General features: G+C 46.3%; 52 protein-coding genes and 1 other RNA gene (2 of these 53 cut by a window edge). 11 read left to right on the top strand and 42 right to left on the bottom strand.

Features of this window, described 5'->3' with window-relative positions; translation table 11 throughout:
• The 27 genes from argJ to DN062_RS11000 all read right to left on the bottom strand — a co-directional run.
• Positions 1–364: the 5' portion of a bifunctional glutamate N-acetyltransferase/amino-acid acetyltransferase ArgJ gene (gene argJ / locus DN062_RS11130; RefSeq protein ID WP_112159397.1), read on the bottom strand. 857 nt of this gene lie to the left of the window's left edge; 364 of the gene's 1,221 nt are visible here — the first part of the coding sequence; its start codon is at positions 362–364; its stop codon lies off the left edge, out of view.
• A 10-nt stretch (positions 365–374) separates the two neighbouring features.
• Complete coding sequence (gene secA, locus DN062_RS11125) at positions 375–3,122, bottom strand: preprotein translocase subunit SecA (protein WP_112159396.1); 2,748 nt, start codon at positions 3,120–3,122, stop codon at positions 375–377.
• A 189-nt stretch (positions 3,123–3,311) separates the two neighbouring features.
• Positions 3,312–4,223: a UDP-3-O-acyl-N-acetylglucosamine deacetylase gene (gene lpxC / locus DN062_RS11120; RefSeq protein WP_112159395.1), complete on the bottom strand. Its 912-nt coding sequence runs from the start codon at positions 4,221–4,223 to the stop codon at positions 3,312–3,314.
• 92 nt (positions 4,224–4,315) lie between these two features.
• On the bottom strand, positions 4,316–5,488 hold the full coding sequence (ftsZ, locus tag DN062_RS11115) for a cell division protein FtsZ (protein WP_112159394.1): 1,173 nt from the start codon (positions 5,486–5,488) through the stop codon (positions 4,316–4,318).
• 64 nt (positions 5,489–5,552) lie between these two features.
• A complete protein-coding gene (gene ftsA, locus DN062_RS11110) occupies positions 5,553–6,878 on the bottom strand; it encodes a cell division protein FtsA (RefSeq protein WP_239995773.1) in 1,326 nt (441 codons plus the stop codon).
• A complete protein-coding gene (locus tag DN062_RS11105; RefSeq protein WP_239995772.1) occupies positions 6,865–7,683 on the bottom strand; it encodes a cell division protein FtsQ/DivIB in 819 nt (272 codons plus the stop codon). The genes ftsA and DN062_RS11105 overlap by 14 nt, the downstream gene beginning before the upstream one ends.
• 1 nt (position 7,684) lies before the next feature.
• The gene (locus DN062_RS11100; protein ID WP_112159393.1) at positions 7,685–8,638 is read right to left on the bottom strand and encodes a D-alanine--D-alanine ligase; all 954 of its coding nucleotides are present in this window, start codon (positions 8,636–8,638) and stop codon (positions 7,685–7,687) included.
• On the bottom strand, positions 8,635–10,089 hold the full coding sequence (gene murC / locus DN062_RS11095) for a UDP-N-acetylmuramate--L-alanine ligase (RefSeq protein ID WP_112159392.1): 1,455 nt from the start codon (positions 10,087–10,089) through the stop codon (positions 8,635–8,637). The genes DN062_RS11100 and murC overlap by 4 nt, the downstream gene beginning before the upstream one ends.
• The gene (gene murG / locus DN062_RS11090) at positions 10,089–11,171 is read right to left on the bottom strand and encodes an undecaprenyldiphospho-muramoylpentapeptide beta-N-acetylglucosaminyltransferase (RefSeq protein ID WP_112159391.1); all 1,083 of its coding nucleotides are present in this window, start codon (positions 11,169–11,171) and stop codon (positions 10,089–10,091) included. Before murG ends, murC begins: the two co-directional genes overlap by 1 nt.
• A complete protein-coding gene (gene ftsW, locus DN062_RS11085; RefSeq protein WP_112159390.1) occupies positions 11,168–12,367 on the bottom strand; it encodes a putative lipid II flippase FtsW in 1,200 nt (399 codons plus the stop codon). Before ftsW ends, murG begins: the two co-directional genes overlap by 4 nt.
• The gene (gene murD / locus DN062_RS11080) at positions 12,364–13,719 is read right to left on the bottom strand and encodes a UDP-N-acetylmuramoyl-L-alanine--D-glutamate ligase (RefSeq protein ID WP_112159389.1); all 1,356 of its coding nucleotides are present in this window, start codon (positions 13,717–13,719) and stop codon (positions 12,364–12,366) included. The genes ftsW and murD overlap by 4 nt, the downstream gene beginning before the upstream one ends.
• A 33-nt stretch (positions 13,720–13,752) precedes the next feature.
• Positions 13,753–14,835 carry a phospho-N-acetylmuramoyl-pentapeptide-transferase gene (mraY, locus tag DN062_RS11075; protein ID WP_112159388.1) on the bottom strand — a complete coding sequence of 361 codons (1,083 nt, stop codon included), beginning with the start codon at positions 14,833–14,835 and terminating at the stop codon, positions 13,753–13,755.
• Between the two features lie 2 nt (positions 14,836–14,837).
• Positions 14,838–16,211, bottom strand: a complete 1,374-nt coding sequence (locus tag DN062_RS11070) for a UDP-N-acetylmuramoyl-tripeptide--D-alanyl-D-alanine ligase (RefSeq protein WP_112159387.1) — start codon at positions 16,209–16,211, stop codon at positions 14,838–14,840.
• Positions 16,208–17,701 (bottom strand): UDP-N-acetylmuramoyl-L-alanyl-D-glutamate--2,6-diaminopimelate ligase, encoded by a 1,494-nt coding sequence (locus tag DN062_RS11065; protein ID WP_112159386.1) that lies wholly within the window; start codon positions 17,699–17,701, stop codon positions 16,208–16,210. The genes DN062_RS11070 and DN062_RS11065 overlap by 4 nt, the downstream gene beginning before the upstream one ends.
• The gene (locus tag DN062_RS11060) at positions 17,698–19,407 is read right to left on the bottom strand and encodes a peptidoglycan D,D-transpeptidase FtsI family protein (protein ID WP_112159385.1); all 1,710 of its coding nucleotides are present in this window, start codon (positions 19,405–19,407) and stop codon (positions 17,698–17,700) included. The genes DN062_RS11065 and DN062_RS11060 overlap by 4 nt, the downstream gene beginning before the upstream one ends.
• Entirely contained in the window at positions 19,397–19,759 is a 363-nt protein-coding gene (gene ftsL / locus DN062_RS11055) for a cell division protein FtsL (RefSeq protein WP_112159384.1), read from the bottom strand. Before ftsL ends, DN062_RS11060 begins: the two co-directional genes overlap by 11 nt.
• Entirely contained in the window at positions 19,750–20,688 is a 939-nt protein-coding gene (gene rsmH / locus DN062_RS11050; RefSeq protein WP_112159383.1) for a 16S rRNA (cytosine(1402)-N(4))-methyltransferase RsmH, read from the bottom strand. Before rsmH ends, ftsL begins: the two co-directional genes overlap by 10 nt.
• Positions 20,689–20,723: 35 nt before the next feature.
• Positions 20,724–21,176: a division/cell wall cluster transcriptional repressor MraZ gene (gene mraZ / locus DN062_RS11045; RefSeq protein WP_112159439.1), complete on the bottom strand. Its 453-nt coding sequence runs from the start codon at positions 21,174–21,176 to the stop codon at positions 20,724–20,726.
• A 351-nt stretch (positions 21,177–21,527) separates the two neighbouring features.
• A complete protein-coding gene (locus DN062_RS11040) occupies positions 21,528–22,865 on the bottom strand; it encodes an ammonium transporter (RefSeq protein ID WP_112159382.1) in 1,338 nt (445 codons plus the stop codon).
• 43 nt (positions 22,866–22,908) lie between these two features.
• A complete protein-coding gene (locus DN062_RS11035; RefSeq protein WP_112159381.1) occupies positions 22,909–24,234 on the bottom strand; it encodes an FMN-binding glutamate synthase family protein in 1,326 nt (441 codons plus the stop codon).
• Between the two features lie 10 nt (positions 24,235–24,244).
• Positions 24,245–24,928: a GltB/FmdC/FwdC-like GXGXG domain-containing protein gene (locus DN062_RS11030; protein WP_112159380.1), complete on the bottom strand. Its 684-nt coding sequence runs from the start codon at positions 24,926–24,928 to the stop codon at positions 24,245–24,247.
• An 11-nt stretch (positions 24,929–24,939) separates the two neighbouring features.
• On the bottom strand, positions 24,940–25,845 hold the full coding sequence (locus tag DN062_RS11025; protein WP_112159379.1) for a class II glutamine amidotransferase: 906 nt from the start codon (positions 25,843–25,845) through the stop codon (positions 24,940–24,942).
• Between the two features lie 22 nt (positions 25,846–25,867).
• Positions 25,868–27,202, bottom strand: coding sequence for a type III glutamate--ammonia ligase (gene glnT / locus DN062_RS11020; protein ID WP_112159378.1), 1,335 nt, complete (start codon positions 27,200–27,202; stop codon positions 25,868–25,870).
• Positions 27,199–27,684: a hypothetical protein gene (locus DN062_RS11015; RefSeq protein WP_112159377.1), complete on the bottom strand. Its 486-nt coding sequence runs from the start codon at positions 27,682–27,684 to the stop codon at positions 27,199–27,201. Before DN062_RS11015 ends, glnT begins: the two co-directional genes overlap by 4 nt.
• Positions 27,681–30,593, bottom strand: a complete 2,913-nt coding sequence (locus DN062_RS11010) for a 2Fe-2S iron-sulfur cluster-binding protein (RefSeq protein ID WP_112159376.1) — start codon at positions 30,591–30,593, stop codon at positions 27,681–27,683. Before DN062_RS11010 ends, DN062_RS11015 begins: the two co-directional genes overlap by 4 nt.
• Positions 30,577–30,843, bottom strand: a complete 267-nt coding sequence (locus tag DN062_RS11005; RefSeq protein WP_112159375.1) for a sarcosine oxidase subunit delta — start codon at positions 30,841–30,843, stop codon at positions 30,577–30,579. The genes DN062_RS11010 and DN062_RS11005 overlap by 17 nt, the downstream gene beginning before the upstream one ends.
• 10 nt (positions 30,844–30,853) lie before the next feature.
• Positions 30,854–32,095 (bottom strand): FAD-dependent oxidoreductase, encoded by a 1,242-nt coding sequence (locus DN062_RS11000; RefSeq protein WP_112159374.1) that lies wholly within the window; start codon positions 32,093–32,095, stop codon positions 30,854–30,856.
• Between the two features lie 351 nt (positions 32,096–32,446).
• Here DN062_RS11000 and DN062_RS10995 point away from each other — a divergent pair, with 351 nt between their 5' ends.
• Positions 32,447–33,040 (top strand): helix-turn-helix domain-containing protein, encoded by a 594-nt coding sequence (locus tag DN062_RS10995; protein WP_112159373.1) that lies wholly within the window; start codon positions 32,447–32,449, stop codon positions 33,038–33,040.
• 21 nt (positions 33,041–33,061) lie between these two features.
• Here DN062_RS10995 and rnpB read toward each other — a convergent pair.
• An RNA gene (gene rnpB / locus DN062_RS10990) (RNase P RNA component class A) lies at positions 33,062–33,416 on the bottom strand.
• A 37-nt stretch (positions 33,417–33,453) separates the two neighbouring features.
• Positions 33,454–34,290 (bottom strand): 16S rRNA (cytidine(1402)-2'-O)-methyltransferase, encoded by an 837-nt coding sequence (gene rsmI / locus DN062_RS10985; RefSeq protein ID WP_112159438.1) that lies wholly within the window; start codon positions 34,288–34,290, stop codon positions 33,454–33,456.
• 34 nt (positions 34,291–34,324) lie between these two features.
• Here rsmI and DN062_RS10980 point away from each other — a divergent pair, with 34 nt between their 5' ends.
• From DN062_RS10980 to DN062_RS10965, 4 genes are read left to right on the top strand one after another with little or no spacing between them, the layout of a single operon-like run.
• Positions 34,325–36,127, top strand: coding sequence for a penicillin-binding protein activator (locus DN062_RS10980; protein ID WP_162301290.1), 1,803 nt, complete (start codon positions 34,325–34,327; stop codon positions 36,125–36,127).
• A 7-nt stretch (positions 36,128–36,134) separates the two neighbouring features.
• The gene (locus tag DN062_RS10975; RefSeq protein ID WP_112159371.1) at positions 36,135–36,485 is read left to right on the top strand and encodes a YraN family protein; all 351 of its coding nucleotides are present in this window, start codon (positions 36,135–36,137) and stop codon (positions 36,483–36,485) included.
• Between the two features lie 24 nt (positions 36,486–36,509).
• Complete coding sequence (locus DN062_RS10970) at positions 36,510–37,097, top strand: SIS domain-containing protein (RefSeq protein WP_112159370.1); 588 nt, start codon at positions 36,510–36,512, stop codon at positions 37,095–37,097.
• Positions 37,098–37,099: 2 nt separating this feature from the next.
• Complete coding sequence (locus DN062_RS10965) at positions 37,100–37,675, top strand: BON domain-containing protein (RefSeq protein ID WP_112159369.1); 576 nt, start codon at positions 37,100–37,102, stop codon at positions 37,673–37,675.
• 48 nt (positions 37,676–37,723) lie between these two features.
• Here DN062_RS10965 and DN062_RS10960 read toward each other — a convergent pair whose 3' ends face one another.
• From DN062_RS10960 to glcC, 12 genes are all read right to left on the bottom strand, one after another.
• A complete protein-coding gene (locus DN062_RS10960; protein ID WP_112159368.1) occupies positions 37,724–38,140 on the bottom strand; it encodes a ClpXP protease specificity-enhancing factor in 417 nt (138 codons plus the stop codon).
• A gap of 17 nt (positions 38,141–38,157) precedes the next feature.
• Entirely contained in the window at positions 38,158–38,790 is a 633-nt protein-coding gene (locus tag DN062_RS10955; RefSeq protein WP_112159367.1) for a glutathione S-transferase N-terminal domain-containing protein, read from the bottom strand.
• A gap of 89 nt (positions 38,791–38,879) precedes the next feature.
• Positions 38,880–39,653 (bottom strand): cytochrome c1, encoded by a 774-nt coding sequence (locus tag DN062_RS10950; RefSeq protein ID WP_112159366.1) that lies wholly within the window; start codon positions 39,651–39,653, stop codon positions 38,880–38,882.
• Positions 39,653–40,909 (bottom strand): cytochrome b, encoded by a 1,257-nt coding sequence (locus DN062_RS10945; RefSeq protein WP_112159365.1) that lies wholly within the window; start codon positions 40,907–40,909, stop codon positions 39,653–39,655. Before DN062_RS10945 ends, DN062_RS10950 begins: the two co-directional genes overlap by 1 nt.
• Positions 40,909–41,505: a ubiquinol-cytochrome c reductase iron-sulfur subunit gene (petA, locus tag DN062_RS10940; protein WP_112159437.1), complete on the bottom strand. Its 597-nt coding sequence runs from the start codon at positions 41,503–41,505 to the stop codon at positions 40,909–40,911. Before petA ends, DN062_RS10945 begins: the two co-directional genes overlap by 1 nt.
• Positions 41,506–41,792: 287 nt before the next feature.
• The gene (gene rpsI / locus DN062_RS10935; protein WP_036509469.1) at positions 41,793–42,185 is read right to left on the bottom strand and encodes a 30S ribosomal protein S9; all 393 of its coding nucleotides are present in this window, start codon (positions 42,183–42,185) and stop codon (positions 41,793–41,795) included.
• A gap of 13 nt (positions 42,186–42,198) precedes the next feature.
• Positions 42,199–42,630 (bottom strand): 50S ribosomal protein L13, encoded by a 432-nt coding sequence (rplM, locus tag DN062_RS10930; protein ID WP_112159364.1) that lies wholly within the window; start codon positions 42,628–42,630, stop codon positions 42,199–42,201.
• 171 nt (positions 42,631–42,801) lie between these two features.
• On the bottom strand, positions 42,802–43,911 hold the full coding sequence (zapE, locus tag DN062_RS10925; protein ID WP_112159436.1) for a cell division protein ZapE: 1,110 nt from the start codon (positions 43,909–43,911) through the stop codon (positions 42,802–42,804).
• 93 nt (positions 43,912–44,004) lie between these two features.
• Positions 44,005–45,693 carry a GMC family oxidoreductase gene (locus DN062_RS10920; protein WP_112159363.1) on the bottom strand — a complete coding sequence of 563 codons (1,689 nt, stop codon included), beginning with the start codon at positions 45,691–45,693 and terminating at the stop codon, positions 44,005–44,007.
• A 40-nt stretch (positions 45,694–45,733) separates the two neighbouring features.
• Entirely contained in the window at positions 45,734–46,450 is a 717-nt protein-coding gene (locus DN062_RS10915) for an LrgB family protein (RefSeq protein WP_112159362.1), read from the bottom strand.
• Positions 46,437–46,796: a CidA/LrgA family protein gene (locus DN062_RS10910; protein ID WP_112159361.1), complete on the bottom strand. Its 360-nt coding sequence runs from the start codon at positions 46,794–46,796 to the stop codon at positions 46,437–46,439. The genes DN062_RS10915 and DN062_RS10910 overlap by 14 nt, the downstream gene beginning before the upstream one ends.
• 22 nt (positions 46,797–46,818) lie before the next feature.
• Positions 46,819–47,574, bottom strand: coding sequence for a transcriptional regulator GlcC (gene glcC / locus DN062_RS10905; protein WP_112159435.1), 756 nt, complete (start codon positions 47,572–47,574; stop codon positions 46,819–46,821).
• A gap of 254 nt (positions 47,575–47,828) precedes the next feature.
• Between glcC and aas the strand changes: the two genes are divergently transcribed.
• The 6 genes from aas to DN062_RS10875 all read left to right on the top strand — a co-directional run bounded on the left by aas (position 47,829) and on the right by DN062_RS10875 (position 56,234).
• Positions 47,829–49,985 carry a bifunctional acyl-ACP--phospholipid O-acyltransferase/long-chain-fatty-acid--ACP ligase gene (gene aas, locus DN062_RS10900; RefSeq protein ID WP_112159360.1) on the top strand — a complete coding sequence of 719 codons (2,157 nt, stop codon included), beginning with the start codon at positions 47,829–47,831 and terminating at the stop codon, positions 49,983–49,985.
• A gap of 103 nt (positions 49,986–50,088) precedes the next feature.
• Complete coding sequence (gene glcD / locus DN062_RS10895; RefSeq protein WP_112159359.1) at positions 50,089–51,588, top strand: glycolate oxidase subunit GlcD; 1,500 nt, start codon at positions 50,089–50,091, stop codon at positions 51,586–51,588.
• Entirely contained in the window at positions 51,588–52,697 is a 1,110-nt protein-coding gene (gene glcE / locus DN062_RS10890; protein ID WP_112159358.1) for a glycolate oxidase subunit GlcE, read from the top strand. Before glcD ends, glcE begins: the two co-directional genes overlap by 1 nt.
• Positions 52,698–52,710: 13 nt before the next feature.
• Complete coding sequence (gene glcF / locus DN062_RS10885) at positions 52,711–53,940, top strand: glycolate oxidase subunit GlcF (protein ID WP_112159357.1); 1,230 nt, start codon at positions 52,711–52,713, stop codon at positions 53,938–53,940.
• Positions 53,941–53,961: 21 nt separating this feature from the next.
• Positions 53,962–54,369: a heme-binding protein gene (locus DN062_RS10880; protein ID WP_112159356.1), complete on the top strand. Its 408-nt coding sequence runs from the start codon at positions 53,962–53,964 to the stop codon at positions 54,367–54,369.
• Between the two features lie 374 nt (positions 54,370–54,743).
• A complete protein-coding gene (locus DN062_RS10875; protein ID WP_112159355.1) occupies positions 54,744–56,234 on the top strand; it encodes an alanine/glycine:cation symporter family protein in 1,491 nt (496 codons plus the stop codon).
• A 337-nt stretch (positions 56,235–56,571) separates the two neighbouring features.
• Here DN062_RS10875 and aceF read toward each other — a convergent pair whose 3' ends face one another.
• On the bottom strand, positions 56,572–57,671 hold the 3' portion of the coding sequence (gene aceF, locus DN062_RS10870) for a dihydrolipoyllysine-residue acetyltransferase (protein ID WP_112159354.1). The gene runs 862 nt beyond the window's last position; the window shows 1,100 of its 1,962 coding nt (coding positions 863–1,962); its start codon lies beyond the right edge, outside the window — the gene reads right to left on this strand; it ends in the stop codon at positions 56,572–56,574.

Below are 57,671 nucleotides of genomic sequence, written 5' to 3'. Positions count from 1 at the left end.
CACCTATGACACCCGTGGAAAAAGGCAGAATCGATTCCGCGTCACAGCGCATTTTACTGGCTAAGGCCTGGCAGCAAGCCTCAGCATCAATAATACCCTGCTCACCTGTACCGGCATTCGCATTGCCTGTATTGGTTAGGAGATACCTTGGTAAGGCTCCCGTCGCTAAATGCTTTTTGGCAACACGCACTGGCGCTGCACAAAACTGGTTGAGGGTAAATACCGACGCCAATGAAGAACCAACGGGTATTTCCATAACCACCAGATCTTTTCGGCCCGGCTTTTTAATGCCCGCAGAGCCTGTTCCTAACTTAAACCCTTTTACGGGGTGATACACGACTGCTTCTTCTTTGCCGACTGCCATTGCGCTTACCTCAGATTTTACCGTGGCATTGTTTATATTTTTTACCCGATCCACAAGGACAAGGTTCATTTCGTCCCACTTTAGCGACATCCCTCACAAAGGGTTCAGATTTATCAGACTCTTCTTGCCCATAGGTTTGCGCCTGATCATCTGCACCTGCAAGGCCACTGCTTTGCGAGTGTTCAAAATTCATTTGTTGACGTTCTGCCGCTTCTCTACGCTGCTGCTCCATCGCCTCAACCTCTTCAGGTTGACGTACTTTGACATGACTCAGAATTCTAACAACATCTTTTTTAATATTCGTGAGCAAGTTTTGGAAAAGCTGGAAGGCTTCACGCTTATATTCTTGCTTGGGGTTTTTCTGCGCGTAACCGCGAAGATGTATCCCTTGGCGTAACAGATCCATGGTTTGCAAGTGCTCTTTCCAAAGCGTATCCATCACCTGCAACATCACTTGCTTTTCAAACAGACGAATGGTTTCAGCACCAACCAACTGCTCTTTTTCAGTATAGCGTTGGATAATGTCAGCACGAATACGTTCACGCAAGGGTTCTTCATAGAGATTCTTGTCTTCATCTAACCAAGTCTGAATTGGCAAACTGACCGAAAATTCTATTTCAAGCGCCTTTTCAAGACCTGCGATATCCCAGGTTTCGGGTAAACTTTGAGGAGCAATAAACTCATTAATCGTGTCTTCCACGACTTCGTCACGAATTGCATTGATTGTTTCAGAGATATCATTGGTGCTCATCAGCTCATTACGTTGATCGTAGACAACGGTTCGCTGATCATTCGCGACATCATCATATTCCAAAAGGTTTTTACGGATATCAAAGTTACGCCCTTCCACCTTGCGCTGAGCCTTTTCAATCGCGTTGCTCACCATTTTGTGTTCAATGGCTTCGCCCTTTTCCATCCCTAAGGCTTGCATAAATTGACGAACGCGATCCGACGCGAAGATTCTCATCAAATCATCTTCCATCGACAAGAAGAAGCGTGTAGAACCTGGATCACCCTGGCGCCCGGCACGCCCACGCAACTGGTTGTCAATTCGACGTGATTCGTGACGCTCTGTTCCCAGAATATGCAAGCCACCTGCCGCTAACACCTGCTCATGACGTTGTTGCCAATCGGCTTTAACCGCTTCAATCTGCTCTGGTGTTGGCTCCTTTAAAGCAGCCAGTTCCGCTTCAAGCTTACCACCGAGCATGATATCGGTACCACGACCCGCCATGTTCGTTGCAATAGTAATAGCGCCTGGACGTCCAGCATCAGCCACTATTTCAGCCTCACGGCCATGATTCTTAGCATTTAGAACATTGTGCTCTATTTTTTCTTTAGTCAGCATGCGCGATAAAAGTTCAGAAGACTCAACCGACGCAGTTCCCACCAACACAGGCTTGTTGTTCTCTTTACAATGACGGATTTCTTTAACAATTGCGTTAAACTTATCCTCCATGGTGAGATAAATCAGATCATTATGGTCAATACGCTGAACTTCGCGGTTCGTCGGAATAACGACGACATCCAGACCATAAATTTGCCGTAATTCAAATGCCTCAGTATCGGCTGTACCCGTCATTCCCGATAGTTTTTCATACAAACGGAAGTAATTTTGGAAGGTCGTCGAAGCCAGTGTTTGGCTTTCCAATTGGATATTAACGCCTTCTTTTGCCTCAACAGCTTGATGTAAACCTTCGGACCAACGACGACCCGGCATAATACGCCCAGTGTGTTCATCGACGATGACAACCTGTCCATTTTGCACTATGTAATCTTTATCCTTCTGGAAAAGATAGTGTGCACGAAGCGCGGCCAACACATGATGCAGCAAGTTCAAGTTATTAGGTGCATAAAGGCTTTCACCCTCAGCCAACAAACCTTCTTCACTTAAAATCTCTTCGATCAACTGATGTCCGGCTTCAGTCAACTCAACCGTTCTATTTTTTTCATCAACAACAAAGTGTTCGTCGATCGTTTGCGTGTCGTCTTTAACGTCAACCTCTCCAAAAAACTGTTTAAGTTTTGGAATGACGGTATTGATACGCGCATACATGACCGAGCTATCTTCAGCAGGCCCTGAGATTATCAATGGCGTGCGAGCTTCATCAATTAAGATCGAGTCAACTTCATCGACAATGGCAAAGTTAAAGCCACGTTGCACTTTCTCTTCGATGCTGAACGCCATGTTGTCGCGCAAGTAGTCGAAGCCGAACTCATTATTGGTACCGTAGGTAATATCACTGGCATATGCAGAACGCTTCGTGATCGGATCTTGACCCGACAGGATCACGCCAACACTCAAACCCAAGGCTTCATACAGGGGGCGCATCCACTCTGCATCGCGGCTGGCTAGATAATCATTGACGGTGACAACGTGAACTCCTTTGCCCGTAATCGCATTTAAATACGCAGGCAAGGTAGCGACGAGTGTTTTACCCTCGCCTGTTTTCATTTCGGCCACTTTTCCTTCGTGAAGAGAGATACCGCCTATCATCTGGACATCGAAATGACGCATGTTCATAACACGCTTGGAAACTTCACGAACCGTTGCAAAGGCTTCTGGCAAAAGCTTTTCTAGGCTTTCACCTTGCTGGTAACGTTGACGGTATTGTTCTGTTAATGCCGTCAGCCCTTCATCACTGAGCTTTTCAAGCTCGGCTTCCCATGCATTGATATCCTTGACAGTCCGTTTCATCCGTTTGAGTTCGCGTTCGTTTTTGCTTCCGAAAACTTTTTTCAACAGTGATGTGAGCATAATTCAATTTTTACCATTTATTAGATGACGTATGCCCACGCTGGGCAAAGAATGCGAAACATTTTACATTGATTGGGGCAGATAGTTGAGGTTTAAACCTTTTTTTAAGGCTTTATTTATAATTTTTGCTCATAAAAAAGCCGGAAAAGATCCGGCTATCCATAATAATGGATCTTTTTCAGCCTTCGATTAGAGGCTCGTCGACGGCTGATAATCAATCGGGACGGGCGTTTGTCCATTTTCGAAGGTGACGCGCTCGAAAGCATCCGGGTGATTTAGCAACTCTCTCAAGAGTAAATTATTAAGGTGATGGCCGGACTTGAAGCCGTAGTACTCACCAATAATGCTTCGACCTAAAAGGTAAAGGTCGCCCACGGCATCTAAGATTTTGTGCTTCACAAACTCATTTTCGTAACGCAATCCGTCTTGATTCAAAACCTTTTGATCATCAACCACAATCGCATTATCAAAGTTACCACCTAAGGCCAAATTATTGGATCTTAAGAACTCGATGTCGCGCATAAAACCAAAGGTTCGAGCCCGGCTAACCTCTTTGACAAAGTTATGAGATGAGAACTCAAGCGATGACTCTAAGTGCTTTTCGGTAAATGCGGGATGATCAAACTCAATTTTGAAACCCAATTTGAAGCCATTAAACGGCCTAAAACTCGCCGTTTTTTCTCCTACTTCAATACCGATAGGCCTTACAATACGGACAAATTCTTTCGCCGCACTCTGCTCTTGAATACCCGCCGATTGAATGAGAAAAACGAATGGAGCTGCGCTCCCATCCATAATGGGAATTTCTTCAGCATCAACTTCGATTATCGCGTTATCTATGCCTAACCCCGCTAAAGCAGACATGAGGTGCTCAACTGTCGAAACACTCGCCGAGCCTTCTGCTAAATTGGTGGACAATTGTGTACTCACAACATTTAACGCAAACGCTGGAATATCAACAGTTGGCACTAGATCGACGCGACGAAAAACGATCCCCATATTTTCTGGAGCAGGTTTAAGCGTCATGTACACTTTTTTCCCCGAATGCAACCCTATGCCATTCGCCTTAATACTACGACTTAGTGTACGCTGCTTTATCATGTTATCCGCCGCTTGCGCTTCAATCTAAATGAGAATCATAACAGACTCGACGCTTTTCAAGCAATCTACTCTACCATGATCCTCTTTGTGACTTAGTCAGCTTGACGACGAAGAAAAGTAGGGATATCCAATTCGCCGTAATCACGCTTAGATGTCATGCCACCTTCTTGACTACGTGACTCATGCTTTTCAAGCAAAGCTTCTTGCTTTTGTCTGCGTAAGATAGACGGCAATTCAATCTGATCCACTGATTTCGCTTCATTGCGCGGCTGAGGATTCGATGCGACAACACGAACCTCTGCGTCTCTAGGACGATCCAATCCTGTCGCGACAACGGTCACTTTCAAGAAATCTCCTAATGTCGGATCAATAACCGTACCTACAACAATAGTGGCATCTTCTGCAGCACACTCTTCAACAATCATACCCACTTCGTTGAACTCGCCTAAACTCAGATCCTCACCCGCGGCAATATTGACCAGAATTCCGCGCGCCCCTTTTAGGTCTATGTCCTCAAGCAACGGGCTGCTAATAGCCGCTTCAGCCGCTTCTTGTGCACGATTATCGCCCTTCGCAATTCCCGTGCCCATCATCGCCATGCCCATTTCAGACATCACGGTTTTAACGTCAGCAAAATCGACGTTGATCATACCTGGACGGGTGATTAGATCGGCAATGCCTTGAACTGCGCCTTTGAGTACATCGTTCGCGGCATTAAAGGCATTAATCAGACTGCAGTTTTTTCCAAGAACCTGCATCAGTTTTTCATTAGGGATAATGATCAGTGAATCGACACAGTCACGTAGTTCACGAATCCCCTCTTCAGCAATTTGCATCCGCTTACGGCCTTCAAAACGAAATGGACGTGTGACCACTGCAACGGTTAAGACACCCATCTCTTTTGCAATTTCGGCCACAATCGGAGCAGCACCCGTGCCCGTGCCACCGCCCATACCTGCGGTTATGAACACCATATCAGCACCGCGTAAGGATTCTGCGATACGATCCCTATCTTCTAGCGCAGCTTGACGCCCAATATCTGGGTTTGCTCCGGCTCCAAGTCCTTTTGTCATATTGCCGCCAATATGCAAAACCGTCCGAGTTGCCATACGATCGAGCGCTTGCGCATCTGTATTCGCGCAAATAAACTCAACGCCGGCCAAGTCGAAATTCACCATATGCTGGACAGCGTTACCTCCGCCGCCGCCAACTCCGATGACTTTAATGACCGCGTCTTGTGGTAAACTGTCTATCAATTCAAACATTTTGTCCTCCCCCGCCCTTGCCTACTACTGTATTCCGGCAATGACCTTGTTAATTCAATAAAATTTAAAAATTGCCTTTAAACCAGTCTTTTATCCGGCTAAAAAAATCCTTTACCTTGGGCTTACTCTTTGCTTTCGGCGCTTTAAGGCGTTTTTCGCGCATTTCCGGTACGATTTCTTTTTCTTTAACTTTATTCGGTTGTGCCTCTCGCTCTCGCGCGACGGGCTTTTGCTCAACTTTTGCATAATGCAAAAGCCCGATACTCGTCGCATAAATGGGATTCTGTAATAAGCTCTCCATTCCTCTTGCCCCTTGGGGTACAGCAAGTCGAACTGGCATATGAAATATTTCTTCTGCTAACTCTACAGCGCCTTCCATTTTTGAAGTACCGCCCGTTAGAACGATACCAGCAGCAATTAGCTCTTCATAACCAGAACGTCTTAATTCAGCCTGTACTAGGGTGAATAGCTCTTCATAGCGGGGTTCAACAACCTCAGCCAATGATTGACGAGATAAATCCCTTGGAGGCCTATCTCCCACACTTGGTACCTTGATCATTTCGTCTGCTTGAGCCAGTTGAGCAAGGGCACAGGCATACTTAATTTTAATTTTTTCAGCATGCTGAGTGGGTGTTCTCAAGGCCATCGCAATGTCATTTGTCACTTGATCACCGGCAATAGGTATCACTGCGGTGTGCCGAATTGCCCCACCTGTAAAAACAGCAATATCGGTTGTGCCACCACCAATATCAACGATGCAAACGCCCAAGTCTTTTTCATCTTCGGCCAACACGGCATAACTTGATGCAAGCTGCTCCAAGACAATCGCATCAACACCTAAACCGCATCGACGAATACACTTGTCTATGTTTTGGATTGCATTGCTCGCTCCCGTTACAAGATGCACTTTGGCTTCTAGCCGCACACCTGACATCCCTAAGGGCTCTTTAATGCCTTCTTGGGTGTCAATCAGATACTCTTGCGGAAGTATGTGCAAAATACGTTGATCTGCTGGGATCGCAACTGCACGGGCCGCATCAATTACTCGTTCAAGATCATATTCAGAAACCTCCCTATCCCTGACGGCAACTATTCCATGTGAGTTCAAACTGCTAATGTGGTTGCCTGCTATGCCAACCGTGACGGAATGGATTTTACACCCCGCCATCAACTCAGCTTCTTCAACCGCTCGCTGAATAGCTGCAACGGTAGACTCGATGTTGACGACCACTCCTCTCTTCATTCCTCGAGAAGGCTGGGAGCCCACACCCACTATTTCTATACTTCCATCCGCGCAGACTTCACCAACAAGACAGACAACCTTTGACGTACCTATGTCTAACGCAACGACCATTCCGCCGTCTGAAGTACTTTGCTTACCCTGCATCATCTTGCCTCTCTTCGGTTCGCCACTTCACAGCAACGCCGTTGGTATATCGAATGTCTATTTGTTCAATGGTTTCAACCATATCGCTAAGCCTGGCATCGTAGAGCTTCATAAAGCGTCTAAGCCGCGGCATCACCTGATCTCTGCCTGCAATAATTTGTAAGCCATTATCCAACTCAAGTGTCCAAGCACCACGCCCTTCCAACGACAAGCCGGTCAATTTCAGTCCATAACCTGAAAAAAGTCGGTTCAAGTCATGGAACTGCTGCATGATGGCTCTCGTCTCATGAGCCGGGCCGTTCAGTTTGGGTAAACTATCGTAATCTGACTTTCGCTCAGGCCAAAAAATATCGCCCTGATGATTTAAAAGACCTACATCCCCCCAACGCGCCACAGGCACTTCCTCAGCGATGGTCACTTCTATCGCAGCAGGCCACTGACGCTGGACGCTGACAGAATGCACCCAAGGATCGGCGAGCGCCAATTCACGTAAATAACCAACGTCTTGCGAAAGCAAAGAGTTAGAAATACCCGATGCAAGCGTTTGAGCAAGTGACTCTGTATCTAAATGGCGAACATGGCTATTGACTCTCACCTCTTGAATCGGTTGATCTAGCCATATATACACCCTTTCAGACAAATAAACTAAAATACCAACAAATAGTGCAAGCGCTAGCAAGGAATTCACAGTTCGCCACGCCTTATCTCGTACCTCAACCGGATTAGACGCAACAACGGGCCGTGCAGACGGACGAGTCTCTAACTCAGACTCTCCTTGTAGTCTCATCCAAGGTAAGGAAAGATTCATCTTAGCGTGCCTCTGTATTCAATGAGGTTTTTAAGATTTCAATCACCAATGCCTCAAAACTCAAACCCGCTTGGCGCGCAGCCATAGGAACCAAACTGTGATCTGTCATACCGGGTAAAGTATTGACTTCTAGTAATTGGAACTCACCTTTTTCATCCATCATCACATCAACGCGTCCCCAGCCCGTACAGCCCACTGCAGCAAATGCAGACTCGGAGAGACGTTGTAACTCTGTGCGCTTTTCATCGCTTAACTGATCATCGAATAAATATTGGGTATCAGCCGCTTCATATTTAGCATTGAAGTCATAGAAAGAATGGCTGGTTTCCAATCGAATAATCGGTAACGCTGTACCGTTTAAAATAGCAATGGTGTATTCAGAACCCTTTATCCATTGCTCAGCAATCACTAAATGATCGTAAGAAACGGCTTGAGCATAGGCGGCTTTTAGCTCATCAAGATTCATTACCCGACTGATACCAATACTGGAACCTTCATGAACGGGCTTGACCATCAGTGGGTAGCCTAACAATTCAGCAACCTGATTGAGATCGGTCTCTGGTGTAAGTACACAACAGGGTGGAGTCGGTAAACCCGCTCCCATCCAAAGCTGTTTGCAGCGCAATTTATCCATTCCTAACGCAGACGCTGCAACACCGCTACCTGTATAAGGCTTGCCCATCATCTCTAGCAAACCTTGTAGGGTTCCATCTTCACCACCGCGGCCATGAAGTATGAGAAAGGCGCGGTCAAACTCAGCATCCAACAGCTGTGCAACTGGCTCAGCGCCTTCTTTACAAAGGTCAATCGGAAAGGCATCGACACCAGCAGACAATAAGCCTTTTAAGACTTCAGCGCCACTTCGCAAAGAAATCGGCCTTTCTGCAGAGCGCCCACCCATCAAAACAGCAACACGTCCAAACTGCAGTGATTCTTGTTCAGATATCCTACTCATAGGCCTATTTCCTCCTCGCGAGTAGATTGAAGATCAAGTCCTGCCAACCGATGCGCTAGGGCTGTAATATCACCCGCGCCCTGAGTAAGCAGAAGATCATCAGGCCGAAGAACATTTTTTAACAAATCTGGAATATCATCGGTGGACTCAACAAACAATGGCTCTATGCCTCTTTGACGAATCGTTCGACATAAGCTGCGAGTATCAGCGCCTGGAATTGCTTGTTCACCCGCAGAATAGACTTCAAGCATAATCAACAAATCCACCTCAGACAGGACTTGTGCAAAGTCATCGTAAAGATCGCGTGTTCGTGTATAACGATGCGGCTGATAAATCATCACTAGACGTCGATCAGGCCAGCCATCGCGAACAGCTTGTATAACAGCTTTAACCTCACGCGGATGATGACCATAGTCATCAACCAATTGAATGGATCCGCCAGTGACCTTGATATCACCCAACACTTGAAAGCGTCGTCCAACTCCTTGAAAGCGAGATAACGCATCACAGATCGCGTGATCCTGAATGCCTTCATCTGTGGCGACAGCAATACACGCCAATGCATTCAAAACGTTATGACGGCCCGGCATATTAACAGTCACGTCGAGGTCTTTATGGCCAGTAGGGCGAACCACTTTAAAAGATGTTTGCATCCCCTTCTGTGTCACGTCTACAGCCCTGAAATCAGCCTCTTCATGAAAACCATAGGTCAAAATTGGACGGCTCACTTTTGGCAAAACTTCTCTCACCACTGGATCATCCGTACATAAAACAGCCAGGCCATAAAAAGGTAAATTATGAAGAAAATTAATAAACGTTTGCTTCAGTTTATTAAAATCCCCTTCATAGGTGTCCATATGATCAGCATCAATATTGGTAACAATGGCGACCATCGGTTGCAAATGTAAAAACGACGCATCGCTTTCATCGGCTTCAGCAACTAAGTAGCGACTTCCACCCAACTGTGCGTTCGTTCCAGCACTATTAAGTCGTCCGCCTATCACAAACGTAGGATCCAATCCCGCTTCAGCCATAATTGAGGAAAGCAGGCTGGTCGTCGTTGTTTTGCCGTGTGTTCCAGCAACGGCAATGCCATGGCGATAACGCATGAGTTCGGCAAGCATTTCTGCCCTGCGTACAATCGGCACCCGTCTTTCTCTCGCAGCAATCAGTTCAGGATTTGCTTCAGATACAGCCGTCGAAATGACCACAACATCCGCATCTTCAATATTGGATGGTGCATGCCCGATAAAAATCCCCGCTCCTAAGCCGCTTAATCGTTCAGTTGTGGCTGAGGGTTTCATATCCGATCCGGAAATCTTGTAGCCTTGATTGAGCAACACTTCAGCAATACCGCACATGCCAACGCCACCAATTCCAACAAAATGGATTTGACGGATACGTCGCATTTCGGGCACTTCATACACCTGAAGAGTGCTATCTTTAATCATTACATTACCTCCAAACACGCGACTGCCAATTTTTCGCCCGCTAAAGGCTGCCCTTGGCTGCGTGCTTTTCTTGCCATAGCCAACAGCACATCACGCTGATTAAGTTCATTTAAAAGAGTTTTAAGTCGGTCACTGCTTAGTTCTGACTGTTGCACCAGGCGCGCGGCATCTGCGGCCACTAAAAACTGTGCATTTGCGGTCTGATGATCATCAACCGCATAAGGAAATGGAACTAAAATTGATCCGACACCAGCTATCGCCAACTCACTTACCGTCAACGCACCTGAACGACACAGGACCAAATCCGCCCAAGCGAAGGCCTCGTCCATTTGGTCAATAAATGGAACAACCTTTGCTTTAACATTGAATTGGTCGTAAATCTGAGTGGTTGCCTCAAAATGTGTACGGCCCGTTTGATGCCAAACATCTGGACGAGATTCCATCGGCATTTCGGATAAGACTTCAGGCAACAACCTATTAATAGCCTGAGCACCTAAACTACCGCCAACGACTAATAATCGAATCGGGCCATCTCGATCCTGAAAGCGTATATCCGGCTCAGAAAGCTCCAATATTGGCCCTCTTACGGGGTTGCCAATAGTATGTTCAAGCTTTAATTTTGGAAATGCGCCTGGAAATGCCTGCAGCACTTTTTTTGCAATTCGTGACAAAATACGATTCGTCATACCCGGCAGTGCATTTTGTTCGTGTATCACTACGGGAATTCTATGCAACCAAGCCGCCACACCACCGGGACCAGATGCAAAACCACCCATTCCCAATACAGCATCTGGCTTCACGTGCTGAATCACTTGATGAGCTTGCCAAATGGCACGAATCAAATTAAAGGGTGCTAACAAAAGACTCGCGATGCCCTTACCTCTCAACCCAGTCACAGCAATCGTATTGAGCGTTATATTGGCAGCAGGAACTACTTTAGCTTCGATGCCTTTTTCAGTGCCGAGCCATTCAATATGAACCCCTTGTTCTCTTAAAACATCAGCCGTAGCTAAGGCAGGAAATACATGCCCACCTGTTCCACCCGCCATAATCAATAGGCGCTTCGCTGTTTGAGAGTTCATTGAGTGCGCTTCCTACCTGGACGTACTTGGTTCAATCGTTCCCGTTTCAGCTCATAATCAATTCTTAGGATAATTGCAATCATGCATGCAGACGCCAACAAACTACTGCCCCCGTAACTCAGCAATGGCAAGGTCAAACCTTTTGTCGGTAATGCCCCAACGTTCACACCAATATTAATCATGGCTTGACCAGCAAAAATAAAACCAAAACCATAACTCGCGTATGCCTTAAAAAATTGACTTTGCTTTTCAGCTTGCCGCCCAATTAAAAAGATTCGCGTCACCAACAACATGTAAATAGCAATAATGGCAAGCGCGCCGACTAGGCCCATTTCTTCAGATAGGATTGAGTAAATAAAATCGGTATGCGCTTCCGGTAAATAAAATAGCTTCTGAATACTATTACCCAGCCCTGTACCAAACCACTCACCTCGGCCAAACGCAATCTGTGCTTGAGATAATTGATAGCCAGTACCAAAGGGATCAGCCCAAGGATCTTGGAAAGATCGCAATCGAGCCAAACGATAGGGTTGGAAAATCGCCATTAAATAGGCTAATCCGGCAACACCTATAACAACCAGAGAGAACTGCCCAAAACGCATTCCTCCTAGGAAAATCATGCCCATCACCGTGCCCATCAATACCACGGTGGCACCAAAGTCTGGCTGAATAATTAGCAACAACACGTACAAAGCTAAAGGCAGAGCTGGTTTAATTACACCAAACCAGCTAGACCTGACTTCATCCAAGCGTCTAACGAGATAGCCGCTCATAAACAGAACCATACATATTTTGGCAATCTCTGACGTCTGTAAGTTGAAGAATCCCATCGATATCCAGCGACGGCTACCGTTCACCTCACGACCCACGCCCGGTAGGAACACTAATGCCAACAAAATAATACCTACCAGCAACAAGAGTGCGCTGTAACGCTCCCAAAGACTCAATGGGATACGAGAGATAACGACCACAGTGATGAATGCCAGTATGACGAAAAAGCCATGTCTCATCATAAAAAAAGTCGGAGAGCCAAAGTCACGCGCTGCCACATCCATAGAGGCGGAAGCGATCATCACAAAACCTGTCAACGTCAGTGCTAAAGCACTAAGCGCTAGATATGGATCTATCGGCATTTGACCTTTGGGAATATCCAGCGCTTGAGGCCATACAGGACGCAGACTTTTCAGTACATTCATGGCAATGACTCCACTGCCTCAATGAAGACATTGCCTCGATGATCATAACCCGAAAACATATCAAAGCTTGCGCACGCAGGTGATAGTAAAACGATATCCCCTTGCTGTGCTTGCATTGAGGCAGCTAACACTGATGCTTGCAACGTGGTTTGATAATTGACCTCAACGCCTTGTAAATCATTGGCAATCAATTGAGCATCTCGTCCAATTAAATACACGGATCGCGCATAACGTTGCAAAGGCTGAGCAAGCTCCGAGAAGGATTGATCCTTTCCAACACCACCCAAGATGACATGCAACGCAGCCCCTTTAGTCAATTGTTGGCCCAAGCCCTCAATGGCCGCAAGCGTCGCGCCGACATTGGTGCCTTTGGAATCATTAACATAAACAACACCTTGTTTAACAGCGACCGTTTGACAACGATGTGGTAATCCCTGAAAGGATTGAATACTTTTAACCATTGAATCAAACGGAAGATTAACAGCATGACCTAGTGCCAGAGCCGCCATGACGTTGGCCACATTATGCTGGCCCTTAATTCCTATTGAGTCCACTGGTAAGATCGGCGTTAAGCCTTTAAAGATCCAAGCAGCCCCTTCGTATTCTGCCAAACCAAAGTCTTTTAAGTCAGGAGTTGACAACCCAAAACTAACTTTGGACATCCCAATCGCCATCAAAGGCTCTGTTAACGCATCATCTCGATTCACAACGCATAGATTGCAGCCACGGTAAATACGATGCTTAGCATGATAGTAGGCCTGCATATCGGTATAGCGATCAAGGTGGTCTGGGCTAATATTTAAGACAGTGGCCGCTGCCGCTTTCAACTCATGCGTGGTTTCTAACTGAAAGCTCGACAACTCTAAGACATAAAGATCATGACGGACGCCTTCGCTTAATAAGTCCAAGACAGGGGTACCTATATTTCCGCCAACGCCGACATTCACTCCCGCGTCTGAGGCCATTATACCAACCAACGTCGTTACCGTACTTTTTGCATTTGAGCCCGTAATCGCAATAATCGGAGCTGTCACCTCACGACAGAAAAGATCAATATCACCAATGACAGAGACACCCTCAGCAATAGCCGACTGAATCTCAGGAAGTGCACAGGCAACCCCCGGGCTTAGAATTAATTCATTTGCCTGCTTCAAAAATGCAGCATCCAAGGATCCACAGCGGAGCTCAGTCGTTGGAAACGCTTTTCGGAATTCTGCAGCCAAAGGAGGCTCATCCCGTGTATCAACTACCGCAAAACGCAAGCCTTTAGCCGCCAAAAATCGCGCGCAGGACATACCTGTCTGACCCAGACCGATAATAATTTTAAAATTGTCCGTTGCTATTAACGACACGATTCTCTCCTTTACACCAAACCCAATGGCTGCTTACCGAAGCTTTAACGTAGCTAAACCAATTAAAACCAGTACAACACTGATGATCCAAAACCTTACGATGACACGAGGTTCAGGCCATCCTTTCAACTCAAAATGATGATGAATCGGTGCCATTCTAAAAATCCGACGCCCAGTCAACTTATAGGAGGCAACCTGTAAAATGACAGAAACCGTCTCCATCACAAAAATGCCGCCCATGATCACTAAAACCAATTCTTGCCGGACAATAACCGCAATTACACCTAAAACGGCTCCTAGGGATAAGGCACCAACATCGCCCATAAATACCTGCGCAGGATAGGTGTTAAACCATAAGAAACCTAAACCTGCACCGACAATCGCACCACATATAATAATCAGCTCTCCGGAGCCCGCGACATAAGGAATGTGTAAGTAATTCGCAAACTGTAAATGCCCGCTCAGATAAGCAAAAACAGCAAGTGCACCGGCAACCATAACAGTTGGCATGATGGCTAAGCCATCCAAGCCGTCGGTCAGATTCACCGCGTTGGAGCTGCCCACTATCACAAAATAGGTGAATACAATAAAAAACAACCCCATATCAATCACGATTGATTTGAAGAAGGGCACGATCAGTTGCGTTTCAACTGGGCTCTGTGCCGTCATGTATAACAAGACAGCCGCACCCACACCGCCAATGGATTGCCAAAAATACTTCCATCTCGCAGGCAAACCACGCGGATTTTTCTCAACCACTTTGCGCCAATCATCTACCCAACCAACAGCACCAAACACAACCAATACAAATAAGGTAATCCAGACATAACGATTGCTTAAATCGCTCCATAATAGAGTTGAAATAGCAATTGCTAACAGAATCAAACCTCCACCCATGGTTGGAGTACCTGACTTACTCAAGTGCGATTGAGGCCCGTCATTGCGAACGGCTTGGCCAATTTGCTTATTTTTTAGCTCACGAATAAGGTGAGGCCCTACCACCAGTGAAATGGTTAATGCCGTTAACACCCCTAAAATACCTCGTAAGGTAATATACCGAAATACCGTAAAGCCTGAATAAAATTGCGTCAAATACTCAGTTAACAGCAATAACATGCCTAGTTATCCCCATGTAGCAGAGCGTGTACCACTCTGTCCATACCCGCACTGCGAGAGCCCTTCACTAAAAGTGTGTCGGTTTCTGTCAGTTCTTGTTGTAGTGAATCAATCAATTCAGATTGGCTAGAAAAGTAACGTGCATCCATGCCTTCTTCCTTCGCAGCTTCAGCTGCTTTTTTCATCAAAGGCCCACATACTCGCAAACGCGTAATGCCCATTTGCGCCGCATAACGACCGATCGATTCGTGTAGTTGCTCCGCGTCTTCCCCTAACTCAGCCATGTCGCCCAATACTAAAAGACTGCGATTCTGGCGTTTAGCCAGATAATCGATGGCCGCTTTCATGGCCTCTGGGTTGGCATTGTAACTATCATCAATAATGAGCACTGAACCTAACAATGAAGGTTTCATCCGACCCTTAACGGCAACACAATCTTCTAAACCCGCTTTAGCATCGGTAAAGCGCATCCCCATTGCAATCCAGGCACAGGTCGCAGCCGCCGCATTCGCAATGTTGTGCTGACCCAACAAATTCAGTTGAACTGCAATTGTTTGCTGCTGATAATGAAGCAAACAAGATCCACATCCCCGACTATCTTCTCCCAGATCAGAGGCCCATACGTCGGCATCAGTTGAGTTCAATGAAAACGTCATGTAACGGCTTTGTTGTTGCTTTAACTTTTCTATCCAGTAGGGTGCGTGCGGATCATCCAAGTTAACAATCCCAACACCATCTTCAGGTAAGCCTTGGTAGATTTCAGCCTTCGCTTTAACCACGCCTTCAAGACTACCAAAACCTTCTATATGCGCGGCAAAAGCATTATTAAGAATGGCGACCTTTGGCTGTGCAAAGCGTACCATTCTGGCAATTTCACCTGCGCCACTTGCCCCCATTTCAATGACTGCATATTGATGTGTGTCATCCAAACGCAGCAAGGTTAACGGCATCCCTATTTCGTTGTTCAAATTGCCTAAAGTAGCCAAAGTTGGTCCTTTACGAGCAAACATAGCCGCTAGCATTTCTTTAACCGTGGTTTTTCCGCTACTCCCTGTCACGGCAACCATTTGCCCTTGAAAGCGTTGACGGTTTAAGGCGCCTAACTGACCTAAAGCGGTTAAGGTTGATGCTACTTTTAATTGTGGTAATTCATCTTCGACAAAGTGCTCGACAATCGCAGCTACCGCCCCTTTTTCTCGAGCATAAGCAACAAACTCATGAGCATCAAAATGCTCACCTTTCAAACAAACAAAAAGATCGCTCGATTCAATATTTCGTGTATCGGTCGAAACTTGGTTAAAGGCTACGTCAATATTTTGCTGAGTTTCAGCTGACAAGGAGTCCACTAAATCATGTACATTCCAATGACCAATCATAACAAACTCCCTTCTACCGCAAGTGCAGCACGTGCAACTTCTTGATCGCTAAAATGTAACCTAATACCCTTTATTTCTTGATAAGACTCGTGTCCCTTACCTGCAATCAAGACAATATCCCCCGCACTCGCCAACTCAACACCTCGGTAAATGGCACGCGCTCGATCAACTTCAATTAGAAGTTGTGCGGCATGAGGCTTAACCCCTACCTCAATATCGTGAAGGATCTGAAGCGGATCTTCTGAGCGCGGGTTATCACTGGTGATAATAAGAACATCCGCAAGGGTTGATGCCACCTGCGCCATTAAAGGACGCTTGCCTTTATCACGATCCCCACCACAACCAAATACACAGATAATGCGCCCAGAGCCGGATTGGTGTTCACTTAATGCTTTTAATGTCTGTTCTAGAGCATCGGGTGTATGTGCATAATCAACGAACACGCTAAACTCTTGATGCTCCGATACCTTTTCTAAACGCCCGCACACAGAGTTAAGATCTCTTAAGGCGTGCGCAATTGCCTGAGCACCCAAACCCAGCTCACCTAAAACTCCGAGGGTTAACATTAAGTTACTGATATTGAACTGGCCCATTAAGCGGGACTCAAACTCAATCAGGCCCCAAGGAGAGGCAATAGACAACGTCATTCCGTGCGCATGCTGAGTGGCATTGATCAAATAAATATCGGCTCGGCGATCATGCAAGGAGTAGGTATAACGGCGTTTTGCCGTCGTTTCATCTATAATTTTTTGTCCAAGCGGGTCATCTAAATTAAGAATTTGAGTGGCTGCTGGGTTTTGAAACAAACGAGACTTAGACTCAGCATAAGCATCCATTGTCTCATGATAGTCCAGATGATCTCTGGTCAAATTCGTTAAGCCAACAATTGAAAACTGAACGCCCTCTGTTCGCCCTTGATCCAAAGCGTGACTGGAGACCTCCATTGCAACCGATTGAACACCTGAATGTTTAAAGTCAGCCAACAACGCATGTAAGCTAGCAACTTCGGGCGTCGTATGAGTGGCTGAGGTTAATTGCCCGAGCATTCCATTCCCAATCGTACCAATTACAGCCGCTTTTGTGCCCATACGAGCTAACGCCTGGGCAACAAAATGCGTGCAGGAGGTTTTACCATTCGTACCCGTAATACCGATCACCTGCATAGTAGAAGAGGGATCACCAAAAAAACGACTGATCACCTGTCCAGCGCACTGTAAAAGATTAGTCACGTAGACATAGACAACGCCAGATCGCTCTTCAATATAAGGTGCCGTTGACTCTTGCAAAATGGCTACCGCACCTTGTTTGATCGCATGCCCAATAAACCCAGTGGCATCCAAATGAACCCCTTGGCGTGCGATAAACAAAAAACCGGGCTTAACAGCTCGACTATCGGTGACAACACCCTTAATAAAACACGCATCCAGTCGATCTTGCTGAATGCCCAAAAGTGTAGATAAGGATATATTGGTATTTATGATGTTGGTCATCGTTTCGCCACCTGACCTTTTTCTTCAGGCCATTTATCAGGGTCGATATTAAGTAGGCGCATCGCCCCCTGAGTCACACGAGAAAATACCGGAGCAGCCACTTCACCACCGTAATATTCACGACCCTTAGGATTATCAACCATGACCACAACAGCAAGACGCGGATCCGAGACAGGAGCGATACCTGCAAAAACGGCCGTATACTCATCTCGGTTATAGCCACTGCTACCCAATCGATGCACGGTACCGGTTTTTCCTGCAACTCGATATCCAGTAACGGCGGCACGTCTGGCTGTTCCCGTGGGTCCAATGACGGTCTCCATCATATCCAGCACCTGATGCCCTATGCCCTCAGGCATGATTCGATGTCCTTTATTTTCATCAATTTTAAGCAACGAAACAGGACGCATAATGCCATCTGAAGCGAAAGGGATATAAGCCTGCGCAAGCTGCAAGGGTGTGACGGATAAGCCATAACCATAAGACATAGTGGCACGTTCAACCACTTGACGCTCAGAAACGAAAGGCAAAACACCGCTTCTCTCACCTGGGAAGCCCGTATGTGTCATCTGTCCCATACCCATATTTTGCAAGAGCGAGGGTAAACGATCAGGCTCCATATCAAGCACTAGACGCACGGTTCCTACGTTACTGGACTTAGTGATAATGCCAGTTAAGTCTAGGTCACCGTAGTTACGAAAATCACGTATGGTTGCATTGCGAACTCTCATGGTGCCCGGTGACGTTTTAACAACTGTGTCGGGTTGATAACGTCCGGTCATTAACGCCGCTGCCACCGACATAGGCTTCACTGTAGATCCCGGTTCAAACAAATCGGTCATGGCTCTATTGCGTAACGCAGCTGGCTGGAGGCGCGACCGATCATTCGGATTGTAAGAAGGTTGGTTAACCATTGCTAACACTTCACCTGTCTGCACATCCAGAATAACGACAGATCCAGAATCCGCATTATGCGCTTCAACCACTGCTTTAAGTTCACGATACGCCATATACTGTAGGCGTAAATCAATGCTCAGTTGCAGATCAGTACCCGGTTGTGCATCTTGTATAGAACGAATATGACTAATTGTGCGTCCAACACGATCACGCATCACCAACTTGCGGCCGTGCTCACCACTTAAAATTTGCTCATAGGCCAACTCCATGCCCTCTTGCCCTTCACCATCGACATTAGTAAAACCAACGATGTGAGCTGTAACCTCTCCCGCAGGATAAAATCGACGATATTCCCGATCAACATTGACTCCAGGAACACCTAAAACCTGAACACTTTCAGCCAATTCCGGTGTTACTTGGCGACGCAAATATACGAAGCGCCGCTCAGCATTACTTTGCAAACGACTCAGCAGCTCATCTTGAGGAATTTCAAGCACTTGACTTAAACGACGAAAATTACGGTGTTGTATGTCAATGAAACGCGGATCGACCCAAATACTGGCCACGGGCGCGCTCACGGCTAAAGGCTCTCCGTTTCGATCGGTAATCAAACCACGATGTGCGGGTATTAGCATGGTCCGTACACTGCGCGCATCACCTTGATTTTGCAGAAACGCTTGATCGACCATGTACAAAGACAGTAGTTTACCGGTAATACCTACCACGATGACCAAAAAAATGGCAAAGACCAGCCACAAACGCCAGCCTTTAGCCGCTTGCCCTTGATGCTGTTCCACTTTACTGCTCATCTCTTACTATCTCTATATCAGAAGGTTCAGGGGCTCTCATGCCTATTCGAGACTCTGCTTCGCTTTCAATTCGACTGTGTCCACCCCAGGTACTCTGTTCTAACAGCAACTGACCCCACTCGACTTGCAACTCGTCCCATTGGTGTACGAGAACTTGATGATCATTAAATAAACGCCGATAGTCGTAAGCCGCTTGAATCACAAGCAAGGCCGTCATCACAATCGCAATAATCAAGACGCATAAAATCACAGCGGGACGAAATAACTCGCCACTGTCAACCAACGGCTCGACGGAAGCCTCATCATTTCGTCGCCAAGAAAAAACTGTTTTTTTAATATCGCCTAAGCGCATTTCACAGCCACTCTCATCACTGCACTGCGTGCTCTCGGGTTAGCATTCAACTCGTCTTGACCTGCACGAATCGCTTTTCCAACCGAGCGTAAGCGCTGATTTAACATAGACTGGGTAAAGGGCACTCCAGCGGGCAAATGCTCATCCCCTTTAACATGCTTACGAATAAAACGCTTAGCAATGCGATCCTCTAAAGAGTGGAAACTGATCACAACCAACACCCCACCTATGGCCAAAACATCCAGCGCTTGGTCTAGGCATTGCTCAATATCATCTAACTCTTTATTAATGTGGATGCGTATTCCCTGAAACGCTCTAGTCGCAGGATTTTTTCCCTTTTCCCAACGAGGATTCGCGTCTGTAATGATTTTTGCCAAACGCCCTGTTGTCAAAATTGGAGATGCTTGGCGCTCCATAACAATCGCCTTGGCCATCCGACGCGAAAAACGCTCCTCACCGTAGTGGTACAAAACATCAGCAATCTCAGCTTCGGATGCACGATTAATCCATTCCGCAGCGCTTTCACCTACAGATGTATTCATGCGCATATCTAAGGGGCCATCATGCATAAAACTGAAGCCACGCTGAGGATCATCTAACTGAGGTGAACTCACACCTAGATCCAACAACACACCAGTCACTTTACCGCGCATATCTCGCGTTTCGGCAAAATGACTGATTTCACTAAAGGAGCCGTGCTCTATTTCAAATCTCGGCTCATCGCCAAAGTGCACCTGAGCGTAAGCAATCGCTTCAGGGTCTTTATCTATGGCCATCAAACGGCCTTTTGGACCGAGTGCTTGGATGATTTTGGAGGAATGCCCTCCTCGCCCAAATGTGCCATCAATATAAAAACCTGAGGGATCTGTGACCAAGGCGTCAACCGCTTCTTGAAGCAGTACCGTGGTGTGAATAAATTCCTGAGTCATGCAGATCCTATCGTTTTATCATGCTATCGCGTTATTTAGAGTGACAAATCGAGCATTTCAGCAGGTAATTCTGCTGAATCCGTCTCATCAAGATATTCATCACGAGTTTCATTCCAATGAGATTCACTCCATATCTCAAATTTTCGTCCTTGGCCTAGCAGTATGAGTTTCTTATCCAGCCCTGCGTACTCACGCAAGCTTGATGGCAGCAACAAACGACCATTGGCATCAAGCTCAAGATCTGTCGCATGACCAATTAATAAACGCTGGATGCGTCGAGCGGCTTTGTTAAAGCTGGGTAAAGCTTCAATTTTCGCTTGTATTACCTCCCACTCGGGCAGTGGATAAAGCAATAAACATCGTGCTTCAGTGTCAATAGTGGCGACCATCTGTCCATTGCAATGCTCGGTGATCATATCGCGATAACGAGCCGGAACCGCGAGGCGTCCCTTTGCATCCAGATTGATCGGATTGACTCCGCGGAACATGATGCCCACTGAACCTCCATTTATCCCACTTTGAACCACTTTGAACCACTTTTACCCACATTTGCACACTATAGATAGTAAGCCCAACCAATGCAAGGGCAGGTATGTGGGCAAATCAGCATTTATTTATAGCTTTGAAAGGGCTCTCTTGAACCTTGTCTGCTAAGCATTGAGAAAACACTTTAAAGTCAACCCTGTAAGTCAGAAAAAACAGAAGGCTGTTGATAAAAACAGTGCTAATAAACAAAATCTAGAGTGTGTTTTCATACAAATTTAATTATTAATTTTTTGTAAACATCAGACATAAAAAAAGGCCTTTGCAGGCCTTTTGGATGGAGGGTTTACGATGTTTCAACCTGTTGTAGCAGGCGATGAAACGCGGGGGGTACGTGTTGTTGATGAAGGAGACGCTGAGTCATGATAAGGATCCGATGCTTGGGATGCAGGACCAAACTCAGGATAAGCCAACATCCCACATTCGTGGATATCCATGCCTTCGAGTTCTTCATCCTCACTCACACGCAGAGGCATAATCAGATTCAAGATAAACAACACGACAAAACTGGCAATAAACATCCACGCAATGATCACAAGAGTGCCGATCAACTGCCCCATGAACGTTGCTTCTGAGTTACTGAGCATAACTGCAAAAATCCCCCAAATTCCGGCACTGCCGTGAACGGATATTGCTCCTACAGGATCATCAAGTTTTAGCTTATCCAAAGCCAATACAGAAACAACGACAACAATTCCACCGACGGCACCAATCAACACGGACAATCCTGGCGAAGGCAACAGAGGCTCAGCAGTAATGGAAACTAAGCCAGCTAAAGCACCATTGATAGTCATTGTAATATCCGTTTTGCCAAACAGGATTTTAGCAAAGAGAGCGGCGACAACAGCGCCAGCGGCTGCGGCAGCATTCGTATTGACAAATATTTTCGCAACGGCATTGGCTTCTTCGAAATTTGCTATCTTTAATTCCGATCCACCATTAAACCCAAACCATCCCATCCAAAGAATAAACATACCCAAGGTCGCCATGGGTAAGTTAGCGCCAGGAATGGGTCTTACTTCACCGTTAGGGCCGTATTTCCCTTTTCGCGCCCCCACCAAAATGACTGCCGCTAAGGCAGAGGCTGCACCCGCTGCATGCACGACAATGGAGCCTGCAAAGTCTTGGAAACCCATTTCATCAAGAAAACCACCTCCCCACTTCCAGTACCCAGATACGGGATAAATAACACTCACCATAAAAATGGCAAACACCAGAAATGGCCAAAGTCGCATTCTCTCGGCAACAGCGCCTGATACAATTGACATGGTGGCTGCAGCAAAAACGGCTTGAAAAATAAAGTCGGCCATACTGGAGTAGTAAGGGGCATCTTCATCACCACTTAACACACTCTCCAAGGTATGATCCTCGCCCAGCAAAAAGTCGATACCTGGAATCAGGCTACTCACTGGTGAACTTGGGTACATGATGTTATAGCCAACAAATAAATAAACCGTGCAGGCAACGCCGTATAAAAGAACATTCTTGTTCAAAATTTCAACTGTGTTTTTTGAGCGGACCAGCCCAGCTTCCAGCATCGCAAAGCCTGCAGCCATCCACATCACGAGCGCCGTGCACATCAAAAAATAGAAAGTATCTAGGGCATAGCCCAACTCAATAATCATTGGATCCATAGTCGTATCTCCCAAATAGGCTCTCTGACAGAGGACATTTCATTTAAAAGGATTGACCGGGTATCCATTGGGTTCCGGCCAATGGCACACGAGCCATGGCTGCAGCCTCAACGGTCAGCGCAACTAAGTCTTCTGGTTCAAGATGACGGAGATCATTTTTGCCACAGGCTCGAGCAAGCGTTTGCGCTTCTAAGGTCAAAACCCTCAAGTAATTTGCAATTCGGCGTCCACCCTCAATTGGGTCTAGTCGCTGCATTAAGTCGGGGTCTTGTGTGGAAATACCTGCTGGGTCTTTTCCTTCATGATAATCATCATAAAAACCAGCGGCTGACCCGATTTTTTCATACTCTGATTGCCATTTAGGGTGATTACATCCCAAGGCAATAAGGGCTGCAGTGCCGATTGCAACCGCATCAGCCCCCAACGCCATGCATTTGGCGACATCCGCACCGTTGCGAATCCCGCCCGATACGATTAACTGCACCTTTCGATGCATACCCATTTCTTGCAGAGCTTGGACAGCTTGAGGAATGGCGGCCAGAGTCGGAATGCCAACATGCTCAATAAACACATCCTGTGTTGCAGCTGTTCCTCCTTGCATACCGTCTACCACGATGACATCCGCTCCTGCCTTGACGGCCAGCTTCACATCGTAATAGGTTCGCGTGGCACCCACCTTAATGTAAATTGGCACCAGCCAATCGGTGATTTCTCTAAGCTCCTGAATCTTGATGGCCAAGTCATCAGGCCCAGTCCAGTCTGGGTGTCGGCATGCAGAGCGCTGATCGACCCCCTTAGGTAAAGTCCGCATCATTGCGACACGATCCGTAATTTTTTGTCCTAGGAGCATGCCACCTCCACCGGGTTTCGCTCCTTGTCCTAGAACGACTTCAATGGCGTCAGCCTTACGAAGGTCATCTGGATTCATACCGTAGCGTGACGGCAAGTATTGATAGACGAGCTTACTAGATTGCCCCCTCTCTTCTGGAGTCATGCCTCCATCCCCCGTCGTCGTTGACGTCCCAACGGCAGAAGCTCCTCGTCCTAAGGCTTCTTTAGCATTAGCCGATAAGGCACCAAAACTCATGCCTGCAATGGTGACTGGCGTTTCAATCACAATCGGCTTTTTGGCAAAACGTGTGCCTAAGGTGACAGAGGTATTGCACTTCTCACGGTAGCCCTCAAGTGGGTAGCGCGACATACTGGCACCTAGAAACAACAAGTCATCGAAATGCGGTACTTTTCGTTTCGCACCAAATCCACGAATATCATAAATTCCTGTTTCTGCGGCACGTTGAATTTCAGCAATCGTATTACGATCAAAGGTTGCGGACTCGCGCATACCGGGCTTAATGTTGATATCAGTCATACTAAATTCCTCAGTAGGCGGATGCATTATCCACTTTAAAATTGTAGAGATTACGAGCAGATCCATAACGCTTAAATGCTTCAGGTTCTTCATCAATACCTGAGCGATTAAACAACTCTTTCAAGGTTTGAAGGTGCTCGGCACGCATCTCTTTTTCAATGCAGTCCGCGCCAAGAGACTTCACATTTCCTTTCACGAAGATTTGCACCTCATAGAGCGAGTCTCCCAAGGCATCCCCAGCATCACCACAAACAACCAAGTGCCCCGCTTGTCCCATAAAGCAACTCATATGCCCGACATTACCCTTAACAACTATATCCACACCTTTCATTGAAATACCGCAGCGCGCACCCGCATTCCCCTCAATGACCAGCAAGCCACCATGCGCCGTCGCGCCCGCGGCTTGCGATGCATCCCCTTTGACACGAATACTGCCAGACATCATGTTTTCACCCACGCCTTGGCCCGCATTTCCGTGAATGACAAGATGGGCTTTTTTATTCATTCCCCCACAGAAATAACCAGTGTGCCCCATAATGTCGACTGAAAGATTTTGATCCAAACCGCAGGCAATGTTGTGTTTTCCGGCCGGGTTAAGCACTTTCCATTCGCGCTCAGTGCACTCGGGTGCCTGATCATGTAAGGCTTGATTTAAATCTCTAACGCTTTGACTGGTGATATCGATTGTTCTCATCTCATCGCTCCTCAAACACTCGCCCTTTCCCAGGCATAAACAGTTGCAGGCTCAGGCTCCCATACTTTGGCATTTTCAATTCCAGGCAAGCTTGTTAAGGCCTGATACTCAGATGCCATCGCCACATAGTCGTCTGTTTCAGCCAATACAGCAGGCTTACAAGCGATGGGATCTCGAATCACCGCAAAACCATCGCGCGTACCAATGGTGAAGGTAAAAAAGCCGTCAAGATCGGTTAACGCACTTTCAAGCGCTTGCTTCAGGCTATCCCCCTCGCGTAAACGCCAGGTCAGATAACCAGCAGCCACTTCAGAGTCGTTTTCTGTTTCAAAGCTGATCCCTTCCCGCCTCAGGTTTTCACGTAAGCGGTTATGGTTTGAAAGCGAGCCATTGTGAACAAGACACAAGTCCATGCCTGTTGAAAAAGGATGACTTCCAGCCATCGTTACCGCTGATTCAGTCGCCATACGGGTATGGCCAATAATGTGGGTTCCCTGCATTCCCGATAAGGAAAATCGTTCTGAAATTTCAATTGGCAGTCCAACTTCCTTTAGTATTTCGATAGAACGGCCAACACTTAAAATCAACACATCCTTTGCATGCTCCGCGAACCAATCTCTTGCCGACACTTCATCCGCTTCCAGCTTAAAAACCGCCACGTTGGCATTTTGGAACCAACTCAACTGCGCACTCAGCTCCGTTTTAGCCCGCTCTGCCAAGGCCTCCCAATCAAAATGAGGATCTGGATGCCTCAATGTCAGCTTAATCCAATGTTCAGGCACTTCATCTCCATAGATGGCAAACCCCGCACTGTCTGGGCCTCTTTCTGTCATTGCAATCAGCATAGGTTCAAATAAAGCGCCTAACTTCGGACCTAATGCAGGATTTTTTAAATACAATCCGACGATTCCACACATACTAATCTCTCCTACTTTCCAACTAGAAAAACTCTGCGTATTGTTTTATTTCCCAATCGGAAACATGACGACTGTATTCGACCCATTCCATACGTTTGATATTGATAAACTCCTTCACAAACGCCTCTCCTAGCGCTTCAGAGAACATACGGTTGGCTTCAAGTGCATTAATCGCTTCGTCAAGGTTTTGTGGCAAAATCTCAATGCCCTTCTCTTTGCATTGCTGACGATCAAGTTCATATAAGTTGATGTTGTGCGGCTCACCAGGATCGAGCTCTCGCTCAATGCCATCCATACCGGCCGCAATCAATGCAGCGTGCACCAAATACGGATTACAACCGGAGTCGGGCAAACGAAACTCTAGACGCCCATAGGGGATTCGAACCATTGCCGAGCGATTGTTATCACCGTAACAAATATATGCAGGTGCCCATGTCGAGCCCGATAACGAACGCCCGACCACTAAGCGCTTATATGAGTTGACTGTAGGGGCCGCAAAGGCACAGAGGGCCGGAGCGTGGTGCAGTAAGCCAGCAATGAAGTGATAGGCCATTTTAGACAACCCCATCCCTCGCGGATCCGAGTCATCATTGAACAAATTACGCCCGTGCTCATCAGAGATAGACAGATGGAAATGCATGCCATTCCCCGTTCGGCTGGCGTCAGGCTTTGGCATAAATGAACAAACCATGCCCAGCTTATTGGCAATTTCGCCAGCCGCCATGCGAACGAAGGTAAAACGATCCGCCGAGGTTAATGCATCGCTATAAGTATAGTTGATTTCAAACTGACCATTGGCGTCCTCATGATCGATTTGATACACATCAAAGTCGACGGCTTGCAAGGACTCAACCAACTGCTCTAAGAACTCCCGAGATCGCGATAAGCCTTTATAGTCATAACAGGGTTTATCTAACACATCGCTTTCATCAACAGGCATTAGCTTGCCTTCTTGCGTTTTACGAAAGAGCGAAAATTCAGGCTCTAACCCTGTGTTTAATGTCCATTTTTTCTTTTCTAAACGCTTTAACTGCTGTTTTAGCAACACGCGGCTGCAAAAAGGATGGGGGGCTTTATTTACATAGCCATCGCATGCCAAGCGGGCATAACCGGGCTGCCAAGGCACCGCACTTAAGGTCGACAAGTCACCACGAGCCATAAAGTCAGGTCCATGTGGTTGCATTCCCATTCCCCATACAGCAAACCCTGCAAACCCTGCTCCCTTTTCGACAACATCCATCAGGGTATGAACGGGAACAGACTTGGTTTTGGCGACTCCATGAATGTCGACAAACTGCGCCAAAACATACTTGATCTGATGAGTATCGATGAACGATTGAACATCTGCGGGCATCATAATGCACCTCCTAAATTGACTGATCTCAGCTCTATTTCGTTTATCACGTCGTGAAAAATGTGTTCCAAATACTCGGCATACCCAGGATCAAATCCAATTAAAATGCCTTGATCAGGATGCGGATCTTTCCAAAGCCAGCAGTTAATTCCTGCAACAGCCAACATTTGCCATTCACCTGGCTGCATTTGATGGAAATCAAATTGACACAGGCACAGCATCAGCTCTGTCCAGGCATGCCCTTGGATATGCAGGATTCGATCATGTCGACGAAAGCACCAACTGGATTGAGGTTGAGCTGCAGTGTCTTTAATAAAGGCCAAGAACTCATCGCGCCCTGTTTTTGCTATCAAATTTCCGTCGCTGAATACGGCCGTCATAACCTCTGTGGGAATTTCTATCCCGGCGAAAGCAGACGTTGAATCAGGACCCGTCAAGATCCATGCCTGCCAATCTGTGATGGGTGTGAGTTGTACTGATTTCATACCAACACCTCCTCTACAGCCGACGTCTGCCGAATCCCTTCAGGGTCATAAAACGGCAATGAACAACGCTCCCCTCTGATTAAGCGGCCATCATCAACGCGAATATGAATAGGGTTGGAGGTATCGGCATAGGGTTGATCTAACATCACTAAACCTATTACACACTGCTGTGTCGGGCTATAGGCCACGCTGGTTACGCGCCCCACCATCTCGTTGTTATCAATTACTAAATGGCATTCTTTAACGAGATTTTTAGGTGCACCTTGTGCCAACTTGAAACCCACCAACTGGCGTTGGCAGGATGACTTTAAGCGAGCCAAGGAGGGCTTTCCTGTGAACCACGCTTTGCTGTTAAGCGGAACAGCCCAAGACATACCTACTTCGTATGGGTGAGTCAGACCATCCGTGTCTTGCCCTATGATAATATGGCCCTTCTCTAGGCGAAGTATGCGTTGCGCTTCGACGCCAAAGGGCTTGATTCCGACCGCTTGCCCAGCGACCATAAGCCGTTGCCATACCTCCAATGCCGCGTTATGGGGCAGATGTATTTCATACCCTAACTCACCGACAAAACCCACTCGGATGAGGCGCACTGGATAGCCACACAAAAGCCCCTCTCGCATGCCAAGGTATGGAAAATTAGATTCAGACAAGGAAATAGACGTCAGGGGCGCAAGTACTTTTCGACTTTCAGACCCAGCTAAGTTAATCGCCGCCAAACTGCCCGTTCGATTGACTAATCGCACATTTAAGCCACAAAACTGCACATACTTAGACAAAATCTTGTAGGTTGCATCTGCGTGGCTCGTTGTTGCCGTCACATAAAACTGATCTGACGCAAGCCGCCCAACGATGCCATCATCGATAATGACGCCACTGTCATCTACCATCAGCGCATAGCGTGTCATGCCTTGTTTTAGCGTCGACATTTTCATGGTGTAGGCTAAATCCAATAAGCGCGCAGCATCTGGCCCCATCACTTCGATTTTGCCAAGCGTTGACACATCGATGATTCCCAAACGGGATCGAACGGCTTCCACCTCTTCTTGAATGCAGTCCAGTCGAGCCGAGGATGCACCGTAATACTCGGGGCGGAGCCAAACACCTGCCTCCATGAACTTCGCCTGATGCGCTTCATGCCAAGCATGAAGTGGACTGCGTCGTTCAGGGCGAAAGCGACGCCCTGCAAGTGCCGAGATAGGCACCGGATGGAAAAATGGGCGAGCCGTTGTCGACCCTGTTGCGTTAATGCCTAACCCTTGTGAGCGAGCCAGAACTCGAATGGCATTCATGTTCGAGTGCTTGCCTTGACTCGGCCCCATACCAACCGTCGAGAAACGCTTGAGCAATTCGATATTGTCAAACCCTTCCAGAATCGCGTTTTTTAAATCCTTAAGCTGCAAATCTTCATCAAAATCGATGAAATTTTTGCCTTTGGGATGTTCAATGATTGGCCATGGATGACTGTGGGCTGTGGTATCGCGATACTGCGTTAAGTCACGCGACTCCTTCTGCCCCTTTAGAAATGCCACGGCTTCCTGCGCAACGGCCTTAGCATCCGCTATGCGCTGATCGACTGTAAACGCGCCATTTAAACGCCCACATACGAAAATACCCTTGGGTAAAAATTCAGGTACAAATTGCTGGAGAGTGTCATCGTAACTGAGCTTACCTCCCGCTTGATAAATCAATTGAGCAGCAGGAACCCATCCCACACTCATCGCGATCAAGTCACAGTCAAAGATTTCTTTTTTAGATAGATCACACGACTCCCCTGACAAAGGTGCAACGATCGCACGTTGCAAGGTCTGACGGCCAATCGCTTCGTAAATGCCGTGTTTTTCCAAAACCCGAATGCCCTTTGCAAGCACCCTCTCAGCCCACTCACCTCGTTGTGCGATGGACTCCATGTCGACAACAGCAACAACCGCTATCCCGGCTTCAAACATATCCAGCGCCGCACGATACCCTTCGACATTACTGGTCAGCACAAGCGCGTTTTGCCCAGGCTTAACAGCGTAACGGCTGATCAAGCGTTGAATTCCCGAGGCCATCATCACACCCGGCAGATCGTTGTTACGAAAGACGGCTGGCTGCTCCATGACACCGGTGGCATGAATAACAGCACGGCTACGCAGCTTAATCATGCCGTGAGGTGTTAACAGGGGCAGATAATGATCCGTGTACCAACCGACAGCCAGCGTTGAGGTGTAGAGGCGAATATTTGGGTGCGTGGATACCGACTCTTTCAGAGACTCACGTAACGCTTTAACTCTGGGTTCGTGTGCCAGTTGATAATCGAGGCTACCACCAATGAAAGGGTTCTCATCAACCAAAACAACATTGAGTTGAGCATCGGCTGCGGCCAAAGCCGATTGCATTCCCGAAAGCCCAGCACCAATCACTAGAAGATCACAAAATGCATACGACTTAGATTGCCGCTGGGCATCCCATTGGGTATTTACGTGCCCTAAACCCGCCTTGCTACGAATCATTTTTTCCCAAAAGGGAAAGAATTTTTTTGGTTTATGGAAGGTTTTGTAATAAAAACCGACTGGAAGAAATCGAGCAACGTATTCTATCTTGGCATCTTTATCCTTAGCGACAGTGCCATTTACATTACAAGCCGTTAGCTTCATGCTTGGCTCTAACGCAACCACATCACCACGGACATTCGGCTCTGCTTCCGTTTGGAAAAGTGCGTTCGCATCATGATTAGCCAGCGTCAACGCCCCGCGAGGACGATGGTATTTAAAACTGCGCCCCAGAATTAATTGACCATTTGCCAAAAGTCCTGAACTAATAGAGTCACCTTCAAACGCCTGAAACTCTCGGCCTTCAAACGTGAAGCGGATCGTTTTATCCCGAGAAATCCATTCATAGGGTTGAGGTTCAAGCCGGTAATTCATATTGCACCTCGGATATGTCGACATGCGCTTCTATTTCATCGGTTACTGTATTTCTTACAACGACATACCAGCGTCCCGTTGGGCGGTGATACCAAGCCTCCCTCAGACTGCAAGGCGCACCTTTGCGATTAAACACATACTCGCTCCAGGTTTTCTCATCGGCATCAACGGGTGGAATACGAATCTCGCCCATGTAATCAAACTCACTGATGGGCCTTTTTCCAATCACAGGACAATCTAAAAGCTTCATGATGTGCTCCCTAATGACCAACCGATGCCGCACCCTTTTCGCCCACTAAATCAAAGTCAGCAAAACGAGAGAGGCGAAAGGGTTCTATTAATTCGTGATTGCGCTCCTGTGCTAAGGTCCAGGCCATGGTTTTCCCACTCACAGGCGTGGCTTTAAATCCCCAGGTCCCCCACCCTGCATCCAGGTAAAAGCCCTTAATCGGAGTCGTCCCCATAATGGGCGCAAAATCGGGGGTGATATCACTCATTCCTGCCCATTGGCGCATCACATTTAGTCGACTGACAAAAGGAAATAGATCCAGCATTTTGTCGGCAAGCCCTTCCGTGAAGTCAAAGCTTGAGCGTGTTGAATGTAAAACGGAGGGATCGACCGACGCCCCCATCACCAACTCGCCGCGCGATGACTGACTGACGTACACATGCAAACTGCCCGACACAACAATCGTGTCCATGAATGGCTTTACAGGTTCAGTGACACAGGCTTGTAAGGGGTAAATTTCAATCGGAGTGGAAAGCCCGACCATTTCAGTAATCCGAGGGGTGGAACCTGCAACCATTGAGATCACTTTTCGGCAGCTGATAAAGCCTCGATCCGTTTCAACTCCACAGACCTCATCCTTCTCTGTGCGGATATTTAAAACCCGTGTTTTTTGATGCAGTTCAACGCCTCGATTATAGGCCCCACGCGCATAGCCCCATGCAACCGCATCATGACGCGCAACGGCACCAGGCGCGTGATAAAGTGCGCCCAAGACAGGACTGTGACCCGCACAGGTGAGATCCATATAGGGCACTTCTTCTGCAAGGGTCTGTAAATCAACAACTTCACTGGCAACGCCTAAGTGCTTATTCACCTCAGCACGCCAGCGCATGGTTCTGAGCGCACTGTCGGTATGCGCCAAGGTAAAATGCCCACGCGTCGAATAAAAGATGTTCAAATCAAAGTCGTCGGCCAGATCCTCAAAGAGCTTGACACTTGTGTCATAGAACTTAACACCCTCTGGGGTCAGGTAGTTTGAACGAACAATCGTCGTGTTACGCCCAGTATTGCCACCACCAATATAGCCCTGCTCCAACACAGCAACATCGGTAATACCGTGGTCTTTTGCCAAGTAATAAGCACATGCCATCCCATGACCACCGCCACCAATAATAACGACGTCATACTGTTTTTTGAGTGGCCGCGCTTCTGGAAAGAAGCGAGGCTCATCGTGAGACCGCTTGAAGCCATATTTCAACAATTGCCAAGGCATAATGCTCTCCTCGTGCAACGCTTGATTACCAGCTGACCCCGAGTCGGCGGCGCATAGCGCTTTTTTAAAAGCTGTGAATAATGCTGTTTCTTCATGGCAAACCTACTTTTACCTTTAAGAAATTTAATTTCTTCTGGATAAAGCAACATTCTTGCCAAACTGACACGCATCAGAAGACCTAAGACAGATTTTTTTCAACCATTTGAAAACCAAACAAATAATGAAATAAATATTCCTGATAGGAATTAATAGTTGCGCTATAATGGGAATCGTTGACACAAGATTGACACTGAGCCGTGACTCAATTTAGATCTAAGCGATCGCTTTCAGCACCAAGAAGAGGCATAGGGCATGACACAACAAGATCCAAAATTACAACTTGAGCAGTACATTGCGATGAAGGTAAAACGCACACGCGTTGAACAGGGTCTGAAAATTATGGATGTTGCTCGAATTGCAGGACTTAGCCAGGGGATGGTCAGCAAAATTGAAAATGCACAGGTTTCAACAAGCTTGGACACTTTAAGTCGTCTTTGCGATGCGATTGGCTTAACGATTTCGAAGTTATTTAGCGATTATGATCGCCCTGAAGGTGGGGCCCAACTGACAAAATCAGGACAAGGCATGGAGGTGGTTAGACGTGGAACGGAAAAAGGCCATACTTACCAACTGCTAAGTTACCATCGTGGTAAGAAGAAAACATACGAGCCTTTTTTAATTTCAATGGATGATGCCGCAGAAGTATTCCCAACGTTTTCGCATCCAGGACAAGAATTTATTTATATGCTCGAAGGGAAAATTCTCTATCGTCACGGCAATCATTTATATGATATGGGGCCAGGTGATAGCCTTTCATTTGATGCAGAAGTACCACATGGGCCAGAGCAACTTATCGAAGTGCCTATTCGCCTTTTATCCGTCATACATTATGATGACGAACATTAACGCCCATGGGTCTGTAAAAAAGTTGGGAGTTTGCCTATAAGCCGGGTTCTGTCGTGAACAGTCATTCGTCTCGAATGCATGTCACCATGCACCTCTAGCGACCTACCCGGATCCAGTACGGGCCGCACCTTAAGGATCCCTATTTGGTCTTGCTCTGAGTGGGGTTTTCCATCGCCGTGGAATGTTGCCACCCACGCGGTGCGCTCTTACCGCACCATTTCAACCTTACCGTGACTCCGAAGAGCCCTTAGGCGGTATACTTTCTGTTGCACTTTCCGTCGACTCGCGCCGCCCAGACGTTATCTGGCACTCTGCCCTGTAGAGCCCGGACTTTCCTCCACTTTGCAAGCAAAGCAGCGACTGTCCAGCAAACTCCCGCGGGCAGGATAACAGGATCTAAACAAAGTGCAAGCTTACTTATCTAATAAGTACTGATAGAGACGTTTTTTATTGGCACCGCTTATGGCTGATGTCAAGGCCGCTGCCTTTTTAGGCGGTAATTCAGTCGCCAGCAAAGCCAAAATGTCCAGCGTTTTTTTATCTAACTCCTCCTCATCTATCCGAGGTGGAGCGCCACGCACGATCACCACAAACTCACCTTTTTGTTGATTAGAGTCTTGCTGCATCCAGGTTAATAAAGAAGCCAAACTGTCAAGTTTAATCGTCTCAAAGGTTTTGGTCAGCTCTCTTGCAACAACGGCCTCACGCGAAGCACCAAAGACCGCTATCATGTCTTCTAGACTGTCGAGTATGCGATGGGTGGATTCATAAAAGATGAGTGTTGAGGTTTCATCAGCCCATTGATTAAGTGTGCGTAAGCGACTAGCACGCTTCGCTGGAAGAAATCCGTAGAACATAAAACGATCTGAAGGCAAGCCCGATGCGCTTAATGCTGCAATAAACGCACAACAACCTGGCACTGGCGAAACCTGATAACCGGCTTCGCGAACACTCCTTACTAGAATATAACCCGGATCTGAAATTAAAGGGGTTCCCGCATCCGAAACCAAGGCTATACTATGCCCTTGCGCAAGATGCTTAAGAATCAGCTCAATTCTTTGACTTTCATTGTGGTCATGGACTGAAATCATGGGCACTTTAATGTTAAAGTGTGCCATTAAACGACCTGAGTGCCGAGTATCTTCAGCTGCGATCAAATCAACCTGACTCAGCACACGTATTGCACGCTCTGACAGGTCACCAAGATTGCCAATGGGAGTGGCTATGACATATAAAACCGGATCTGACATGATGTTTCCAAATACTTGCAGGAAAAAACAGTATATGACGAATAGATTAGCCTTGTCTTTGACTTTGCTATTTTTAGCTCTATTCCTATCGGCTTGCAGTGCACCGTCAACAGGCACTTTGCAGCCCGCTCTTCCTAAGGATGATATTGTCATGCGTCTATTAAACGCTGCCAATCAAGCCAGTGGAGAACGCTCTGTCGAATTGCGTATTGAAGCAGCAAGGGTTTTATATTCCCGAAACCAAACAAATGAAGCCAATCAAATTCTAGATCAGTTGGATACACGCACTCTACCGACGTTTTTAAGTTTAAACATTGCCAGTATTCGTGCTGAACATGCATTATCCAATAATAATCCGCGTCAGGCGCTTGATTACTGGTCTTACGCACGATTCCCTGCCGAACTTGCGCCAGATGACATCTTGGAAATCAGTCAAAGCCGTTCTTCTATCTACCTGCAAACTTCAGATCCGATCAGCGCCATTCGTGAATTAGTGACAGGTACACAAATGACCGATGATCAAAAAACACAAAACGCACTCAGAGAGTTGATTGAAAAATCCTTAGAGCAAACGTCTATTGCCGATTTACACGCAGCCGTTAAAAGCCCGCAGAATAACTATTTCGAACAAGGCTGGTTTGAGCTAGGATTGATTCAACGCTCGGAGCTGTCTGCTGAAGAAAAAGAAGATGCCCTAGAAGACTGGGAGGCTTTATGGGCACAACATCCAGCAACTCTTTCCAGTCCAACGTCTCAACAATCGCTTTTTTCCTCTGGCACTGCTCTTGAGTCTATAGCACCGGGTAGTCGTCGTATTGGTCTGTTACTTCCTTACTCAGGTCCATTAGCCGAGATCGCTCGCTATATTACCGATGGCTTTACAACCGCGATGCTAACGGACGGTGCGTTAAACACGCATATTGAAACGCTCGACAGCACGCAAATAACGAATCCTGAACAACTCTTTGAAATTGCAACACAACGTGGCTTAGAAATTATTATTGGGCCCTTAGAGCGTGAGTATGTCAATCGCTTAGCAGAGCTACCCAACCATCCTGTGCCTGTACTGGCACTTAACCAGGCCAATACAGGCTCGAACCCACCCTTTCAACTGGATTTATCCAGTGAACATGAAGCCAGCGAACTAGGAAGGCGCGCCGCTGAGCTGGGTTATCAAACGGCTATGATTATCACAAGTGACACTCCTTGGGCGCAACGCTTGGGTCAATCAATAGAGCAGGAATTTTTCAGACAAGGCGGGCAAACCCTTGCTACACTCGAATTCAAAGGTCAAGGCGATACCTCTGCACAAATCAGAGGACTGCTTAACAATGATCCTCTGTTGGCGCGAACGATGCCGCGTCGTTCTCAAAGTGGCCAGAGAGTAAATGTTAGTCATGAAACAGATGTCATTTTTATGGCTGTTGATGCTCGTGATGCTCGCTTGATTAACCCAATGCTGGCTTACCACTATGTTGCTAAAATTCCGGTTATGGCAACCTCTCATCTGTTCGAAGGTTCGATTGATAACGTACGAGATACCGATCTGGCTCGTATCAGCTTCACTGATATTCCGTGGCGCCTTTCTGATTCATCCGAGCTGCGCAATACATTGGCCGCTTCACGTGACAATACACATACAAATGAAGGCAAGTTTTATGCATTAGGCGCTGATGCTTGGCGTTTGCACTCTGTCTTAAACGAACTTAGCATGCGGCCTGGAAGTTACGTTGATGGTGAAACTGGACGCTTAAGTATCGGCCCCAATAAACGCATCATACGCAGACTCTCTTGGGCTACGTTTACGAATGGAATCCCTCAACTCATAAAGGAATAGTGTTTTCATGGATCGAAAAAACATTGGCATGGATGCCGAACGAAGAGCCGAAGAATGGTTATGCAATCAGGGACTAATGCTTCTAAAACGTAATGCTCGATGCCGTCTTGGTGAAATAGACCTGATAATGTATGACCGAGACACCATCGTCTTTATTGAGGTTCGACAGCGCAAACATTCTCAATTTGGTGGGGCAGCGGCTTCAGTAGATTGGCAAAAGCAACGCAAATTAATTCGAACTGCTCGCTATATTATGAGTGGACAAACAGGCTGGGATGGTTATCCTTGCCGTTTTGACGTTGTCGCTTTTGAAGGCAATCAAACACCCATTTGGTATAAAGATGCCTTCAGACCCTGAATTACCTACACTGGATATCCGTTAATGGAACTTGAAGAAAAAATTATTAATCAATTTCATCACTCCATGGAGGTCAACGCCCAAACCATTGAGCAATTCACTCCGCTAATTGCTCAAGCGGGCCAGTTGCTCTGTGAACGATTAGTGAGTGAGCGTAAATTACTATGCGCAGGAAATGGCGCTTCAGGTGCACTCGCACAACACTTTAGCAGCCTCCTGATTAATCGCTTTCGACACGAGCGTCCTGGGCTCCCTGCACTTGCGTTAAATGCTGACAGCGCTGCGATTTGCGCCATTGCCGAAGACAGCAGCTTCGCTGACATCTACTCTAAGCAAATCCGAGCCATTGGCATGCCCGGTGATATTTTGATTGCAATTTCAGCAAACGGTCGCTCTGCGAGTTTGGTTCAAGCGATACAAGCGGCTCACGACCGAGAAATGGATGTGATTGCTTTGACCGGTGGAGATGGCGGAAATATGACTGCACTTTTGCGCCCTGATGAAATCGAAATATGTATACCGTCTGAAGATGAAATTTTGGTGCATGATGCACAACTCTTACTGCTTCACTGCCTTTGTGATTTAATCGACTATCAACTATTTGGAGCCTAACAATGCGCATACTTGTCCCAGTTATGTTAATCAGCATTCTTGCAGGGATCTCAGGCTGCTCGACATTTGTCAGCGCAACCCGTGAGACACCAATAGAAGAAAACGAAGGCCGTCGAACCCTCGGAAACTACATTGAAGATAACTCAATCGAATTTAAGTCCAAGGTTAATGTAAACAAAGGCAGTGATGCATTAAGAGCCTCTAATATCAATATCAATAGCTTTAATGGACAGGTTTTGTTAACAGGCCAAGTGCCAAATGAAGCGACAAAAACCGAAGCAGAGAGGGTGGTTAACGTACTCCGAGAAATACGTAAGATTCATAATGAACTCGAAATTGAAGGACCGACATCCCTGATGATTCGAGCAAATGATACTTATTTAACTGGAAGAGTAAAAACTCAACTCTTGGCCGACAATCGGACTGAAGGGATGAGAATCAAAGTGGTGACAGAGAATGGCACAGTGTATTTAATGGGGCTCGTAACCCCTGCAGAAGCCGATGTCGCCGTTGACGTTATTCGTGGGATAGTAGGTGTCAGACGCATTGTCAAAGTATTTGAATATATTGGTGGATAATCCACTTATATTCTAAGTAAAAGGGGCTGAAAAGCCCCCTTTGAAATATTACTTGACCACTTTTAATCGTGGCTTTTCCTTCGCTATCGCTAACTTAGGTTTATCCGGTGGTGGCTCTGTAGGGCCATTATCTTCGGCGATCAGCATTTCTGCGCCAGGCTCCATACCAAACCCCATCCCTTGGCCATTTTCTCTCGCATAAATGGCCAAAATAGCAGGTAAAGGCAAAAATACATTGGTTGGAACACCACCAAAGCGGGCATTAAACGACACACCGTCCTGATCCATCACCAGATCTTTTACAGCAGAATACGACACATTCAAGATCAATTGTTCTTCTCGCATAAATTGATCGGGAACCATCACGCCTTGAACTTGCGTATCCACCGCAATATGCGGCGCCATGTCGTTATCGGTTATCCACTCATGCAATGCTTTTAACAAATAGGATCTACTAGGTGTCATATACAACCTCAGAGACTTTAGTCTCTCATCTCACGTTCAGCGTCTGATAAGCTCGCTTGGAAAGACTCACGGCTGAACAAACGTTTCATATAGCTAAACAATGGAGCGCATTGAGTCTGTGACAATTCAATTTCCATTACAGGCAAACGCCACAACAGAGGTGCGATACAGCAGTCTACAATCGTAAACTCATCACTCATGAAGAAAGGCTTTTCACTGAAAATCAGTGAAATAGAGACCAGACTGTCACGTAACTCTTTACGACAACGCTCGATTTCATCATGATCAGCTACACCCTGCAGAATTGTGTCTGCATATTTGCACCAATCTCTTTGAATACGGTACATAAACAAACGACTTTCAGCACGAGCAACAGGATAGACGGGCAAAAGTGGAGGATGCGGAAACCGCTCATCCAAATACTCCATCATGACTCCCGACTCATACAACACCAACTCTCTATCCAACAGAGTCGGAAGACTGTTATAAGGATTTAGACCTACAAGATCTTCAGGCATATCATCAACTTTACAGTCAACAATATCCACTGCGACCCCTTTTTCAGCCAGAACAATTCTTACACGATGGCTGTAATGGTCATCGCCATCCGAAAAAAAGGTCATGGAAGAACGTTTTGCTACAACTCCCATCGAGTTACCCCACAAACAATCAATTGCTATAAACAAAAAAATCTACGCGGCCTAACGACCGCGTAGCTTCATAAACCAATACCTGAGTATTAGTGTATATCTCTCCAGTACTCTCTCTTCAGCAAGTATGCAAAGAAAGTGAAGATGGCCAAGAATATTAGAACATAGGTACCAATACGCTCAGACTGTAAGCGCGAAGGCTCACCGACATAAGCCATAAAGTTAACCAAGTCATAAATTGCTTGATCAAACTCTGCAGGACTCATACTTCCAGTACCGGCTTGAACTGTCAAACATTGGCCACTGCGAGTACCTGTTAACGGATCCAGTGTACCACTAAATCCACCTCGAGCCTCAAGTTCTTCACTTGTACAGTTATTTACAACTACACCCTGAAGATCTTCAAGCACGTTTGGCATGCCTACGTCCTTGAAAAGTGCGTTATTAACACCCCAAGGTCTTGAATCATCACGGTAAAAAGTACGCAAGTAAGTGTACAACCAATCTGTGCCTCTTAAACGCGCTTCAAGCGTCAGATCAGGTGGTGGCGCACCAAACCAACCTGCAGCATCTGTTTTGCTCATGGCAATGGTCATTTGATCATGGATTTTAAGATCACCACGAATCAAATACTCTTCCATCAAATCATGAGGCAAACCAATATCATCAGCTGTACGCTCAAAACGTTGGAACTCCATGGAATGACATCCCATGCAGCGGTTAACATACAGAGCCATACCTCGCTGTAACGAGGCTTGATCTCTTAGATCTGGCTTCATCGAATCTTTAGGATACGCACTGGCTGCCGCCTGAACTACAGCTGGCAGACACACCATCAATAGTGCAAATAGAAATTTTTTCATCAGCCTGTCACCCTTTGCGGAACTGGTTTAGTACTTTCTAACCTGGTGTAGAAGGGCATCAGGAGGAAGTAACCGAAGTAAAGCACGGTACAGATTTGCGCAACTAAAGTACGCGCATCCGTCGCAGGCAATACACCCAACACGCTCAAAATCACAAAGCTGATGGCGAACACAATCAAGTAAGTTTTGCTGATCCAACCTTTGTAGCGCATAGACTTAACTGGACTGCGATCCAACCAAGGCAATACGAACAGAATTGCAATCGCAGCCCCCATGACAACCACGCCCCAGAATTTCGCATCTAAGCCGAACAGGTTGAATGTAACCGCACGTAACATCGCATAGAAAGCAGTGAAATACCAAACAGGAGCAATATGATCAGGTGTTTTTAATGCGTTCGCTGGCTCAAAGTTCGGTCGTTCAATCATATAACCGCCGCCTTCTGGGAAGAAGAAGACGATAATTGAGAAGACGAACAAGAATACGCCGACACCCACTAAATCTTTAACACTGTAATACGGATGGAAAGGAATACCGTCTTTGGGAATACCGTTTTCATCCAGATTATCGTGGATTTCAATACCATCTGGGTTATTTGAACCCACTTCATGCAAAGCGATGATATGCAAAACGACCAGCGCAAGAATAACAATCGGCAAGGCAACTACGTGAAGAGCGAAGAAGCGGTTTAGCGTAATACCTGAGATCAGATAATCACCACGAATCCACTGCTGCAGGTCAGGGCCAATAACCGGAATTGCACCAAACAAAGATACAATTACTTGAGCACCCCAGTATGACATCTGACCCCATGGCAAGAGATATCCCATGAAGGCTTCAGCCATCAGTGCCAAGTAGATTGTCATACCAAAAATCCATACAAGCTCACGTGGTTTACGGTACGAGCCGTACATCAATCCACGGAACATGTGCAAATAGATGACGACGAAGAATGCAGACGCGCCAGTTGAATGCATGTAACGCAATAGCCAGCCGTACTCTACATCACGCATGATGTATTCTAAGGACGCAAATGCCCCCTCAGCAGTTGGGTTGTAACTCATGGTTAACCAGATACCCGTCACAATTTGGTTAACTAGAACCAATAACGCTAGAGACCCAAAGAAGTACCAAAAGTTAAAGTTTTTAGGAGCATAGTATTTAGCTAAGTGATCATCCCAAAGCGCGGTTGCTGGGAAACGATCATCTATCCAGCCCATTAGGCCAGGATTACCTTTATTACGATGACCAGCCATTATGAAGCCTCCTGATCTACACCGATGATAAGAATCGAATCATCCAGATACGAATGAGGTGGGATAACTAGATTAGTTGGTGCTGGCTGAGCACGGTACACACGGCCTGACAGGTCGAAGCGTGAACCATGACACGGACAGAAGAAACCACCTAGCCATCTATCACCTAAGTCAGCAGGAGCAACTTCAGGACGATAGGTGGGCGAACAGCCTAAGTGCGTACAAATACCAATCAGGACCGCATACTCGGGTCGCAACGACCTTGCTGGCGTCTTAGGTATGTAATCAGGTTGCTCTGATCGATTTGACTCTGGATCGGCCAGTTGATCATTCAGTTGCTCTAGATTCGCCAAGGCTTCTTCGCCACGACGTACGATCCAGACTGGCCTTCCACGCCATTCAACAATCATTTGCTGACCAGGCTCAAGTTTACTCACATCAGCTCTTGCGGGTGCACCCGCTGCCTTTGCTTTAGCACTTGGATGCCAGGACGCTACGAACGGGACAGCCACACCTACAGCACCAACTGCGCCTAACGCAGATGTCGCACCTAGGAGAAGCCGACGCCGACCTTTGTTCACGCCGTCATTGCTCATTAACTTCATCTCCACTCATTCGACGACCACTTTCCGAAAAATACGGTCAGCTCCGTCGCCAGTCATTTAAAACCTATAAATCGGATTCTTCAAATGGCGCAAATAGTAAAGAAAATACCCGATTTTTACAAGGTTAAAACCAGTCTACCTTAGGCCTATTCACATTTAAAAAACAGTCAAATACGCAATTAAAGTTTTGAAAAAGATAAAAAACCATAAAAAAACCCGAACCATGAAAGATTCGGGTTTTTTGATAAAGATCAACTTGCCCAAAAGGCAAACAGAAATTAACGCTTGGAGAACTGTGGACGCTTACGCGCTTTACGCAGACCGACTTTCTTACGCTCGACCATACGTGAGTCACGAGTAACAAAACCTGCTTCACGTAAAGATGCACGCAATGTTTCATCGTACTCCATCAAAGCACGTGTAATGCCGTGACGAATCGCACCAGCTTGACCGAAGCCACCGCCACCAGCAACCGTTACATATACATCGAACTTTTCAGCTGTACCCGTCAACTGCAGCGGCTGCATTACGATCATGCGCGCAGTTTCACGACCAAAATAATTTTCCATGGTACGCTGGTTAATAGTGACCTGACCTGTACCTGGGCGCAAGAAGACGCGAGCAGTAGAGGTTTTACGACGGCCTGTGCCGTAATACTGAGTAATAGACATATTCGCCTTCCCCTTAGATATTCAGTTCTTTAGGTTGCTGAGCCTGATGCGGGTGCTGATTACCAGCATACACTTTCAGCTTAGTGTACATAGAGCGACCAAGTGGGCCTTTTGGCAACATGCCTTTTACAGCCAATTCAATCGTACGCTCAGGGAAGGTTTGAATCATCTTAGTGAAGTTTGCTTCCTTAAGACCGCCTGGAAAACCAGAATGACGGTAGTACATCTTATCATTGCGCTTGTTGCCTGTTACGTGAACTTTTTCAGCATTAACAACAACAATGTAGTCACCTGTGTCCACGTGTGGAGTATATTCAGGCTTGTGCTTGCCACGCAGACGGCGAGCAATTTCAGTTGCCAAACGACCTAAGGTTTTACCCTCTGCGTCAACAACGTACCAGTCGCGTGTTACTTCGGCTGGCTTAGCGCTTACTGTTTTATTCATGAAATGATCACCTTAACTCGATAAGTCTCATTCCGCACTGTAAAAAGTACGGGCCCGACTTAGCTTATAGTTATTCGTTGGACAAACATTATCCAACCTTCACGTTCCCAAATTTTGAGAGCGGGCATTATACTGACTTTAACCAAGGTTTACGAGTACTAGTTTGTCTTTTTATGCAGATCTATGCTCTCTTGCGAGATACTCGTGCGACTGCATTTCAAGCAAACGACTTTTAGTACGCTCAATCTCAAAGGATAAACGACCCTCAGTGTAAATATCATGTATGCTGGTTTCTGCAGACAAAATTAACTTAACACCACTGTCGTAAAACTCATCCACTAAGTTTATGAAACGACGCGCAGCATCATCATTCTGACGTCCCATCTGCGGAACGTTACTGACCAGCACTTCATGATAGATTTTCCCCAACTCGATGTAATCATTCTGAGAACGAGGACCTTCACACAACTCTTTAAAATCAAACCACACAACATCTTCACACACACGACGACATTTTATTTGACGAGCGTTAACCTCGATCATTTTATCGCTTTCAGCTATATCGATATCGGGCGCAAGACTTTCGAAACTTTTGTTCAAACTGATGTCTGCTTCAGCATCTAGCGGATAATGGTACAATTCAGCCTGCTCTAACACCCGCAAACGATAATCAATACCACCATCAACATTCACAACCTCAGTGTATTTATTGAGCAAAGCAATTGCAGGCAAAAAACGCGCGCGCTGCAATCCATCTTTATAGAGACCATCGGGCACAATATTTGAGGTTGCAACCAAGGACACACCATTTGCAAACAATTGCTCCAATAACCCACCTAAAATCATAGCATCGGTTATATCGGTAACAAAAAACTCATCAAAACAAATAATTCGAGTTTCAGAGGCGTATTTCTTTCCAATTTCCACCAGAGGATTTTTAGTGCCCTCAAGCTGCTTCAGCTCTTTATGAACCCGTTGCATAAAACGATGGAAATGCGTGCGCGTTTTCTGCTCAAAAGGCAAGCTGTCATAAAAGGTATCCATCAAGTAGGTTTTGCCACGCCCCACTCCACCCCAAAAATACAGGCCTTTTAAGGGCTCTTTGGACTCTTTACGCATAATCCCCGTCAAACGACGAATCATACTGGGCACAGGTGCGTTAACAGACGCAATCAGCTCATCGTATAAGCGTTGAAGATGCTTAACAGCCATCTCTTGTGTAGGATCATAGGTAAAATCATCACGCTGAAGATCTTTTTTGTAACGCTCTAAAGGTGTCATTAAGCTCCAACCTCTGCCAATCGTTTGAAACAAGCGAGCAACTTTACTGCGCACCGACTTGACTTGCAATTATTCGTTGGCCTTAACGAATAATCATTTTACATACTCGGACTTTTGTGAGCACATACCCTCTAAAATCCAGGCCGATGCTTTTTCTGCAATCATTAATGTGGGTGAATTCGTATTTCCGCTAGTGATTGTAGGCATCACACTGGCATCAACCACCCTAAGACCTGAGATACCTTTCACCTGCAAACGCGAATTCAAAACGGCCATAGGATCATCCTCTGCCCCCATTTTCACGGTACCCACTGGATGAAAAATCGTGGTCGCAATATCGCCCGCTAAACGAATCAGTTCTTCGTCACTTTGATATTCTATACCGGGTTTAACCTCCTCAGGCTCAAAAGGAGCAAGTGCTGATTGGGCTACGATTTGCCGCACCTGTTTAAGGCTTTGAGCAGCAATCAATCGATCTTCATCGGTGCTCAAATAATTTGGGCAAATACGAGGTGAGTCCACTACGCTGGACGAGGCAATTTCGACCACACCCCGACTGGTTGGGTTTAAATTACAAACACTCACAGTCATCGCAGGAAAGGGGTGTAGGTTTTCACCGAATGCCTCTAAGCTCAGTGGTTGAACATGATATTCCAAGTTCGCATAAGGCTGCCCTGAATCTGAACGGGTAAATGCGCCTAACTGACTCGGAGCCATGCTCATGGGTCCCGAGCGTTTCAGCAAATACTCTGCACCAATCATTGCTTTTCCCCACACACTATTGGCCAGTGTATTGAGTGTTTTCACCCCCTTAACCTTAAAGACTGATCGTATTTGCAAATGATCTTGTAAGTTTTGCCCAACCCCTGGTGCATCCAGCCACACGTCTATTCCATGACGCTGTAGCAAAGATTTAGGCCCTATACCTGACAATTGCAATAACTGTGGCGATCCTATCGCTCCTGCCGAAACAATCACCTCCTTGGCCGCTATCACCGAATCATGCCTCCCTGACCGAATAACACTGACACCATGAGCTCTTGGAGCACCTTCACTTCCCGGCACTAACAAAATTTTTTCAACTTGAACTTCTGTCCATACCGTTAAGTTGGGTCTTGATAAAACAGGGCGCAGAAACCCCTTAGATGTATTCCAACGCCAACCTGACTTTTGATTCACCTCAAAGTAGCCAACGCCTTCATTATCGCCTGTATTAAAATCATCAGAGCGCGGAATTCCAGCTTGCGTTGCCGCCTCAGCAAATCGCTCTAACACATCCCAACGCAAGCGTTGCTTTTCAACCCGCCATTCGCCTCCATGTCCATGGTACTTTGAAAAGGCCTGCCCTTCTGTAGATTGTAAAAAAGACGGATCATCTAATCGGTAATGATGCTCATGCTTTCTAAAATCCTGAAGCACCTCATCCCATCTCCATGCTTGGTCCTGCGTAAGCTCAGCCCATGTATCGTAGTCCCTTGCCTGCCCTCTCATATAGATCATGCCATTTATAGAGGAACATCCACCTAAGGTTTTACCACGAGGGTAGCGAAGCACGCGTCCATTAAGGCCTGCGTCTGGCTGGGTTTGATATAACCAATCCGTTCGAGGATTGCCTATACAATAAAGATAACCAACAGGAATATGTATCCAGTGATAATTATCCTTCTTCCCCGCCTCAATCAATAACACCCGATTCAAGGGATCTCGACTTAAGCGATTTGCCAGCAAACACCCGGCTGAACCTGCGCCAACAATAATGTAATCAAATTCTGCAACTGACATCCTTACACTCACTTTTGATCAGCATAGAGCTGTATTATTTTTATAAACCCATCAAGCGAACAACAAAAGGCACTAGAATAGAACTAAGTACACCTGTCAGCCCCATTGCTAAACCAGCAAAAGCCCCCGTCAGAGTGCTTAACTGCATCGCATAAGCAGTACCAAAACCATGGGCAGCCAACCCTAGAGCAAAACCTTGACTCGCCTGACGTTTAACATTCAGTAAACGAAAGACTAACGGCGCCAATAAACACCCCATCACACCTGTAATCAATGCAAGTCCGGCGGCCAATGATGGGTAACCCCCTATTTGTTCTGCAATTCCAATCGCGATGGGAGAGGTCACCGACTTAGGCGCTAAGGATAGAAGCACCTCTGTTGAGCCACCCAATACGCTCCCAAGGGCAACAACTGTGATCACTGCCGTAACACTCCCTGATATACAGGCCAATAAAACAGGAAAAAATAAACGACGAATACGAGACAGGTGATCAAACAGCGGAATTGCCAACGCAACTGTGGCCGGCCCCAGTAAGAAATGTATGAATTGTGCCCCGGAAAAATAGGCATCGTAATCCGTGCCAGTGAGCATCAATAACGTAATAATAATTGCCATTGCAACAAGGACTGGATGCAAAAGAGCTGATCCTTTCGCCCAATCATTCAACTTTTTTGCCAACATAAATACGGCAAGGGTGACAATAATCCAAAACAAAGGCTGCGCCGAAAAATATACCCAGAATTTAGTGAGCTCCATGATCCTGGCCTTCCTTTGATTTAAACCTTTCCATCACCCATGCCACTACGATTAAGGTCAAAAACGTACTGACCAAAAGTGCCACCAATATGATCCACCACTGCTGCTTTATCTGATCAGCAAAGACCATTAAGCCAACTCCAGCGGGAATGAACAACAATGAAAGATGCGAAATCAAGCCTGTTGAGGTTAATCGCAAACCATCCGGCACCCTCCCCAGAACCATTAACCCGATCAACAAGATCAGCATTCCAGCAACAGGTCCAGGAATAGGGGCATTGATGGCCATCATCAATAACTCTCCCAATAACTGACAAAACAGCAAAACGAATAAGCCCTGCAACATTAATTTCAACCTTTTTTAGAAATTACCATCCATTTAAACGCATAGATGCACGTATTAAGCGCTGCTCTTCGGCTTCAATCTCATACAAATTATCTCGAATACTATGAATATGATCCACTGCCGCCTTCTGAGCTCTATCGGGATCTTTTTCAATAATGGCCTCAAATAGACGTGCATGCTGCTCATTGATTTGGCACATCGCAGCAGGACGGTGGTACAAATTATTTACCGATGCAAAGACTGAGCTAATCAATAAATCCGTTAGCGATTGCAATGTTTGCACCAACACAGGATTATGAGAGGCCTCACATATAGCGAGATGAAAGCCATGATCTAAGCGTGCATGATCTTGGGGCTTAAGGGTATTTGAGGCACTATGCGCCTCGACCCATTCTTGGTAGCGTCGACGAATCATAATTACATCCGCCGCCGTGGCACGCATGGCCGCAAGACGTGCGGACTCTCCTTCTAATAAAGCACGCACCTCCAATAAATCATAGAGAGTTCGCGGGTGATCACTAAACAAATGCATTAAGGGTGTTGATGGGCCGTTTAAAAGGGGAGCAACATAGGATCCCTTGCCTTGCTCTGTTCGAATAATACCGCGAGCCCTCAACAACTTTAACCCTTCTCTTAACCCTGAGCGCGAGAACCCCAGTTTTTCGGTTAAACGTCGCTCAGAAGGTAAACGCTGCCCAACACTTAATACACCATCTAGGATAAGCGTTTCAATTTTCTCAGCAACCTGATCAGCAACCTGTGCAGATGTTTTTTCCATAATCACCTCGATGTATCTGGTACGACCAAGATAGCTTAATCTCATCTCCGTTTTTCCATGATAGCCTGATCTGTTCAGGAATTATAAACCCTTATAGCAATCCACCACTTCAAACTGGTCAGACCAGAATTTAAGACCAAGACCAAAATAGTCTTTATGAACCAAACTTGACAAATCAGGTCAACTTACAAACACTGAAAGACCATCGTTGAATCAATATTCATTTAACCCATAACCTAATACTTAAGACAACTATGATACGTAGGATAATCGAACTCCTTTTAAGGACGATTTTTGAACGCTTATTCAAACTAACCCTTCATCAAGAGGGCGTGAATTTTTCACACCCTCGCTTACTGATTATTGCGAATCATCAGTCCTTCATTGATGGAATGTTACTGGCTCTGTACTTACCAATTAAGCCTGTATTTGTTGTGCATTCTGATGTCAGCGCCAATCCCTTTTTCCGTTATTTTCTCTCCAAGGTTGAGTTTGTATTAGTAGATCCTGCCCACCCTATGGCAATGAAAACCGTAATTAGACTCATTGAGTCAGGAAGACCAGTCGTCATCTTCCCCGAGGGGCGTATCACCCAAACAGGCTCGTTAATGAAAATATACGAAGGGCCTGCCTTTGTTGCTGCAAAAGCACAAGCAACACTGCTCCCCGTGTGCATCGACGGCGCTTCACGCACGTATTTTTCTAGATTGTCGGGCAAGCACCCACGGCAACTCTTTCCCAAGCTCAGCTTAACCTTCTTACCTACACGCCCCTTCAGAATGCCAGAGGGTGAAAGCGCAAAGCTACGTCGAAAAAGAGCGGGAGAAGCCCTCAGAAGCGTGATGCAAGAGATGATTTTTACCTCTCGCAAACCTGATACACTTTTTTACTCACTGTGCCAAGCAAGCAAACTGTACGGTAAGCGTCGTAAGCTGGTCGAAGATATCAAGCAAATTGAATACTCCTACAACGACCTGCTCAAAATGGCGTTAATGCTTGGAAAAAAAACGGAAGCATTTTCAAGTGAACAAGAAAATATCGGCGTTCTATTACCGAATCTTGCTCCGACCCTTGGCTTGATTTTTGGAATGACGGCTCGACAACGAGTTCCTGCCCTGCTGAACTACACAGCCGGAGTCGAGGCATTACAGTCTGCCTGCGACGTAGCTAAAGTAACGCAAATCATCACCTCCAAAGCCTTCATAGAACAAGCAAAGCTTGAAGATAAAACTACTCAATTGCGCGGAATCACCTTTCATTACTTAGAGGACATTCGTGCCAGCATCACGCTTGCAGACAAATTATGGTTAATGGGCTGGGCACTTCATCGCCCCTTATCGTTTGAGAAGCCTGTCTCCACAGAATCAACTGCGGTTATTTTGTACACCTCAGGCTCTGAAGGCAAACCGAAAGGGGTTGTGCTCTCTCACCGCGCCATCATGGCCAACATTAACCAAATACGTGCAGTGACTGACTTTTCTGTGTACGACAAGGTGTTTAATGCCTTACCTATCTTTCACTCATTTGGTTTAACGGCAGGTGCTCTTTTGCCTGTGCTATCGGGGATGAGTCTATTTCTGTATCCAACTCCCCTGCATTACCGAGTAATTCCAGAATTATCCTATGATCGGGGATGTACAATCCTATTCGGCACCTCTACTTTCTTAAATCATTATGGAAAATACGCACACCCCTATGACTTCCACCGCTTACGCTATGTGGTTGCGGGAGCTGAAAAACTATCCGATTCAGTGCGAAACCTTTGGTTCGAAAAGTTTGGTCTGCGTGTATTTGAAGGCTACGGCGCAACAGAAACCGCTCCCGTGTTGGCAGTCAACACCCCTATGGCCTATCGCTATGGGAGTGTGGGCCAGCTTCTCCCCTTGATTGAATCCCGCATCACGCTGATTGAAGGTATTGAACAAGGCGGTGCTCTGCATGTACGAGGGCCAAATCTGATGTCTGGCTACTTAAAAACCGATAAACCCGGCATTCTTCAGCCCCCTAGCTCTATCATGGGTGATGGTTGGTACGAAACAGGTGATATTGTTGAAATTGATGATGACGGGTATATCGCAATCGTTGGCAGGCTAAAGCGTTTTGCGAAACTAGCGGGTGAAATGATTAGCTTAGAGGTCGCAGAAAACCTTGCTTATGCGGTTTCACCTGACAAACTCCATGCTGTTTCCTCTAGGCCCGATTCCCGAAAAGGCGAAGCCTTGGTTCTATTCACAACAAACCCTACCCTCACGAAAGATCAACTCATTAAGCATGCACAGGCATCTGGTGTAAGCGAGATTGCTGTGCCTCGTGAAATTCACTACGTTGATCGCTTACCTGTTCTCGGAACAGGCAAAATAGACTATGTGACGCTTAAAACCTTAGCACAGGAGACTCACTCAGCAACCTAATGAGTAAAGACTCACCAATTACTGGTCTGACCAGTGACTGAATTGATTGACCTAATGCGATTCTGATACCAAGATTGCCTTAACCCAACTCTAGGTGAACGCAATGAATATCTTGCATGATGAACGTATTGATGGAAAGTTACCGCGTGTGAATCGCTCAGTTCTGTTACAAGAGCTAACCGCACACTTACCTGGTCTTCACCTTTTACATAAGGATGAAGACTTAGCACCCTATGAATGTGACGGCCTCTCTGCCTATCGCACCAAACCACTGCTTGTGGTCTTACCAGAAACAGTTGATCAAGTTCAAACGATCATGAAGATTTGTCATGATTTTGGCGCTCCTGTTGTGGCAAGAGGTGCTGGCACAGGGCTTTCTGGGGGCGCATTGCCCATCGAACAAGGTGTGTTGCTAGTACTGGCAAAGCTAAACAAAATCCTTGAAATCAATCCAGAGGGTCGCTTTGCTCGTGTGCAACCAGGCGTTCGGAACCTCGCCATTTCAGAAGCAAGCGCTCCTTATGGCCTCTACTATGCCCCTGACCCCTCATCACAAATTGCCTGTTCGATTGGCGGTAATGTTGCGGAAAATGCAGGAGGGGTTCACTGCCTCAAGTACGGATTAACTGTACACAATCTACTTAAAATCAACATTATTACGGTCGAGGGTGAATTTTTAACGCTGGGCAGTGATGCTCTCGACAGCGCGGGTTTTGATCTACTCGCACTATTTACCGGTTCTGAGGGGATGCTCGGCATTGTCGTAGAGGTCACCGTTAAGCTTCTGCCCAAACCGAACGTTGCAAAAGTATTAATGGCGAGCTTTGACGATATTGGCAAAGCAGGACAGGCTGTAGGCAATATTATTGCAGCAGGCATCATTCCTGGCGGTCTTGAAATGATGGACAATCTTGCCATTAAAGCGGCTGAAGACTTTATCCACGCAGGATACCCAATAGACGCACAAGCTATTTTACTCTGTGAGCTAGATGGCGTTGAATCTGACGTTGAAGAAGACTGCCAAATCGTTCGTTCCGTACTGGAAAACTCAGGCGCAACGGCTATTCAAATGGCAAAGGATGAAGCCGAACGTCAACGTTTTTGGGCTGGGCGTAAAAATGCCTTTCCGGCGGTTGGTCGCATTTCGCCTGACTATTATTGCATGGATGGCACCATCCCTCGCCGCGAACTCTCCAACGTACTGACGGGCATCCAAACCCTATCCGAAGAGTACGGCCTAGCCGTTGCTAATGTCTTCCATGCAGGGGATGGCAATATGCATCCTTTGATTCTATTTGATGCAAACCAACCTGGAGAGTTAGAAAAAGCCGAAGCACTGGGGGGCAAGATTTTAGAACTGTGCGTAAAAGTTGGAGGCTCTATCACTGGGGAGCATGGCGTTGGCCGCGAAAAAATCAATCAAATGTGCTCCCAATTTAATAACGATGAAATTGAAGTTTTTCATGCGGTTAAAGCGGCCTTTGACCCAAAAACTCTGCTAAATCCTGGAAAAAACATTCCAACCCTACATCGTTGTGCCGAGTTCGGAAAAATGCATATTCACAATGGCGAACTCCCATTTCCTGAATTGGAGCGTTTCTAATGACCCTAGCACCTTCTCATACGGCTCATGACTCCCCTTACCGTCCAGGTGACCGTCCTACAACAACATCTGAAGCATTGTTATTGGAGCAAGTACACCAAGCCATGGCTGAAAAAAAGCCTCTAAGTATCCAGGGCGGTAACACCAAATCATTCTTGGGTCGCCCCGTGGAGGCCCCTGTTATTTGCACAAAATCACATTCAGGGATTGTTAGCTATGATCCAACCGAACTGGTTGTCACTGTGCGTGCAGGTACGCTTTTATCCGAATTAGAGACTATTTTAGACGAAAAAGGCCAAATGCTGGCATTTGAGCCACCCCATTTTGGCGAACAAGCCACCGTTGGTGGCATGGTTGCAACAGGTCTTGCGGGGCCACGACGACCTTGGTCTGGCTCCGTTCGTGATTTTGTCTTGGGCACCAAAGTCATCACAGGGCAGGGTAAGTTGTTGCGCTTTGGTGGCGAGGTAATGAAAAATGTAGCAGGCTATGATGTCTCGCGACTCATGGTAGGAAGCTACGGCTGCCTAGGCCTCATCACCGAAGTGTCGATGAAAGTATTACCCAAACCTAAACATCAGCAACACCTTTCGCTTAAACTACCTCAAAGGGACGCGCTCGCCTACTTAGAAAAATGGGGACAAGCCTCACTCCCCTTAACAGCGGCATGTTTTTTTAATGACACCCTCTATTTGAGATTGGAAGGCGGTGATAGTTCTGTCAAAACCTTTGCAAATCAATTAAATGGCAGTGAAATTGATCCAAACTTTTGGGTTAGCCTAAAGGAGCAACAGCTCCCCTTCTTTAAGGACTCAGGCTTACTTTGGCGCTGTTCTGTTCCTTCTCAAAGCCCAGTTCTCGACCTCCCCGGTGAACAAATCCTTGACTGGGGTGGTGCTCAGCGCTGGCTAAAAACATCGCAATCACCAGAAGCCATTCGAACGGCCGTGGCCAAATTAGGCGGGCATGCTACCTCCTTTACGCCAGGTATCACTACAACTCCCTTCCATCCGTTGCCAAACTTACTGATGCGCTACCACCAACGGCTGAAAGCCAAACTGGATCCAAGCCAACTATTCAACCCCGGACGCATGTATAGCGATTATTAAAAGAGAGAGCCACATGCAAACAAACTTGTCTGATGAAGCTAAAAAATTGCCTCGCGCCAAAGAGGCTGAAGATATTTTACGAAGCTGCGTTCACTGTGGTTTTTGCACAGCGACCTGCCCCACCTATCAACTATTAGGTGATGAGCTAGATGGGCCAAGAGGACGTATCTATTTAATTAAATCCTTCTTAGAAGGCGCTGAAGTCAGCCGAGAAACACAGCAGCACCTTGATCGTTGCTTATCTTGCCGCAACTGTGAAACAACCTGCCCATCTGGTGTGAAATACCATGATCTTTTAGACATAGGAAGAGCTGCCATTGAGGACAAGGTAGGACGCCCATTTGTTGAGAAACTCACGCGCAATACACTTAGACACGTCATTCCTAACCCAATAGTGTTTACCCCTCTATTAAAAACAGGGCAATGGTTGCGTCCGCTTTTACCGGATAAGCTAAAATATAAAATTCCGCTAGCAGCCACCTCGAAAAGGCTTAGCCGCCCCGACAGCCTTCATGCGCGGACCTTCTTAGTTTTAGAGGGCTGCGTTCAGCCAAGTCTGTCGCCCAACACGAACGCGGCAGCGGCACGTGTATTAGATAAACTAGGAATCAATCTTGTTAACATTCGAGAAGCAGGCTGCTGTGGAGCCGTAGATTATCATTTAAATGCACACGAAGCCGCTCTAGAAAGGGCCAGAAAAAATATTGATGCTTGGTGGCCTAGTATTGAAGCAGGTGCTGAAGGGATCATTCAAACAGCCAGCGGCTGCGGCGCTTTCATTAAAGACTATGGGCATTTGCTTAAGCATGATGACGATTACGCTCACAAAGCTGAGCGTATTTCAGAGCTAAGTGTTGATATTATTGAGGTCTTGCAAAAAGAGAACCTCGAAAAGTTTAAGATCCACCCTAACACACGCATTGCCTTTCACTGCCCTTGCACACTTCAGCATGCGCTCAAACTGAATGGCAAAGTCGAATCCCTACTTAAAAATCTTGGGTTTTCATTAACACACGTTGAAAATAGCCATTTATGCTGTGGATCTGCAGGAACCTATTCTATTACTCAACCCAAATTGTCTATACAATTACGTGATAACAAACTCGAGGCATTAGAAAAAGAACAGCCTGATGTCATTGCAACTGCCAATATCGGCTGTCAAACACACCTCAACTCAGCGGACAGGACACCTGTTTTACACTGGATTGAAATTCTCGAAAGCGCCCTAAATCATCACAATTAACCTTGTTAGGAGTTCATCTATATGTACACTAAACACGCTTTATCTCTTTCAGATGCCCAGCAAATTTTAGCTGCGGCGGCACAAGAAGCAAATGATAACCAATGGGCAGTCGCCATTGCGGTCGTTGACGACGGTGGCCACTTGCTGGCGATGCAACGCACCGAAGCCTGCGCTCCCGTTGGATCCTATATCGCTATTGAAAAAGCCAGAACAGCAGCTTTGGGTAGACGCGAAACGAAAGTGTATGAAGATATGATCAACGCTGGACGTACTGCTTTTTTATCTGCGCCCGTTATCAGTGCAACGCTTGAAGGTGGCGTTCCAATTATTGTCGATAATCAAGTGATTGGTGCTGTCGGAGTATCGGGTGTTAAATCAAACGAAGATGCACAAATTGCAAAAGCGGGTGTTACCGCTTTAAGCCTGTAATTTTGCAGCAAGTCGATACACACAATAATTAAGTGAGTATCGACTTATCCCTCCTGAAACACGCCTTACTGGCTTCATCTGCAAGAACAATAGAAAAACTCATCATTGACCGAGAGTCAACAGGACAAAACCAATCTAATCCATTGTAATAATTGAATAAAAAACCATTTCAACTGCTACATACAAAGCTTCAACTCAAAGTACAAATTTTTTTATCCTGTTTTTAATACGAAAAACAGAAAATAATATCGTATAAATGGCTTATTTAGACATATTGTATAGTATTGTTTATAGATATTAGATATATGTTGTAGGAAAATAATCGACTTCAGCGTTCAGCTGATTTAACAACAATAATGAACCAGGAACTAACAATGGAAACACTTGTTAATACGCTCAATGGCTATATTTGGAGCGATGCTCTTATCTTCCTCTGCTTGGGCGCAGGCTTGTTCTATTCAATTCTTACCCGGTTTGCACAAGTTCGCCACTTCAAAGAAATGTGGCGTTTGCTGTTTAGCTCGCGTGAATCTGCAGAGGGCATTTCTTCATTTCAAGCGCTTGCAGTCTCTCTCTCAGGTCGTGTCGGTGTAGGTAACATTGCGGGTGTCGCCGCCGCTATTGGATTTGGTGGACCCGGTGCAATCTTCTGGATGTGGGTGGTTGCTTTCTTAGGTGCAAGCACAGCTTATGCAGAGTCAACTCTGGGTCAAATTTACAAGGTTAATGATGATGGCCAGTATCGTGGTGGTCCGGCCTATTATTTTGATCGTTGTTTAGGCTGGCGTTGGTTAGGGGTCTTATTTGCCGTTTCAGCTATTATTGCTTGTGGTGTATTCTTACCAGGGATCCAAGCTAACGCAGTTGGTAACGCCTTCACTCAAGTCTTTGGTGATGGCAACATGGTCAGCAGTAGCTATGGTGAAGTTGGTACAAACAAGTTGATTGCTTTGGCAGTCATATTAATCATACTTGCGTTCATCATTTTTGGTGGTATTAAGCGCATTGCTCATTTCACACAGATCGTTGTTCCTTTCATGGCACTTGGTTACATTATCATGGCCTTGATCATCATCTTCTTAAACCTCGACAAGCTGCCCGGTATTTTTAGTTTGATTTTGTCTGATGCCTTTACAGCTCAAGCAGGCTTTGGAGCTGCGATTGGTTGGGGTGTGAAGCGTGGTATCTACTCAAACGAAGCTGGACAAGGTACTGGCCCTCATGCTGCAGCTGCAGCGGAAGTCGATCACCCAGCTCAGCAGGGTCTCGTTCAAGCATTTTCTGTTTATGTTGATACATTGTTCGTTTGTTCTGCAACTGCGTTCATGATTTTGATCACTCAACAGTATAACGTTCAAGGAACACTTGAAGCGGGTCAGTTCATTGTTCAAAACGTCGATGCATCAACCGTTATTGGATCTGCAGCCTTCACTCAGATGGCCCTATTAAGCGTCTTTGGTAATATAGGACCTATATTTGTTGGGTTTGCACTATTCTTCTTTGCATTCACCACTATATTAGCTTACTACTATATTGCCGAAACCAATGTTGCTTACCTGAACCGCCTGTTTAAAATCAACATCCCATTAACCATTGTAAAACTAGTTATCATGTTTATGGTGGCCTATGGCACAGTTAACAGCGCAGGCTACATTTGGGATTTAGGCGACGTTGGTGTAGGACTCATGGCTTGGATCAACATCGTTGGTATCATTATTATCTTCTTCGTTGCGAAGCCTACTATGATAGCGCTCAGAGACTATGAAGAGCAGAAAAAGGCAGGTGGCCCTATCACCTTTGACCCAGTTAAGCTTGGCATCAAGAATGCTACCTTCTGGGAAGAGCGCCTGAAAAACAAAAAGTAATGATCTAAAATCTTGTTAAAAAGCTCCGCTAGTTGGAGCTTTTTTCATTTTTAAGCCTCTTACCTCCCCCCACTTAGGTCTTTAGGTCTTTAGGTCTTTAGGTCTTTAGGTCTTTAGGTCTTTAGGTCTTTAGGTCTTTAGGTCTTTAGGTCTTTAGGTCTTTAGGTCTTTAGGTCTTTAGGTCTTTAGGTCTTTAGGTCTTTAGGTCTTTAGGTCTTTAGGTCTTTAGGTCTTTAGGTCTTTAGGTCTTTAGGTCTTTAGGTAAGCAAACCTTACAGTGCGATGAAGGGCAAACAAAAAAGGCTCCACAAGGGAGCCTTTTTCAAGGGGAGTTTATTTAGAGTAACAAGCGTCTAATATCACTCAGGAGTGCATTCAAGTCGGTTAAGAAACGACCTGCATCTCCACCGTTAATTGCACGGTGGTCATATGACAAGCACAAAGGCAACATTAAACGAGGCTCAAACTCTTTTCCATTCCAGCGTGGCTGAATATCAGCCTTAGATACACCCAGAATTGCCACCTCAGGCGCATTTACAATAGGAGTAAAGCCTTTACCACCTATGCCACCTAAGCTAGAAATCGTAAAGCAAGCGCCCTGCATCTCATTAGGCTTCAACTTACGATCTTTTGCTTTTCCAGCTAACTCAGCTGACTCTTGCGACAATTCATACACTGACTTTTGATCCGCATCTTTAATGACAGGAACCATGAGCCCATTTGGTGTATCAACTGCCAAGCCAATGTTTACATATTTTTTATAAACAATGTGCTCACCATCAGCATGCAAAGACGCATTGAACTTCTGGTGACGCTTCAATGCGATTGCACAGGCTTTGATCAAAAAAGGCAAAGGAGTAAGCTTAACGCCAGATTTCAGCGCTTCATCCTTAACTTCCTTACGGAAGGCCTCCAGAGCCGTGATATCCGCATCATCAAACTGAGTTACGTGAGGGATATTCAACCAGCAACGCGACATATTATCTCGCGTCAGCTTGTCAATTTTGCTCAACTTAACCATTTCGACTTCGCCAAACTTGCTGAAATCGACAGCCGGAATAGCAGGTATACCAGAACCGCTGGTAAGCGTTGGAGCCGATTCCGGCTTCTCGCTTAACTGCTTCAACGTCGTTTTGACATAGAGCTGCACGTCTTCTTTAAGAATACGTGCTTTAGGGCCTGTGCCTGTTACTCGAGACAAATCAACACCAAACTCACGCGCTAAGGCCCGAACAGCGGGTCCTGCATGAACTTGACGATTTGATTTTTCAAGATTCGCTAAATCAACCGTGGCATTCGCCTTGGCTGCGATTGGAGCCTGTGCACTAGGTGCAGGTGCAGCCGTTACAGTAGCAACCGGAGCTATAGGTGCAGCAACACCCTTAACCTCGACTTCAAGCAACAAGTCACCTTCATTAACCTTATCGCCCACCTTAA

This window comes from Nitrincola tibetensis, assembly GCF_003284585.1.
GTDB lineage: Bacteria > Pseudomonadota > Gammaproteobacteria > Pseudomonadales > Balneatricaceae > Nitrincola > Nitrincola tibetensis.
This window is presented reverse-complemented; position numbering and strand designations above follow the sequence as displayed.

Excerpts from the sequence above, each read along its gene's own strand:
- secA (WP_112159396.1), bottom strand. The coding sequence starts at position 3,122 with ATGCTCACATCACTGTTGAAAAAAGTTTTCGGAAGCAAAAACGAACGC.
- lpxC (WP_112159395.1), bottom strand. The coding sequence starts at position 4,223 with ATGATAAAGCAGCGTACACTAAGTCGTAGTATTAAGGCGAATGGCATA.
- ftsZ (WP_112159394.1), bottom strand. The coding sequence starts at position 5,488 with ATGTTTGAATTGATAGACAGTTTACCACAAGACGCGGTCATTAAAGTC.
- ftsA (WP_239995773.1), bottom strand. The coding sequence starts at position 6,878 with ATGATGCAGGGTAAGCAAAGTACTTCAGACGGCGGAATGGTCGTTGCG.
- DN062_RS11105 (WP_239995772.1), bottom strand. The coding sequence starts at position 7,683 with ATGAATCTTTCCTTACCTTGGATGAGACTACAAGGAGAGTCTGAGTTA.
- DN062_RS11100 (WP_112159393.1), bottom strand. The coding sequence starts at position 8,638 with ATGAGTAGGATATCTGAACAAGAATCACTGCAGTTTGGACGTGTTGCT.
- murC (WP_112159392.1), bottom strand. The coding sequence starts at position 10,089 with ATGATTAAAGATAGCACTCTTCAGGTGTATGAAGTGCCCGAAATGCGA.
- murG (WP_112159391.1), bottom strand. The coding sequence starts at position 11,171 with ATGAACTCTCAAACAGCGAAGCGCCTATTGATTATGGCGGGTGGAACA.
- ftsW (WP_112159390.1), bottom strand. The coding sequence starts at position 12,367 with ATGAATGTACTGAAAAGTCTGCGTCCTGTATGGCCTCAAGCGCTGGAT.
- mraY (WP_112159388.1), bottom strand. The coding sequence starts at position 14,835 with ATGTTATTGCTGTTAACTGAGTATTTGACGCAATTTTATTCAGGCTTT.
- DN062_RS11070 (WP_112159387.1), bottom strand. The coding sequence starts at position 16,211 with ATGATTGGTCATTGGAATGTACATGATTTAGTGGACTCCTTGTCAGCT.
- DN062_RS11065 (WP_112159386.1), bottom strand. The coding sequence starts at position 17,701 with ATGACCAACATCATAAATACCAATATATCCTTATCTACACTTTTGGGC.
- DN062_RS11060 (WP_112159385.1), bottom strand. The coding sequence starts at position 19,407 with ATGAGCAGTAAAGTGGAACAGCATCAAGGGCAAGCGGCTAAAGGCTGG.
- ftsL (WP_112159384.1), bottom strand. The coding sequence starts at position 19,759 with ATGCGCTTAGGCGATATTAAAAAAACAGTTTTTTCTTGGCGACGAAAT.
- rsmH (WP_112159383.1), bottom strand. The coding sequence starts at position 20,688 with ATGACTCAGGAATTTATTCACACCACGGTACTGCTTCAAGAAGCGGTT.
- mraZ (WP_112159439.1), bottom strand. The coding sequence starts at position 21,176 with ATGTTCCGCGGAGTCAATCCGATCAATCTGGATGCAAAGGGACGCCTC.
- DN062_RS11040 (WP_112159382.1), bottom strand. The coding sequence starts at position 22,865 with ATGGATCCAATGATTATTGAGTTGGGCTATGCCCTAGATACTTTCTAT.
- DN062_RS11035 (WP_112159381.1), bottom strand. The coding sequence starts at position 24,234 with ATGACTGATATCAACATTAAGCCCGGTATGCGCGAGTCCGCAACCTTT.
- DN062_RS11030 (WP_112159380.1), bottom strand. The coding sequence starts at position 24,928 with ATGAGAACAATCGATATCACCAGTCAAAGCGTTAGAGATTTAAATCAA.
- DN062_RS11025 (WP_112159379.1), bottom strand. The coding sequence starts at position 25,845 with ATGTGTGGAATCGTCGGATTGTATTTAAAAAATCCTGCATTAGGTCCG.
- glnT (WP_112159378.1), bottom strand. The coding sequence starts at position 27,202 with ATGATGCCCGCAGATGTTCAATCGTTCATCGATACTCATCAGATCAAG.
- DN062_RS11015 (WP_112159377.1), bottom strand. The coding sequence starts at position 27,684 with ATGAAATCAGTACAACTCACACCCATCACAGATTGGCAGGCATGGATC.
- DN062_RS11010 (WP_112159376.1), bottom strand. The coding sequence starts at position 30,593 with ATGAATTACCGGCTTGAACCTCAACCCTATGAATGGATTTCTCGGGAT.
- DN062_RS11005 (WP_112159375.1), bottom strand. The coding sequence starts at position 30,843 with ATGAAGCTTTTAGATTGTCCTGTGATTGGAAAAAGGCCCATCAGTGAG.
- DN062_RS11000 (WP_112159374.1), bottom strand. The coding sequence starts at position 32,095 with ATGCCTTGGCAATTGTTGAAATATGGCTTCAAGCGGTCTCACGATGAG.
- DN062_RS10995 (WP_112159373.1), top strand. The coding sequence starts at position 32,447 with ATGACACAACAAGATCCAAAATTACAACTTGAGCAGTACATTGCGATG.
- rsmI (WP_112159438.1), bottom strand. The coding sequence starts at position 34,290 with ATGTCAGATCCGGTTTTATATGTCATAGCCACTCCCATTGGCAATCTT.
- DN062_RS10980 (WP_162301290.1), top strand. The coding sequence starts at position 34,325 with ATGACGAATAGATTAGCCTTGTCTTTGACTTTGCTATTTTTAGCTCTA.
- DN062_RS10975 (WP_112159371.1), top strand. The coding sequence starts at position 36,135 with ATGGATCGAAAAAACATTGGCATGGATGCCGAACGAAGAGCCGAAGAA.
- DN062_RS10970 (WP_112159370.1), top strand. The coding sequence starts at position 36,510 with ATGGAACTTGAAGAAAAAATTATTAATCAATTTCATCACTCCATGGAG.
- DN062_RS10965 (WP_112159369.1), top strand. The coding sequence starts at position 37,100 with ATGCGCATACTTGTCCCAGTTATGTTAATCAGCATTCTTGCAGGGATC.
- DN062_RS10960 (WP_112159368.1), bottom strand. The coding sequence starts at position 38,140 with ATGACACCTAGTAGATCCTATTTGTTAAAAGCATTGCATGAGTGGATA.
- DN062_RS10955 (WP_112159367.1), bottom strand. The coding sequence starts at position 38,790 with ATGGGAGTTGTAGCAAAACGTTCTTCCATGACCTTTTTTTCGGATGGC.
- DN062_RS10950 (WP_112159366.1), bottom strand. The coding sequence starts at position 39,653 with ATGAAAAAATTTCTATTTGCACTATTGATGGTGTGTCTGCCAGCTGTA.
- DN062_RS10945 (WP_112159365.1), bottom strand. The coding sequence starts at position 40,909 with ATGGCTGGTCATCGTAATAAAGGTAATCCTGGCCTAATGGGCTGGATA.
- petA (WP_112159437.1), bottom strand. The coding sequence starts at position 41,505 with ATGAGCAATGACGGCGTGAACAAAGGTCGGCGTCGGCTTCTCCTAGGT.
- rpsI (WP_036509469.1), bottom strand. The coding sequence starts at position 42,185 with ATGTCTATTACTCAGTATTACGGCACAGGCCGTCGTAAAACCTCTACT.
- rplM (WP_112159364.1), bottom strand. The coding sequence starts at position 42,630 with ATGAATAAAACAGTAAGCGCTAAGCCAGCCGAAGTAACACGCGACTGG.
- zapE (WP_112159436.1), bottom strand. The coding sequence starts at position 43,911 with ATGACACCTTTAGAGCGTTACAAAAAAGATCTTCAGCGTGATGATTTT.
- DN062_RS10920 (WP_112159363.1), bottom strand. The coding sequence starts at position 45,693 with ATGTCAGTTGCAGAATTTGATTACATTATTGTTGGCGCAGGTTCAGCC.
- DN062_RS10915 (WP_112159362.1), bottom strand. The coding sequence starts at position 46,450 with ATGGAGCTCACTAAATTCTGGGTATATTTTTCGGCGCAGCCTTTGTTT.
- DN062_RS10910 (WP_112159361.1), bottom strand. The coding sequence starts at position 46,796 with ATGTTGCAGGGCTTATTCGTTTTGCTGTTTTGTCAGTTATTGGGAGAG.
- glcC (WP_112159435.1), bottom strand. The coding sequence starts at position 47,574 with ATGGAAAAAACATCTGCACAGGTTGCTGATCAGGTTGCTGAGAAAATT.
- aas (WP_112159360.1), top strand. The coding sequence starts at position 47,829 with ATGATACGTAGGATAATCGAACTCCTTTTAAGGACGATTTTTGAACGC.
- glcD (WP_112159359.1), top strand. The coding sequence starts at position 50,089 with ATGAATATCTTGCATGATGAACGTATTGATGGAAAGTTACCGCGTGTG.
- glcE (WP_112159358.1), top strand. The coding sequence starts at position 51,588 with ATGACCCTAGCACCTTCTCATACGGCTCATGACTCCCCTTACCGTCCA.
- glcF (WP_112159357.1), top strand. The coding sequence starts at position 52,711 with ATGCAAACAAACTTGTCTGATGAAGCTAAAAAATTGCCTCGCGCCAAA.
- DN062_RS10880 (WP_112159356.1), top strand. The coding sequence starts at position 53,962 with ATGTACACTAAACACGCTTTATCTCTTTCAGATGCCCAGCAAATTTTA.
- DN062_RS10875 (WP_112159355.1), top strand. The coding sequence starts at position 54,744 with ATGGAAACACTTGTTAATACGCTCAATGGCTATATTTGGAGCGATGCT.